The organism is uncultured Acidovorax sp., from assembly GCF_964021665.1.
Taxonomy (GTDB): Bacteria; Pseudomonadota; Gammaproteobacteria; order Burkholderiales; family Burkholderiaceae_C; genus Acidovorax; species Acidovorax temperans.
This window is the reverse complement of record NZ_CAXIAK010000013.1, coordinates 1-56,234: the sequence shown is the minus strand read 5'-3', so window position 1 is coordinate 56,234 and position 56,234 is coordinate 1. Positions and strand designations below refer to the sequence as shown.

General features: G+C 65.7%; 53 protein-coding genes (1 of these 53 running past the window's edge). 27 read left to right on the top strand and 26 right to left on the bottom strand.

Annotated features, from left to right (window positions below):
• On the bottom strand, positions 1–458 hold the start of the coding sequence (locus AADJ04_RS04890; protein WP_341238940.1) for an ABC transporter ATP-binding protein. The gene continues 616 nt to the left of window position 1, outside the view; 458 of the gene's 1,074 nt are visible here — the first part of the coding sequence; it begins with the start codon at positions 456–458; its stop codon lies beyond the left edge, outside the window.
• A gap of 236 nt (positions 459–694) precedes the next feature.
• On the opposite strand from AADJ04_RS04890, the gene AADJ04_RS04885 reads away from it, so the two are divergent.
• From AADJ04_RS04885 to proC, 3 genes are read left to right on the top strand one after another with little or no spacing between them, the layout of a single operon-like run.
• Entirely contained in the window at positions 695–1,459 is a 765-nt protein-coding gene (locus tag AADJ04_RS04885) for a DeoR/GlpR family DNA-binding transcription regulator (protein WP_044399311.1), read from the top strand.
• A gap of 20 nt (positions 1,460–1,479) precedes the next feature.
• A complete protein-coding gene (gene glpK / locus AADJ04_RS04880; protein WP_341238939.1) occupies positions 1,480–2,973 on the top strand; it encodes a glycerol kinase GlpK in 1,494 nt (497 codons plus the stop codon).
• A gap of 58 nt (positions 2,974–3,031) precedes the next feature.
• Positions 3,032–3,868, top strand: a complete 837-nt coding sequence (gene proC, locus AADJ04_RS04875) for a pyrroline-5-carboxylate reductase (protein ID WP_341238938.1) — start codon at positions 3,032–3,034, stop codon at positions 3,866–3,868.
• Positions 3,869–3,913: 45 nt separating this feature from the next.
• Here proC and ubiA read toward each other — a convergent pair whose 3' ends face one another.
• On the bottom strand, positions 3,914–4,807 hold the full coding sequence (ubiA, locus tag AADJ04_RS04870; protein ID WP_341238937.1) for a 4-hydroxybenzoate octaprenyltransferase: 894 nt from the start codon (positions 4,805–4,807) through the stop codon (positions 3,914–3,916).
• Between the two features lie 197 nt (positions 4,808–5,004).
• Here ubiA and AADJ04_RS04865 point away from each other — a divergent pair, with 197 nt between their 5' ends.
• From AADJ04_RS04865 to AADJ04_RS04850, 4 genes are read left to right on the top strand one after another with little or no spacing between them, the layout of a single operon-like run.
• Entirely contained in the window at positions 5,005–8,454 is a 3,450-nt protein-coding gene (locus AADJ04_RS04865) for a response regulator (protein ID WP_341238936.1), read from the top strand.
• A gap of 8 nt (positions 8,455–8,462) precedes the next feature.
• A complete protein-coding gene (locus tag AADJ04_RS04860) occupies positions 8,463–9,299 on the top strand; it encodes a CheR family methyltransferase (RefSeq protein WP_341238935.1) in 837 nt (278 codons plus the stop codon).
• Entirely contained in the window at positions 9,296–9,919 is a 624-nt protein-coding gene (locus AADJ04_RS04855) for a chemotaxis protein CheB (RefSeq protein ID WP_341238934.1), read from the top strand. Before AADJ04_RS04860 ends, AADJ04_RS04855 begins: the two co-directional genes overlap by 4 nt.
• 48 nt (positions 9,920–9,967) lie before the next feature.
• Positions 9,968–11,092, top strand: a complete 1,125-nt coding sequence (locus AADJ04_RS04850; RefSeq protein ID WP_341238933.1) for a hybrid sensor histidine kinase/response regulator — start codon at positions 9,968–9,970, stop codon at positions 11,090–11,092.
• 228 nt (positions 11,093–11,320) lie between these two features.
• Here AADJ04_RS04850 and AADJ04_RS04845 read toward each other — a convergent pair whose 3' ends face one another.
• The 5 genes from AADJ04_RS04845 to recG form a co-directional block, all read right to left on the bottom strand.
• Entirely contained in the window at positions 11,321–11,689 is a 369-nt protein-coding gene (locus tag AADJ04_RS04845; protein WP_198847704.1) for a response regulator, read from the bottom strand.
• A gap of 158 nt (positions 11,690–11,847) precedes the next feature.
• Entirely contained in the window at positions 11,848–12,363 is a 516-nt protein-coding gene (locus AADJ04_RS04840; protein ID WP_044396586.1) for a Dps family protein, read from the bottom strand.
• Between the two features lie 177 nt (positions 12,364–12,540).
• The gene (locus AADJ04_RS04835; protein ID WP_341238932.1) at positions 12,541–14,292 is read right to left on the bottom strand and encodes a dipeptidase; all 1,752 of its coding nucleotides are present in this window, start codon (positions 14,290–14,292) and stop codon (positions 12,541–12,543) included.
• Between the two features lie 215 nt (positions 14,293–14,507).
• Complete coding sequence (locus AADJ04_RS04830) at positions 14,508–15,473, bottom strand: LysR substrate-binding domain-containing protein (protein ID WP_341238931.1); 966 nt, start codon at positions 15,471–15,473, stop codon at positions 14,508–14,510.
• Positions 15,474–15,517: 44 nt separating this feature from the next.
• Positions 15,518–17,638 (bottom strand): ATP-dependent DNA helicase RecG, encoded by a 2,121-nt coding sequence (gene recG, locus AADJ04_RS04825; RefSeq protein ID WP_341238930.1) that lies wholly within the window; start codon positions 17,636–17,638, stop codon positions 15,518–15,520.
• A gap of 108 nt (positions 17,639–17,746) precedes the next feature.
• On the opposite strand from recG, the gene AADJ04_RS04820 reads away from it, so the two are divergent.
• From AADJ04_RS04820 to AADJ04_RS04805, 4 genes are all read left to right on the top strand, one after another.
• Positions 17,747–19,027 carry an HD-GYP domain-containing protein gene (locus tag AADJ04_RS04820; RefSeq protein WP_341238929.1) on the top strand — a complete coding sequence of 427 codons (1,281 nt, stop codon included), beginning with the start codon at positions 17,747–17,749 and terminating at the stop codon, positions 19,025–19,027.
• Between the two features lie 87 nt (positions 19,028–19,114).
• Entirely contained in the window at positions 19,115–20,083 is a 969-nt protein-coding gene (locus AADJ04_RS04815; RefSeq protein ID WP_341238928.1) for a 1-phosphofructokinase family hexose kinase, read from the top strand.
• A gap of 79 nt (positions 20,084–20,162) precedes the next feature.
• Entirely contained in the window at positions 20,163–21,308 is a 1,146-nt protein-coding gene (queA, locus tag AADJ04_RS04810) for a tRNA preQ1(34) S-adenosylmethionine ribosyltransferase-isomerase QueA (RefSeq protein ID WP_341238927.1), read from the top strand.
• Between the two features lie 153 nt (positions 21,309–21,461).
• On the top strand, positions 21,462–22,052 hold the full coding sequence (locus AADJ04_RS04805) for a hypothetical protein (RefSeq protein WP_198847698.1): 591 nt from the start codon (positions 21,462–21,464) through the stop codon (positions 22,050–22,052).
• 37 nt (positions 22,053–22,089) lie between these two features.
• Here AADJ04_RS04805 and AADJ04_RS04800 read toward each other — a convergent pair whose 3' ends face one another.
• The 4 genes from AADJ04_RS04800 to AADJ04_RS04785 form a co-directional block, all read right to left on the bottom strand.
• Positions 22,090–22,818 (bottom strand): uracil-DNA glycosylase, encoded by a 729-nt coding sequence (locus AADJ04_RS04800; RefSeq protein WP_341238926.1) that lies wholly within the window; start codon positions 22,816–22,818, stop codon positions 22,090–22,092.
• A 160-nt stretch (positions 22,819–22,978) separates the two neighbouring features.
• Positions 22,979–24,688, bottom strand: a complete 1,710-nt coding sequence (sulP, locus tag AADJ04_RS04795; protein ID WP_341238925.1) for a sulfate permease — start codon at positions 24,686–24,688, stop codon at positions 22,979–22,981.
• Positions 24,689–24,732: 44 nt separating this feature from the next.
• The gene (locus AADJ04_RS04790) at positions 24,733–25,161 is read right to left on the bottom strand and encodes a YeeE/YedE family protein (RefSeq protein ID WP_066697276.1); all 429 of its coding nucleotides are present in this window, start codon (positions 25,159–25,161) and stop codon (positions 24,733–24,735) included.
• A gap of 30 nt (positions 25,162–25,191) precedes the next feature.
• On the bottom strand, positions 25,192–25,623 hold the full coding sequence (locus tag AADJ04_RS04785; protein WP_066697289.1) for a YeeE/YedE family protein: 432 nt from the start codon (positions 25,621–25,623) through the stop codon (positions 25,192–25,194).
• A 161-nt stretch (positions 25,624–25,784) separates the two neighbouring features.
• On the opposite strand from AADJ04_RS04785, the gene AADJ04_RS04780 reads away from it, so the two are divergent.
• Positions 25,785–26,645: an MBL fold metallo-hydrolase gene (locus AADJ04_RS04780; protein ID WP_341238924.1), complete on the top strand. Its 861-nt coding sequence runs from the start codon at positions 25,785–25,787 to the stop codon at positions 26,643–26,645.
• Positions 26,646–26,869: 224 nt separating this feature from the next.
• Here AADJ04_RS04780 and trpC read toward each other — a convergent pair whose 3' ends face one another.
• Genes trpC through trpE form a run of 6 tightly spaced genes read right to left on the bottom strand, consistent with a single transcriptional unit; the run spans position 26,870 to position 31,304 of the window.
• Complete coding sequence (trpC, locus tag AADJ04_RS04775) at positions 26,870–27,670, bottom strand: indole-3-glycerol phosphate synthase TrpC (RefSeq protein WP_288486739.1); 801 nt, start codon at positions 27,668–27,670, stop codon at positions 26,870–26,872.
• A complete protein-coding gene (locus tag AADJ04_RS04770; protein ID WP_167336940.1) occupies positions 27,663–27,806 on the bottom strand; it encodes a hypothetical protein in 144 nt (47 codons plus the stop codon). Before AADJ04_RS04770 ends, trpC begins: the two co-directional genes overlap by 8 nt.
• Positions 27,807–27,813: 7 nt before the next feature.
• Positions 27,814–28,845 (bottom strand): anthranilate phosphoribosyltransferase, encoded by a 1,032-nt coding sequence (trpD, locus tag AADJ04_RS04765; protein ID WP_066697268.1) that lies wholly within the window; start codon positions 28,843–28,845, stop codon positions 27,814–27,816.
• A gap of 46 nt (positions 28,846–28,891) precedes the next feature.
• Complete coding sequence (locus AADJ04_RS04760) at positions 28,892–29,476, bottom strand: aminodeoxychorismate/anthranilate synthase component II (protein WP_066697265.1); 585 nt, start codon at positions 29,474–29,476, stop codon at positions 28,892–28,894.
• Complete coding sequence (locus AADJ04_RS04755; RefSeq protein WP_066697262.1) at positions 29,473–29,808, bottom strand: chorismate mutase; 336 nt, start codon at positions 29,806–29,808, stop codon at positions 29,473–29,475. The genes AADJ04_RS04760 and AADJ04_RS04755 overlap by 4 nt, the downstream gene beginning before the upstream one ends.
• Complete coding sequence (gene trpE / locus AADJ04_RS04750; protein ID WP_066697286.1) at positions 29,805–31,304, bottom strand: anthranilate synthase component I; 1,500 nt, start codon at positions 31,302–31,304, stop codon at positions 29,805–29,807. The genes AADJ04_RS04755 and trpE overlap by 4 nt, the downstream gene beginning before the upstream one ends.
• 374 nt (positions 31,305–31,678) lie before the next feature.
• Here trpE and AADJ04_RS04745 point away from each other — a divergent pair, with 374 nt between their 5' ends.
• Entirely contained in the window at positions 31,679–32,266 is a 588-nt protein-coding gene (locus tag AADJ04_RS04745) for a chalcone isomerase family protein (RefSeq protein ID WP_066697259.1), read from the top strand.
• A 24-nt stretch (positions 32,267–32,290) separates the two neighbouring features.
• Here the strand turns inward: AADJ04_RS04745 and gph are convergent, their stop codons facing one another.
• Positions 32,291–33,004: a phosphoglycolate phosphatase gene (gene gph / locus AADJ04_RS04740; RefSeq protein WP_341238923.1), complete on the bottom strand. Its 714-nt coding sequence runs from the start codon at positions 33,002–33,004 to the stop codon at positions 32,291–32,293.
• A gap of 177 nt (positions 33,005–33,181) precedes the next feature.
• Between gph and AADJ04_RS04735 the strand changes: the two genes are divergently transcribed.
• Positions 33,182–33,559 (top strand): hypothetical protein, encoded by a 378-nt coding sequence (locus AADJ04_RS04735; RefSeq protein ID WP_341238922.1) that lies wholly within the window; start codon positions 33,182–33,184, stop codon positions 33,557–33,559.
• 80 nt (positions 33,560–33,639) lie between these two features.
• Here AADJ04_RS04735 and rpe read toward each other — a convergent pair whose 3' ends face one another.
• A complete protein-coding gene (gene rpe / locus AADJ04_RS04730; RefSeq protein WP_044396438.1) occupies positions 33,640–34,320 on the bottom strand; it encodes a ribulose-phosphate 3-epimerase in 681 nt (226 codons plus the stop codon).
• An 88-nt stretch (positions 34,321–34,408) separates the two neighbouring features.
• Here rpe and apaG point away from each other — a divergent pair, with 88 nt between their 5' ends.
• The 5 genes from apaG (at position 34,409) to thiL (ending at position 40,700) form a co-directional block, all read left to right on the top strand.
• Complete coding sequence (gene apaG / locus AADJ04_RS04725) at positions 34,409–34,816, top strand: Co2+/Mg2+ efflux protein ApaG (protein WP_066783657.1); 408 nt, start codon at positions 34,409–34,411, stop codon at positions 34,814–34,816.
• On the top strand, positions 34,813–36,795 hold the full coding sequence (locus AADJ04_RS04720) for a site-specific recombinase (RefSeq protein ID WP_341238921.1): 1,983 nt from the start codon (positions 34,813–34,815) through the stop codon (positions 36,793–36,795). Before apaG ends, AADJ04_RS04720 begins: the two co-directional genes overlap by 4 nt.
• Positions 36,796–37,319: 524 nt before the next feature.
• The gene (locus tag AADJ04_RS04715) at positions 37,320–38,579 is read left to right on the top strand and encodes a cation:proton antiporter (protein WP_142083013.1); all 1,260 of its coding nucleotides are present in this window, start codon (positions 37,320–37,322) and stop codon (positions 38,577–38,579) included.
• The gene (locus AADJ04_RS04710) at positions 38,569–39,693 is read left to right on the top strand and encodes a YbdK family carboxylate-amine ligase (protein ID WP_044396431.1); all 1,125 of its coding nucleotides are present in this window, start codon (positions 38,569–38,571) and stop codon (positions 39,691–39,693) included. The genes AADJ04_RS04715 and AADJ04_RS04710 overlap by 11 nt, the downstream gene beginning before the upstream one ends.
• Positions 39,694–39,725: 32 nt before the next feature.
• Positions 39,726–40,700 carry a thiamine-phosphate kinase gene (gene thiL / locus AADJ04_RS04705; protein WP_341238920.1) on the top strand — a complete coding sequence of 325 codons (975 nt, stop codon included), beginning with the start codon at positions 39,726–39,728 and terminating at the stop codon, positions 40,698–40,700.
• Positions 40,701–40,744: 44 nt separating this feature from the next.
• Here the strand turns inward: thiL and AADJ04_RS04700 are convergent, their stop codons facing one another.
• On the bottom strand, positions 40,745–42,040 hold the full coding sequence (locus AADJ04_RS04700) for a ferric reductase-like transmembrane domain-containing protein (RefSeq protein ID WP_341238919.1): 1,296 nt from the start codon (positions 42,038–42,040) through the stop codon (positions 40,745–40,747).
• A 173-nt stretch (positions 42,041–42,213) separates the two neighbouring features.
• Here AADJ04_RS04700 and AADJ04_RS04695 point away from each other — a divergent pair, with 173 nt between their 5' ends.
• The 6 genes from AADJ04_RS04695 to AADJ04_RS04670 all read left to right on the top strand — a co-directional run bounded on the left by AADJ04_RS04695 (position 42,214) and on the right by AADJ04_RS04670 (position 47,001).
• The gene (locus AADJ04_RS04695; RefSeq protein WP_341238918.1) at positions 42,214–43,863 is read left to right on the top strand and encodes a DUF4139 domain-containing protein; all 1,650 of its coding nucleotides are present in this window, start codon (positions 42,214–42,216) and stop codon (positions 43,861–43,863) included.
• Positions 43,860–44,408 carry a phosphatidylglycerophosphatase A gene (locus AADJ04_RS04690; protein WP_341238917.1) on the top strand — a complete coding sequence of 183 codons (549 nt, stop codon included), beginning with the start codon at positions 43,860–43,862 and terminating at the stop codon, positions 44,406–44,408. Before AADJ04_RS04695 ends, AADJ04_RS04690 begins: the two co-directional genes overlap by 4 nt.
• Positions 44,405–44,950, top strand: a complete 546-nt coding sequence (locus AADJ04_RS04685; RefSeq protein ID WP_341238916.1) for a CinA family protein — start codon at positions 44,405–44,407, stop codon at positions 44,948–44,950. Before AADJ04_RS04690 ends, AADJ04_RS04685 begins: the two co-directional genes overlap by 4 nt.
• Positions 44,951–45,048: 98 nt before the next feature.
• Positions 45,049–45,954 carry an alpha/beta hydrolase gene (locus AADJ04_RS04680; protein WP_341238915.1) on the top strand — a complete coding sequence of 302 codons (906 nt, stop codon included), beginning with the start codon at positions 45,049–45,051 and terminating at the stop codon, positions 45,952–45,954.
• 106 nt (positions 45,955–46,060) lie between these two features.
• Positions 46,061–46,549, top strand: coding sequence for a nuclear transport factor 2 family protein (locus tag AADJ04_RS04675; protein WP_142083005.1), 489 nt, complete (start codon positions 46,061–46,063; stop codon positions 46,547–46,549).
• A gap of 44 nt (positions 46,550–46,593) precedes the next feature.
• The gene (locus AADJ04_RS04670) at positions 46,594–47,001 is read left to right on the top strand and encodes a GFA family protein (RefSeq protein ID WP_198847830.1); all 408 of its coding nucleotides are present in this window, start codon (positions 46,594–46,596) and stop codon (positions 46,999–47,001) included.
• A 100-nt stretch (positions 47,002–47,101) separates the two neighbouring features.
• Here the strand turns inward: AADJ04_RS04670 and AADJ04_RS04665 are convergent, their stop codons facing one another.
• Positions 47,102–47,965, bottom strand: a complete 864-nt coding sequence (locus AADJ04_RS04665; RefSeq protein WP_288482554.1) for a UPF0149 family protein — start codon at positions 47,963–47,965, stop codon at positions 47,102–47,104.
• 238 nt (positions 47,966–48,203) lie between these two features.
• On the opposite strand from AADJ04_RS04665, the gene AADJ04_RS04660 reads away from it, so the two are divergent.
• Together AADJ04_RS04660 and AADJ04_RS04655 are read left to right on the top strand one after the other, a co-directional pair.
• The gene (locus tag AADJ04_RS04660) at positions 48,204–49,037 is read left to right on the top strand and encodes a hypothetical protein (RefSeq protein WP_198847829.1); all 834 of its coding nucleotides are present in this window, start codon (positions 48,204–48,206) and stop codon (positions 49,035–49,037) included.
• A gap of 330 nt (positions 49,038–49,367) precedes the next feature.
• The gene (locus AADJ04_RS04655; protein ID WP_341238914.1) at positions 49,368–51,080 is read left to right on the top strand and encodes an ABC transporter ATP-binding protein/permease; all 1,713 of its coding nucleotides are present in this window, start codon (positions 49,368–49,370) and stop codon (positions 51,078–51,080) included.
• A gap of 50 nt (positions 51,081–51,130) precedes the next feature.
• Here the strand turns inward: AADJ04_RS04655 and AADJ04_RS04650 are convergent, their stop codons facing one another.
• The 5 genes from AADJ04_RS04650 to lptA form a co-directional block, all read right to left on the bottom strand.
• Positions 51,131–51,616 (bottom strand): putative toxin-antitoxin system toxin component, PIN family, encoded by a 486-nt coding sequence (locus AADJ04_RS04650; protein WP_341238913.1) that lies wholly within the window; start codon positions 51,614–51,616, stop codon positions 51,131–51,133.
• Positions 51,606–52,895 (bottom strand): THUMP domain-containing protein, encoded by a 1,290-nt coding sequence (locus tag AADJ04_RS04645; RefSeq protein WP_341238912.1) that lies wholly within the window; start codon positions 52,893–52,895, stop codon positions 51,606–51,608. Before AADJ04_RS04645 ends, AADJ04_RS04650 begins: the two co-directional genes overlap by 11 nt.
• A gap of 98 nt (positions 52,896–52,993) precedes the next feature.
• Positions 52,994–54,616: an RNA polymerase factor sigma-54 gene (gene rpoN, locus AADJ04_RS04640; RefSeq protein WP_341238911.1), complete on the bottom strand. Its 1,623-nt coding sequence runs from the start codon at positions 54,614–54,616 to the stop codon at positions 52,994–52,996.
• A gap of 67 nt (positions 54,617–54,683) precedes the next feature.
• Positions 54,684–55,472, bottom strand: coding sequence for an LPS export ABC transporter ATP-binding protein (gene lptB / locus AADJ04_RS04635; protein WP_207373811.1), 789 nt, complete (start codon positions 55,470–55,472; stop codon positions 54,684–54,686).
• Positions 55,469–56,113, bottom strand: a complete 645-nt coding sequence (gene lptA, locus AADJ04_RS04630) for a lipopolysaccharide transport periplasmic protein LptA (protein ID WP_341238910.1) — start codon at positions 56,111–56,113, stop codon at positions 55,469–55,471. Before lptA ends, lptB begins: the two co-directional genes overlap by 4 nt.
• Positions 56,114–56,234: the final 121 nt, after the last annotated feature.

Here is a 56,234-nt window from a genome sequence, read left to right as displayed (position 1 = left end):
AGCATCAGCGGCGCGCCCTTGGCCAGCGCACGGGCCAATGCCACGCGCTGCTGCTGGCCGCCCGACAGCTCGGCGGGCAGGCGGTCCAGAAACATCTCGATGTGCAGGCGGCTGGCCAGCTCGCGCACGCGGGCGTCGATATTCTTCTCGCCGCGCAGCCTCAGCGGCGAGGCGATGTTGTCAAACACCTTCATCGAGGGGTAATTGATGAACTGCTGGTACACCATGGCCACATTGCGGTCGCGCACGGGGGTGCCCGTCACGTCCTTGCCATCCACCAGCACGCGCCCGTGGGTGGGCACATCCAGCCCCGCCATGATGCGCATCAGGCTCGTCTTGCCCGCCTGGGTCGCGCCCAGCAACACCGTCACGGCATTGCCTTGGAGCGCCAGGCTCATGTCATAGAGCCAGGTTTGCGCCCCGACTTTCTTGCTGATGCTGTCCAACGCCAGCTGCATGAAGCATCCTCTTCCGGCCCTGAGGCCTGTGTGAAAGGGCAGCGCGCAAAGGCGACTTGCCCACAACTTTCGAACTTTTTCATTTTTATTCCTTTTTGTTCGATCCGAATCAAGGTTTACCCTTAATCAATTCGTTTTTGTTCGATTTACAGTCCTCATCGCACCATCAGCGCGCCAAAGCGAATATTTCAGATTCGTTGCGATTTGGTGACAAACCTCGTGCAGAACACACCACCGTGAACACCAATCCCCGCCAACTCCAACTGCTTGAAGAAGTGCGCACGCGCAAATCCGCCACGGTGGAACAGCTCGCCGAGACCTTGGGCGTCACCCTGCAGACCGTGCGCCGCGATGTGCAGCGCCTGGCGGAATCGGGCCTGCTCACCCGCTTTCATGGCGGCGTGCGCGTGCCCAGCTCCACCGTGGAGAACCTGGCCCACACCCAGCGAGAAACCCTGCACGCCGAGGGCAAAGCCCGCATCGCCCGCGCCGTGGCCGAACAGGTGCCGCACAACTGCTCGCTGATCCTGAACATCGGCACCACCACCGAGGCCATTGCCAAGGCGCTGCTGGACCACCGGGGCCTGCGCGTCATCACCAACAACCTGAACGTGGCCGCCATCCTGAGCAGCAACCCCGAGTGCGAGGTCATCGTCGCTGGCGGCGTGGTGCGCGCGCGCGACCGGGGCATCGTGGGCGAGGCGGCGGTGGATTTCATCCGCCAGTTCAAGGTGGACATCGCGCTCATCGGCATCTCGGGCATCGAGCCCGATGGCTCGCTGCGCGACTTTGACTACCGCGAAGTGAAGGTGGCGCAAACCATCATCGAACAGGCCCGCGAGGTCTGGCTGGCCGCCGACCACAGCAAATTCAACCGGCCAGCCATGGTGCAATTGGCCACGCTCAATCAGATCGGGCGGCTGTTCACAGACGCGCCGCCGCCTGAGCCTTTTCCCGCTTTATTGCAAGACGCCGGAGTGATCTGCACCGTCGCTGCTTGACCCTTTGTACCCATCTCGCCATGACCTACCTGCTCGCACTCGACCAAGGCACCTCCAGCTCCCGCAGCATCGTGTTCGATGAACGCGGCCACATCGTGGCGCAGGCGCAGCTCGAATTGCCCCAGATCTACCCCCAGCCCGGCTGGGTGGAGCACGACCCGCTGGAAATCTGGCGCACCCAACTCGCCACTGCGCGCGACGCGCTGGCCAAGGCGGGCATAGCGGCCAACGCCGTGCGGGCCGTGGGCATCACCAACCAGCGCGAAACCACGGTGCTGTGGAATCGCAAAACCGGCCAGCCCGTGCACCACGCCATCGTGTGGCAAGACCGGCGCGCCGAACCCGCCTGCGCGCAATTGCGTGAACAAGGCCATGCTGCCACCATCCAGGCCAAGACGGGTCTGCTGGTGGATGCCTACTTCTCCGGCACCAAGCTGCAATGGATGCTGGACCACGTGCCCGGCGCCCGCGACGCGGCCGAGCGCGGCGAGCTGGCCTTTGGCACGGTGGACAGCTGGCTGATGTGGAAGCTGACCCACGGCCAGGTGCATGTGACGGACGTGAGCAATGCCGCACGCACCATGCTGTTCAACGTGCACACCAACCAGTGGGACGACGAGCTGCTGGCGCTGCTGCGCATCCCCAAGGCGCTGCTGCCCGAGGTGCTGCCATCCGCCGCCCACTTTGGCGACACGGCAGCCGACTTGCTGGGCCATTCCATCCGCATTGGCGGCGTGGCGGGCGACCAGCAAAGCGCGCTGTTCGGCCAGGCCTGCTTCACCGCCGGCATGGCCAAGAACACGTACGGCACCGGCTGCTTCATGCTCATGCACACGGGCAGCACCTTCCAGACCAGCCAGAACGGCCTGCTCACCACCAGCGCGGCGCAGGCCTCCCAGCAGCCCGAGTTCGCCATGGAAGGCAGCGTGTTTGTGGGCGGTGCGGTGGTGCAGTGGCTGCGCGACGGCCTGCGCGCCATCACCAACAGCAGCGAAGTCGAATCGCTGGCGCAAAGCGTTCCTGATTCGGGCGGCGTGATGATGGTGCCCGCCTTCACCGGCCTGGGCGCGCCCTACTGGAAGCCCGACGCACGCGGCACCATCACCGGCCTGACGCGTGGCACCACCATTGCCCACATTGCGCGCGCCGCACTCGAAAGCATCGCCTACCAAAGCGCCGCCCTGCTGCTGGCCATGAGCCGCGACGCCGTGGCCGCTGGGGGCGCCCCGGTGAGCGAGCTGCGCGTGGACGGCGGCGCCTGCGTGAACGATTTGCTGATGCAGTTCCAGGCCGACCTGCTGGGCATCCCCGTGGTGCGGCCCGCGGTGATCGAAACCACCGCTCTGGGCGCAGCCTATCTGGCGGGTCTGTCGAGCGGTGTGTACGCCAGCACCGACGAAATCTCGCACCTCTGGCGCGCTGACCGGCGCTTTGTGCCCACGCTCAGCAACGGCCGCGCGCAGGAGTTGATGGCGAACTGGGAACACGCCGTGCGGCAGACCACCGCAGAGTGAACTCAAAGCGCGGCGGCGCTACCATCGTGGCCCCTGTTGTTGCCACCTTGCACATCCCATGAGCCAAACCGCCGCATCTCCATCCCTCCCCACCATCGCCTTCATCGGCGGCGGCAACATGGCCAGCGCCATCATTGGCGGGCTGATTCACCAAGGCCAGCCAGCCAGCCAGATCGAAGTGGTGGAGCCCTGGGCCGAGGCGCGTGAGGCGCTGCGCAAGCACTACGGCATTGAGGCGCAGGCCGAGGCGGGCCCCGCCCTGCAGCGCGCAGGCATCGTGGTCTGGGCCGTCAAGCCCCAAACCTTCAAGGACGCCGCCGCGCAAGCCAAGGCGCACACGCAAGCCGCGCTGCACCTGAGCGTGGCGGCCGGCATCCGATCAGACAGCATTGCCCAGTGGCTGGCCTCCGAGCGCGTGGTGCGCACCATGCCCAACACGCCCGCCCTGGTGGGCAAGGGCATGAGCGCGCTGTACGCCCGCCCAGCCGTCACGGCAGCGGAACGCCAGAGCGTGGAAGCCATCATGGCGTCTACCGGCGAGTTCCTGTGGGTGGAAAGCGAAAAGCAGCTCGACGCCGTCACGGCCCTCTCAGGCTCTGGCCCGGCGTATGTTTTCTACTTCCTCGAAGCCATGACCCGCGCGGGTGTGGGCATGGGCCTAAGCGAACAGCAGGCACACCAGCTGGCCGTGGGCACCTTCGTGGGCGCGTCGGAACTGGCCCGCCGATCAGACGAGCCCCCGGCCGTGCTGCGCCAGCGTGTCACATCCAAGGGCGGCACGACCTATGCCGCGCTGCAGTCGATGGAAGCCGATGGCGTGGGGGCCGCGTTTGAGCGCGCCATGCAGGCCGCTTGCCAACGCGCCGATGAATTGGGCAACGAATTTGGTGCTTGAAGCGTTTTTTGGCTCTAGCGCTTATTCAATAAGCGCTAGCAGCTATCAATTAGTGAGCAAATGCCGCGCAAGGTAACTGCCTGCAATGCCTGCAAACACCGTGGCGCCCAGCCAGTGGTTGATGCGGAAGGCCTTGAAGCAGCCTTCGCGGGTGCGGGTGCGGATCAGCGCGAAATGGCACACGGCCTGCGCCAAGGCGGCGGCCATCGCGACATAAAAAATAGCACCTAGCGCATAGGGGACGAGCGCTACCGCCCAAATGCCCAGAAACAGCAGATAGAACAGAGAAATGCCCGCCACATCCAAGCGCCCCAGGGTGATGGCCGAGGTCTTGATGCCGATCTTGAGGTCATCGTCGCGGTCCACCATGGCGTATTCGGTGTCGTAGGCCAGCACCCAGAACAGGTTGCCCAGCCACATCCACCACGCCACCGCAGGCACGCTGCCCTGCACTGCGGCAAAGGCAATCACAATGCCAAAGTTGAACGCAATGCCCAGCACCGCCTGCGGCATGGCAATGATGCGCTTGGTGAACGGGTAGGCAATGGCCACCAGCACCGCAGGCACAGACCACAGGACGGCCGCCATGTTGGTAGTGAGCACCAGGCCGAACGACACCAGGGCCAGCACTGCGCCCAGGCCCAGTGCTTCTTTGACGGACACCTGCCCGGTGGTGACCGGGCGCTGCGCCGTGCGTTTGACGTGCTTGTCAAAGTCGCGGTCGGCCACGTCGTTCACGCAGCAGCCCGCGCTGCGCATGAGGATGGTGCCCAGCACAAACACGATGAGCAGGTGCCAGCCCGGAAAGCCGTCGGCCGCAATCCACAGCGCGCTGAGCGTGGGCCACAGGCACACCAGCCAGCCGGCGGGGCGGTCCCAGCGGATAAGGTCGAGATAGAGCGAAAAACGGCTGCGTGCGGAGACAGTGTGCGGCGACATGATGGAACGATGGAGAGCAGGCTCGGCAGCCGGTGGCTGCGGCGGGTGGCGAACCACGGGCGCCCCGAATGTAGCAGCAGCGCCGCAACTGGCGGCGTGTGCCGTCACTGCCAAGTAACAGCCTCCTGCGCAGGCACAAAACCCGGTACAGTCTGCCGTCCTTCCCCCTGCAGCGCCCGCCCCTCGGGCCTTTACGCATGCCCCATACATCGACCTCCCAGGCCGCCACGCGTTTTACGGTTCCCCGCGGGATGCTGGCGGGATTTGTGATTGCCGCACTCGCCACCGTGCTGATCGCGCTGGTGAACTTCCGCACCGCCCAGGTGCGCTCGCACGCTGTGGAAGCCATGGACGAGACCACGGTGACCATGCGCCACCTCAACCTGTTCGTGTCGTCGCTCAAGGATGCCGAGACCGGGCAGCGCGGTTACCTGCTGACAGGGGACGACACCTACCTGCAGCCCTACAACCTGTCGCTGAGCGCCATGCAGCGCAACATGGCGCGCCTGAAGGAACTGACGGACCTTAACGCCGTGCAGCGCCGCCTGGTGCTGCAGATCGACGACCTGCACCACGAAAAGCTGCGCGAGCTGGCCGAAACCATCGAACTGCGCCGCTCGAAAGGCCAGGACGCCGCCGTGGCTGTGACCCGCAGCGATACAGGCCGGGTGCTGATGGATCGCATCCGCGATCTGGCGTCGGACCTGTCCACGCTGCTGAACCAGCAGCTGGAGAATGACCGCAAGCAATGGGTGGAGGCAGCGGCCATGTCCACCTACTACTCCTGGGGCGGCTCGTTCGTGCTGCTGGTGCTCATCTGCCTGTCGGCCGCCGCCAATGCGCGGGAGTACCGCCTCAAGGCACAGCAGTCCTGGGTGGCAGCCGGCCTCAACGGGCTGAGCCAGCGCATCCAGGGCGACCACCGGCTGGAAGACCTGGGCCAGCTCACACTCGAATACCTGGCGCAGTACCTGCGCGCCGCCGTAGGGGCGGGCTATGTGGCCGACTGCAATGGCGCGCTCACCCTGTTTGGTGGCTACGCCCTGCCGCGCGAGCGGCTGGAGCAGCGCCTGCTGCCTGGCGAAGGCCTGGTGGGCCAGGTGGCGCGCTCGCGCCAGATGCTGCATGTGCGCGACGTGCCCGCCGGGCACCTGATGGTGTCATCCAGCACGGGGCAATCCGCGCCCACCGAACTGCTGCTGGCGCCCGCCATCGAGAACGGCGAAGTCTTTGCCGTTCTCGAACTCGGTTTTCAACGCCCGGTGACGGAGCCTGAGCGCACGCTGATGGAACGCGCTTCGCAGATGCTGGCGGTGGCCGTGCGCGCGGGCATCGACCGCAACCGCCTGGAAGCCCTGCTGGAAGAAACCCAGCGCCAGTCCGAAGAGCTGCAGACCCAGCAAGAAGAACTGCGCGTGAGCAACGAAGAGCTGGAGCAGCAAAGCCGCATCCTGCAAGCGTCGCAGGCCCAGATGGAGGTGCAGCAGACCGAGCTGGAGCAGACCAACGCCCACCTCGAGGCGCAGACCCAGCAGCTGGAATACCAGCGCGAGCAACTGCTACGCGCCCAAAGCGCCATGACGGACAAGGCCCGCGAGCTGGAGCTGGCCAGCCAGTACAAGAGCGAGTTTCTGGCCAACATGAGCCACGAGCTGCGCACGCCGCTCAACTCCACCCTGATCCTGGCCAAGCTGTTGGCAGACAACAAACCGGGCAACCTGAGCCCCGACCAGGTGAAGTACGCGCAGACCATCTACGCAGCGGGCAACGACCTGCTGGCACTCATCAACGACATCCTCGACCTGTCCAAGATCGAGGCCGGCCAGGCCACCGTGTCGGTGGAAACGGTGACGCTGTCCAAGGCCCTGCAAACCCTCATCGACCCGCTGCGCCCGCTGGCACAAGAGAAGGGCCTGACGCTCACGGCCACCGTCGCACCCGACGCACCGGCCACGCTGGACACCGACCCGCAGCGCCTGGGGCAGGTGCTCAAGAACCTGCTGTCCAACGCGCTCAAGTTCACCGAAAAGGGCTCGGTGGCGCTGCATGTGTCGCGCAACCCGGACGACACCCTGTCGTTCGCCGTGAAGGACACGGGCATCGGCATTCCGGCGCACCAGCAGGAGTTGATTTTCGAAGCCTTCCGCCAGGCCGATGGCAGCACGCACCGCAAGTACGGCGGCACGGGCCTGGGCCTGTCGATCTCGCGCGACCTGGCGCAGCTGCTGGGCGGATCGATCCATGTGCAGAGCACACCGGGCGAAGGCAGCGTCTTCACGCTGGTGCTGCCCCAGAAGCTGGTGCCACCGTCGCCGGAAGCGGAACCCGCAGCGCCGCTGGCGACACCTGCTCCAGCCCGCGCGGCGGCACCGGTCGTCGCACCGATTCCTTCGGCCCCGGCATTGCCACCCGTGGCGGCCCCGGTTGCCCCCGCAGCCCCGCGCCGTGCGGGCGCGGGCGCGCGCAGCATCCTGGTGATCGAAGACGACGTGCGCTTTGCGCAGATCCTGAGCGACCTGGCGCGAGAGATGGACTTTGATTGCCACCTGGCCCACAACGCGGCCGACGGCCTGGCCTATGCAATGCACAGCCTGCCCAGCGCCATCGTGCTGGACGTGAACCTGCCCGACTTTTCGGGCCTGGGCGTGCTCGACCAGCTCAAGCGCAACCCGGCCACGCGCCACATTCCGGTGCACGTGGTCTCGGTGGCCGACTACTCGCAAGAGGCCCTGGGCCGGGGCGCCGTGGGCTATGCCCTCAAGCCCGTCAAACGCGACGAACTGGTGCATGCCCTGCAACGGCTTGAAGCCAAGTTCACCCAGAACCTGCGGCGCGTGCTGGTGGTGGAAGACGATGAGCGCCAGCGCGAGAGCGTGCGCCACCTGCTGGCCAACGACGATGTGGAAATTGTGGGCGCAGGCACGGCAGCCGAGGCGCTGGCGCACCTGCGCGGCTCCACCTTCGACTGCATGGTGATGGACCTGAATCTGCCCGACCTGAGCGGCTACGAACTGCTGCAGCAAATGACGGAGCAGGACGGCGTCTCCTTCCCGCCCGTCATCGTGTACACGGGCCGCGCCCTGTCGCGCGATGAGGAGCAGCAACTGCGCCGGTTCTCCAAGTCCATCATCATCAAGGACGCCCGCTCCCCCGAGCGGCTGCTGGATGAAGTCACACTGTTCCTGCACCAGGTGGAGTCGGAGCTGTCGGCCGAGCACCGGCAGATGCTGCAGGTGGCCCGCAACCGCGAGACCGCCCTGGAAGGCCGCAACGTGCTGGTGGTGGAAGACGATGTGCGCAACGTGTTTGCGCTCTCCAGCATCCTGGAGCCCACCGGCATCCGCGTGGAGATTGCGCGCAACGGCCTGGAGGCCCTGCAGGCGCTGGAGCGCGCCGGCAGCGGCGGCCAGCCCGCCATTGACCTGGTGCTGATGGACATCATGATGCCGGAGATGGACGGCTACACCGCGATGCGCGAGATCCGCAGCCGCCCCGAGTGGCGCCGCCTGCCCATCATCGCGCTGACCGCCAAGGCCATGAAGGACGACCAGGAAAAATGCCTGGCCGCCGGGGCCAACGACTACATCGCCAAGCCGCTGGACGTGGAGAAGCTGCTGTCCCTCGTGCGGGTGTGGATGCCCAAGTAGGCCCCTCTATGCCGCACCGCAAGGCCCGCACCGCCGACATCGAACAGCGCCTGCTGATCGACGCCATCTACCACCGCTATCACTACGACTTCCGGGGCTACGCGCAGGCGTCGCTCAAGCGGCGGCTGGCGTCGGCGCTGGTGCAGTTTGACTGCAAGACGCTGTCGCAGCTGCAGGACCGCGTTCTGCACGAGCCCGCCGTGTTCCCTGCGCTGCTCGAATACCTCACCGTGCAGGTGAGCGACATGTTCCGCGACCCCAGCTACTTCCAGGCGCTGCGCCATGAGGTGGTGCCGCTGCTACGCACCTACCCCTCGCTCAAGGTCTGGGTGGCCGGGTGCAGCGCGGGGGAAGAGGTGTATTCGCTGGCCATCCTGCTGCAGGAAGAAGGCCTGCTGGACCGCGCCCTGATCTACGCCACCGACATCAACCCGCACGCGCTGCGCGCCGCCGAGTCGGGCGTGTTCGACGTGTCGCGGGTGGCGGCGTTCACCGAGAACCATGCCCGCTCCGGCGCCCGCAGCTCGTTGTCGGACTACTACGCGGCTGCCTATGGCCGTGTGGTGTTCGACAAGAGGCTGCGCGAACACATGGTGTTCTCCGACCACAGCCTGGCCACCGACAGCGTGTTCGCCGAAGTCCATCTGGTGTCGTGCCGCAATGTGCTCATCTACTTCGAGCGCGACCTGCAGAACCGCGCCCTGGGGCTGTTCCGCGAGTCGCTGTGCCACCGGGGCTTTCTGGGCCTGGGCTCCAAGGAGTCGCTGCGGTTTTCGGCGCACACCGATGCGTTCGACGACTTCGTGCCGCAGGACCGCATCTACCGCAAGAAGGCCGGGCTGTGAACAGCGCCGACCGCGTACCCCGGCCAGCGCCCCCGGGCGGCTACGCCGCCATCGTGGTGGGCGGCTCTGCGGGCGGTATCGACGCCCTGATGGAACTGCTGCCTGCGCTGCCCGCCACACTGCAGGCGGCGGTGCTCGTGGTGCTGCACCTGCCCCGGGACCGGCGCAGCCTGCTGGTGGAGATTTTTCAGCCCCGCTGCGCCCTGCCGCTGCGCGAGGCGCACGACAAAGACGCCATCACGCCAGGATCGGTGAGCTTTGCGCCACCGGACTATCACCTGCTGGTTGACGGCGGGCCTCAGAGCCCGCATGTGGGGCTGTCGGTGGACCCTCCCCTGCATTTTTCGCGCCCCTCCATCGACGTGCTGTTCGAATCGGCGGCAGACCACTACGGCCCCCGGCTGGTGGGCATTCTGCTGTCGGGCGCCAACGAAGACGGCGTGCACGGCCTGCAGGCCATTCAGGCGGCGGGCGGCCTCACCATCGTGCAAGACCCCGCCAGTGCCAGCATGCCCACCATACCGCAGGCAGCCATCGCGGCCCTGGCGGTGGACCACATCCTGCCCCCGGAAGGCATCGCAAGGCTGCTGGCGGATCTGCACCAGCGCCAGTTGCTTTGATCCGGGCACATGCGTCCCTCCTTGAGAACCCCACATTCCCTACCGCCCATGCCCCAGACCGACCGCACCAAATGCCTGCTCGTTGACGATGTCGAGGAAAACCTCATCGCCCTGGAGGCGCTGCTGCAGCGTGACGGGCTGGACATCCTCAAGGCCCAGTCGGGCCCCGAGGCCCTGGAACTGCTGCTGGCCCACGACGATGTGGCCCTGGCGTTGCTGGACGTGCAGATGCCCGAGATGAATGGTTTTGAGCTGGCGGAGCTGATCCGGGGCAGCGAACGCACCCGACACATCCCACTCATCTTCATGACGGCGGGCTCGCGCGAGCAGAACTGGCAGTTCCGAGGGTACGAGAGCGGGGCGGTGGACTTTCTGTACAAACCCATCGACCCGCACATGCTCACCAACAAGGCGGGCGTGTTCTTTGAACTGCACCGGCGCAAGCAGGCGCTGGCGCACGAGCTGCGCGCGCGCACCGAGGCCTTGCGCATCAACGAGATGTTCATGGCCGTGCTGAGCCACGACCTGCGCACACCGCTGCAGTCCATCGTCGCTGCGGCCACCGTGCTCAAGCGCCAGCCGCCGCCCGACAAGGCAGCCCTGATGGTGGACCGGGTGCTGCGCTCAAGCCAGCGCATGGCCCTCATGATCGAAGACCTGCTGGACGTGACCCGCATCCGCCAGGCAGGCGGGCTGGCGCTGCAACTGGGCCCCGCCCACATGCAGACCTTGGTGCAGCGCACCCTGGACGAAGCAGCCACCAGCCACCCCGAAAGCGGCATCGAATCCATCCTGGAAGGCGACCTCGCGGGCACTTGGGACACCGAGCGGCTATGCCAGGTGGTCACCAACCTGGTCGGCAACGCACTGCACCATGGCAGCGCAGACCAGCCGGTGCGCATTTGCGCGGATGGCAACCTTCCAGAGACCGTGAGCATCACGGTTTCGAACGGTGGCACCATCCCGCCCGAACTGATGCCCCATCTGTTTGACGCGTTTCGCGGGGGCAAACGCGAACCGGGGCGCCACCAGGGGCTGGGCCTGGGGCTTTTCATTGCGCACCAGATCGTGCGGGCGCACCGAGGTGCCATCGAGGCCAAGTCACAAGACAACGTCACGACCTTCCGGGTGACGTTGCCCCGCCACGCCCCCGCACGAAGCGCCGTCGCCTGACGCCGATAGGCTACGGCAGCCCGAGCCATCCAAGCGCCGGGAGGACCGCGCAGGCGAATGCCGTAAGAGCGGCTAACAAAACTCAGCGAAGCGGTTCTGGCTAGGCGCCGCGTCGCAGGCAGTACGCGTAGTACGACAAGACGCGGCAACGACGCCAGAAGAGTTTTGTTAGCCGCTCTAAAGGGAAAAGACGCGTGGTGAGCGACAGATGCCGCCACGCGGCAGGGATCAGGTAGAGACCGAAGCAAGGGCAGTATGGATGCCACCCAGCAGTTGCTCCAGCTCTTCCAGCTCGAACGGTTTGAGCAGGGTGCGCACATTCGGCCCCCAGCTGCCCGGCTGGCTGCCCAGTTCATAGCCCGAGCACAGCACCACCCAGCGCAGCGGATCGTCCGCCAGCAACCGGCGGGCCAGATCGGTTCCTGACATACCGGGCAGACTCACATCGGTGACCAATACGTCGAAGGGATGGCCTGCATCCAGCACCAGGGCCTCTTCGGCAGAGGCGCAGGACGTCACCGTGCGGCCTTCACCCTCCATCAGCATGCCAATGGTTTCGCGCAGCTCTGGATTGTCTTCAACGTACAGGATTCGCATACATCACAGGGGGTTGGTCTGCCATGCGACGCCAGGGCAGCGCGCATTGCCAAACCCGCATCATGTGCAGGCGAGGGGGCGGCGCCGTGTAGGACAAGGCGCTATTCTGCGGCGCCCTGCAACCCAAAGGAAGAGCAGCGCGCGCAGAAAGCCCGTTGTCACTCTTCGAGCAACGAGCGCAGCATCCAGGCGGTTTGCTCGTGCACCGTCAGGCGCTGGGTGAGCAAGTCGGCCGTAGGCTCGTCGCTGGCCTTGTCGGCCAGGGGGAACAGGCTGCGGGCGGTGCGGGCCACGGCTTCATGGCCTTCGACCAGCACGCGCACCATGTCCAGTGCCTTGGGCGGCTTGGCGGGGGCGTCAGGCACAGTGGCCAGCTTGCCAAACTCGGCATACGAGCCCGGCGCCACATGGCCCAGCGAGCGGATGCGCTCGGCGATCGGATCCACCGCGTTCCACAGCTCGGTGTACTGCGCCATGAACATGGTGTGCAGCGTGTTGAACATGGGGCCCGTCACATTCCAGTGGAAGTTGTGGGTGGTGAGGTACAGGGTGTAGGTGTCGGCCAGCAGGCGCGACAGGCCCTGGGCGATGGCAGCGCGGTCTTTGTCGCTGATGCCGATGTTGATGCTGGGAGCAGAGGTCTTGCCGATCACTGCTTTGCTTGGCTTGGCCATGGATGGTCCTTTCGTGCTGAAAACATGAAACACCCCGCACCATGCAGTCCCGAAGGCCGGGCGCGGGGCCCTGAAACACTGTAGCGCAAGTCACCGGCGGTGGATGTCATCCGTTGCCGATACCTTGCGCCTGGGTCAAGCAAACGGTGAAAAGCCGGGCCAGCAGCCTGGCCAGGCTCACTGCATTTGCTGCAGGTTGCCAATGCGCACCAGCATCTCGGTGAACATCTGCATGTCTGCATCCAGGTCCGACACTTCCTTGAACTCCTTGGCGTTATGGGCCGTGTACTTCTTGCCGGGCATGGCAGGGCCAAAGTTGATGGCGTTGGGCATCAGTTTGGCGGTGGTGCTGCCGGCGGTGGGCACCGGCTGCGCGGGCAGGCCGGTGGTGTCGCCAAAGGTGTTGAGCAGCGTGGCCAGCCACGCGCCCTTGGGGTCGCGCGCCATCCAGTTGCCCTGCTTGTGCTCCACCTCCACCGCCACACCGGCCTGGACACCCCAAGCCTTGACGCGCTCGGTGGTGGCCTGAGACAGTGCCTCGGGCGTGTTGCCACGCGGCATGCGCACGTTCACCAGTACATCGACCTTGCCGTCTTTTTCACGAATCAGGTTGGGCGACAGGGTCAGCGGGCCCATGAAGTCGTCGCTGTAAGCCAGGCCCAGGGTGCGGCCCAGGTAGTCCACGCCATACAGGTCGGCGATATAGCGCACGGCCTGGGCATAGCCATTGGCCGCCAACGCCACACCCGATTGCTGTAGGAACAGCGCCAGGCGCGGCAGCGGGTTCACGCCTTCTTCGGGGCGCGAGCCGTGGGCCGAGGCACCCGTGACCTTGACCAGCACATCTGCGCCTTCACGCGTCACGTCGATGCTGAACTTGCCACCCTGGCTGGTGTATTTGCCGACAAAGGCGTCCTTGGCAGCGTTCAACTGGCGGCTAACAGCGTCCACATCGCCGCCGCGCAGGCGGGCGGTGGCGGTCTGGGCCACCGCGTTGGCCGATGCAGCACCCGCCATGGCAACGATGGTGGGCTGGTTGCCCGCGGCGGCACCCAGTGCAAAGGTGGTGCGCAGCGCACCCGATCCCTTTTCTGCCACCACGGCAGGGTACTTGCTGTCGAGCACGATGTTGTACTCGGGCAGGGTGGTCTTGGCGCGGTAGTACTTCATCGCGTCGCCACCGGTTTCTTCGGTGGTCTCGATCATGAGGCGGATGGTGCGGGCCAGCGGCAGGCCGCTTTCCTTCACGGCCTTCATGGCGTACAGCACGGTGGCGATGGAGCCCTTGTCGTCGATGGAGCCCCGGCCATACAGGTTGCCGCCCACGCGGGTCAGCTTGAAGGGGTCGAGCTTGGTGCCGTCGTCCAGCACCCAATCGTCGGCCACTACAGGCACCACGTCGGCATGGGTCAGGATGCCGAACTCTTCGGGGCCGCTGCCGGGCAGTTTCACTTCAAACACGCGGTTGTCCACATTGCGGTACTGCAGGCCAAAGTCCTTGGCCATGCCTTCCACCAGCGCGCCAAACGCAATGATGTGCTTATCTTCGTGCGGCGGCACCTTGTCGGAGCGCACGGTGGGGATGGCCACCATGCGCGCGGTAGCGTCGATCACGGCGGTCTGGTTCTTCAGGCGGTTGTACAGGCCCAGCAGGCGGCTGATGTTGACGAGGTCATCGCCCTGCAGCGTGGCCTTGCGCTCGTACGCCGCAACGGCGGGCGCCAGTTCGGGCTGCATTTGGGCCGACAGCGCCAGGAACTGGCTGAAGCTGCCCGATGCGGCCGCGGCAGACATGGCGGCAGGTGCCGCAGCGATGCGGTCCATTTCGGGCTTCTTGATGGGGCCGCCGGCCTGGGATGCGGCGGGTGGCATGGAAGTGCAGGCCGACAGGGCCGCCACCAACGTGGCGGAAAGCCAAAGCTTCTTCATGGGAACCTTTCTTTTGGAGCCGTCACGGACTTGCCGCCGCCATGTGAACGGCGACGGCAGGGACGGGAGGGGAAGGAATGCAAAAACATTGCAAACGCCAGGCATGCTTTGCCAGCGCGGCGCGAGTGTAGCCCCGCCCAACGACAGGGTGCGAGTAACAAAATATTTCGTTTGCCCTGCCGCTGCAGCAGGGCCACCGCTTGGGCAGCCCGCGCTCAGGACAGGCGCGTCACACCCGGCAATTCACAGGCGTAGATGGCGTTGCGCAACGCAGCAATGGCCTCATACCGCGTGAAGCTGCGCCGCCAGGCCAGCACCACCCGGCGCATGGGCGGCGGGCTGCCGTCTTTTTCTTCGATAGGCAGGTAGCGGATGTAGCTCTCGTCGCTTTTGCGGCGGCGCGCCGCCGTGTGCAGGGCGTCGCGCGGCACGGAAAGGCGCGGCACCAGCGTCACGCCCATGCCTGCGGCCACCATGTGCTTGATGGTCTCCAGGGACGAGCCCTCGAACGACTTGCGGATGCCCTCGGCGTTGCTGGCAAAACGCGCGAACTCGGGGCACACCTCCAGCACATGGTCGCGAAAACAGTGGCCTGCGCCCAGCAGCAGCATGGTTTCGCTCTTCAGCTCGGCCGTCGTGACGGACTTCTTGGATGCCAGCGGGTGCGTGCTGGGCACGGCCGCCATGAAGGGCTCGTCGTACAGTGGGGCTATGGCCAGCCCGGTGTCGGGGAAGGGCTCGGCCAGGATGGCGCAGTCGATCTCGCCCGTGCGCAGCATCTCCAGCAGCTTGACGGTGAAGTTCTCCTGCAGCATCAGCGGCATTTGCGGCGTGCGCGTAATGGAGTTGCGCACCAGTTCGGGCAGCAGGTAGGGGCCGATGGTGTAGATCACGCCCAGCGTCAGCGGTCCGGCCAGCGGGTCTTTACCGCGCTTGGCGATTTCCTTGATGGCGGCGGCCTGCTCCAGCACGCTTTGGGCCTGGCGCACGATTTCCTCACCCAGCGGAGTCACCGTGACCTCGCCAGCGCTGCGTTCAAAGAGCTTCACATCCAGCTCTTCTTCCAGCTTCTTGATGGCCACCGAGAGCGTGGGCTGCGAGACATAGCAGGCATCGGCCGCGTGGCCAAAGTGCTTTTCGCGCGCCACGGCCACGATGTACTTGAGTTCGGTGAGGGTCATGGTGTGTTCCTGCGGGCCGCGTCAGCGTGGGGCTGGGCGGCGTCTCATGCTTTGAGATAGTCCGATTTTCCCCCCAACCAGCGCGCCACGTGTTTGGCAGCCAATTCGGGGTAGCGATCAAGCATCTGGGGGGCCAGCTCCCGCGCCCATTCGAGCAGGTGCGTATCGGTCGCCAGGTCGGCAAAACGCAGCAGCGCGTCGCCGGACTGGCGTGCGCCCAGAAACTCGCCGGGGCCACGAATCTCCAGGTCACGCCGCGCAATCTCGAAGCCATCGTTGGTCTCGGCCATGGCACGCAGGCGCTCCTTGGCCGTTTCGCCCACGCGGCCGCTGTCGTTGGTGGCGTACAGCAGCACGCAGGCCGAGGCCGCTGCGCCCCGCCCCACCCGCCCGCGCAGCTGGTGCAGCTGGCTCAGGCCAAACCGCTCGGCATGTTCGATGACCATGAGTGAGGCGTTGGGCACATCCACGCCCACTTCGATCACGGTGGTACTGACCAGCACGCCCATCTGGCCGCTGGAAAAAAGCTGCATCACGGCCTTCTTCTCTGCCGTGGGCATGCGCGAGTGCAGCAAGCCCACCATCACGCCGGGCAGGGCCTCGCTCAAATCGGCGTGTGTGGCGGTGGCGTTGGAGAGGTCCAGCGCCTCGCTCTCTTCGATCAGCGGGCACACCCAGTACACCTGCCGTCCGGCCTCCACCTGCGCGCCGATGCGCTCGATCACCTCGGCCTTGCGGCTGTCGGCGATCAGCTTGGTGACGATGGGGGTGCGCCCTGGCGGCAACTCGTCGATGACCGACACATCCAGGTCGGCGTAGTAGCTCATCGCCAGCGTGCGCGGGATGGGGGTCGCGCTCATCATGAGCATGTGCGGCTCCATGCCGTGCGCCGCCAGCTTTTGCCGCAAGGCCAGCCGCTGCGCCACGCCAAAGCGGTGTTGTTCATCGATGATGGCCAGCGCCAGATTCTTGAACTGCACCTGTTCCTGGATCACGGCGTGGGTGCCCACGACCAGCGCAGCCTCGCCACTGGCCACCAGGGCCAGCATGGCGGTGCGGTCTTTTTTCTTTTGCCCGCCCACCAGCCAAGCCACCTTGCGGCCGCGTGCGGCCAGCAGGGGTTCGAGCCAGCCAATCATCTTGGCAAAGTGCTGTTCGGCCAGGATTTCGGTGGGCGCCATCAGCGCGCATTGCCAGCCCGCATCCATGGCCAGGCAGGCGGCCAGGGCCGACACAATGGTTTTGCCCGAGCCCACATCACCCTGCAACAACCGGTGCATGGGCACGCGGCGGGCCAGGTCGGCGGCGATTTCTTCCCCCACGCGGCGCTGGGCGGCCGTGAGGTCAAACGGCAGCACGGCCATGAGCTGTTCGTGCAGGGGCAGCGCACCATCTTGCGCAGGCTGGGGGCGCAGCACCGGGGCGCGCAGCCGGTCGCGTTCACGGCGGGACTGGTATTGCGAGAGTTGCTGCGCCAGCAACTCCTCGGCTTTCAGGCGCTGCCAGGCGGGGTGGCTGTGGTCTTCCAGGGTGGACAGGGCCACATCCGGAGTGGGGTGGTGCAAAAAAGTGAGCGCCTCGCGCAATCCCCACAAGCGCTGGAGGCCATTTTGGCCTTGATACATGGCATGAGGAGGCTCCACCCCCGGCGGCAGGGTGTCCGATAAATCCACACGCCCCAGGGCGCTGACCACGGCGCGCCGCAGGTAGGGCTGAGGCAGCCCGGCGGTGGTGGGGTAAACGGGCGTGAGGGCTGCGGGTAATTCGCCCCCCGCCAGCCGGAACGCCGGGTGCAGCATCTGCCGCCCCCAAAAGCCCCCCTTGACCTCGCCCCGGATGCGCAAGCGGTTGCCCACGGCCATGGTCTTCTGGTGCGAGGGGTAGAAGCTGAAAAACCGCAGCTCGCAACTGCCCGTGGCGTCTTCCACCTGCACCAGCAACTGGCGGCGCGGGCGCAGCTGCACCTCGCAGGCCGTCACCGTGGCCTCGATCTGCACCGTCTGCCCATCGCGGGCGCTGGCCAGGGGGGTGATGCGGGTTTCGTCCTCGTAGCGCAGCGGCAGGTGCAAAGCCAGGTCGATATCGCGGCGCAGCCCCATCTTTTGCAAGGCTTTTTGGGCAGCACTGGGGGCGGCCGGGGCGGCGGGCCTCGAAACTGCGGGCATTTTCTTCAAAGTGGGAGGACAATGGAGGGGAGAGGCGGGGCGAAAAGGCTAACATGGATAAAGCCCCGGCCCCTGCGATTGCGTTAGTTTGCGTTCTGGATAGTTGTCATGCTCAAGCGAATCAGTACCAAAAATCTCATCCTGGGCATGTACCTGCACGAATTCTGCGGCTCCTGGATGGAGCACCCGTTCTGGCGTGTGAAGTTCGTCCTGAAGGACCCCAAGGATCTGGAGCGCATCCTGGCCACCGCGATCGATGAGGTGTGGATCGACACCTCCAAGGGGCTGGATGTGGCGGCGGGGGTGATGTCCGTCTCGCGCGAAGAGGCTGACCTGCAGATCGATTCAGAGTTTGCCCAGCTGCAAGACATGCCAGCCATCGTCATCGAAGAGCCGCCCCGCCCTGCGTTGCCGCGCCGGGGCCGCGAACCCACGTCGATGCAAGATGAAATCCAACTGGCTGCCTCCATTTGTAGCGAGTCCAAACGTGCCGTCGTTTCGATGTTCAACGAAGCGCGCATGGGCAAGGTGGTGGACGCGGCCAACGCGCAAAACCTGGTGGAAGAGATTTCGGACTCCGTCAGACGCAACCCCGGCGCACTCATCAGCCTGGCCCGCCTGAAAACTGCCGACGACTACACCTATATGCATTCCGTGGCCGTGTGCGCCATGATGGTGGCCTTGGCCAAGCAGATTGGTCTGAGCGAAGAACACACCCGCAGCGCCGGCATGGCCGGCCTGCTGCACGACCTGGGCAAGGCCGCCATCCCGCTGCCCGTTCTGAACAAGCCTGGCAAGCTCACAGACAGCGAGTTCGCGCTGGTCAAGAGGCACGCAGTCGAGGGCGACAACCAGCTCGAGGAGGGCGGCAGTGTCGAAGACTCGGCGCTCGACGCCTGCCTGCACCACCACGAAAAAATGGACGGCACAGGCTACCCCGACAAGCTGCAGGGCGACCAGATCTCGCTGATCGCGCGCATGACGGCCATCTGCGACGTGTACGACGCCATCACATCGGACCGCCCTTACAAGCGAGGCTGGGATCCTTCCGAATCCATTCGCCGCATGGCGGAGTGGACCAAAGGGCACTTCGACCCGCGCCTGTTCCAGGCCTTCGTCAAAAGCATCGGCATCTACCCGGTGGGCTCGCTCGTGCGGCTGTCATCCGGCCGCATTGGCGTGGTGACAGAGCAAGGCGAAAAGTCCCTCACCTCGCCGCGCGTGAAGGTGTTCTTCTCCACCAAGTCAGACCTGCGCATCCCCCCTGAAGTGGTGAACCTGGCCGAGCCGGGCTGCAACGAAAAAATCGTCGCCCGCGAAGACCCTGACAAATGGCGGTTTCCAGACCTCAACGAGTTGTGGTCGGGCCTGCCAGAGCGCCCCTGGTAACCCCCACGGGTAGCCCTGACCCCAGCGCCTTCGGCACGCCGCAGCACCACCGAAGGCCAGTCACCTGACGCCCTCACGCGCCGCGCCATGACCTCTTTTCTGACCCTCACCCCCAACCCCGCGCTAGACATTGCCACCAGCACCGAGCAGGTGCTGCCCACCCACAAGCTGCGGTGCGGTGCGGTGCTGCGCTATCCGGGCGGGGGCGGCATCAATGTGGCCCGGGTGCTGCACCGCCTGGGCGCTGCGGTAGAGGCACGGGCCCTGGTGGGCGGCCCTGCAGGCGCGCAACTGCAAGCACTGCTGCAGCAAGAAGGGGTGGCATGCCAGATGCACGCCATCGCTGGCGATACCCGTGAAAACATGTCGGTGCTGGAGACCCGCACTGGCCAGGAGTTTCGGTTCGTGCTGCCAGGCCCCACGGTGGACTCCACACAATCCCAAGCCCTGCTAGAGGCCCTGCTGCCAACCGCAGAGCCGGGTTCGCTACTCGCCCGGTGGATCATCGCCAGCGGCAGCCTGCCGCCCGGAATGCCGCACGACTTTTATGCGCAACTGGCCCGCGCAGCCCAACAGCAAGGAACACCGTTTGCGCTCGACACCTCGGGCGCCGCGCTGGCGGCAGCGCTGGAAGTGGGGGTAGCGCTCGTCAAGCCCAGCCTGCGCGAGTTGCGCGACTTGCTGCAACGGCCGCTGAACACCGTGCAGGAATGCGGTGACGCCGCCTTCACCCTGGTGCAGCAAGGCGCTGCCAGCACGGTGGCCGTTTCCATGGGTGAGCAAGGCGCGGTGCTGGCCCACCGCGACGGCGTATGGCACGCACCAGCGCTTGAGGTGCCGGCCACCACCGGCACCACCGGGGCGGGCGATTGCTTTTTGGCAGCGCTGGTCTGGGCGCTGGACCGTGGCGACACGCCGCCCGAGGCCCTGCGCTGGGGCGTGGCTGCCGGGGCAGCCGCCTTGCTGTCGCCCGGCACCGCGCTGGCCCAGGCCGCAGACATCCACCGCCTGCACGCCCAGGTGCCCGTGCCGCAGGTGATCACTGTGGCCCGCTGAACCGCCACACCGAGCGCATCGGGGCGTGGGACAATAGCGCCCTTTTTTCTTGGCACGGGCCCGTTCGGCCCTCAAGCCCATGACCGATCTTTCGCTCTCCGCCCCTGGCGCACCCCTGGCACCACACGCCTACACCCTCAGCGACTTCGACTTCTCGCTGCCCCCCGAACTCATTGCACAGCACCCCGCCCCCGAGCGCAGCGCATCGCGCCTGCTCGACGGCCGCGCCATGGCGCCCGCAGACCGCATCTTCCGTGAACTGCCCGGCCTGCTGCGCGAGGGCGATCTGCTCGTCTTCAACGACACCCGCGTCGTCAAGGCCCGCATCTTTGGCGAGAAGGCCAGTGGCGGCAAGCTGGAATTGCTGATCGAACGCGTCCTGCCCGCCGAGGCTGGAAGCACGGGCAATGAAGTGGTAGCCCACATGAAGGTCAGCAAAAAGCCCCTGCCCGGCAGCACCGTGCACATGGCCGGCGGCCGCCACGCGGGCGGCTTTGATGCCAGGCTGCTGGGCCGCTGGCCCACCGAAGACGGCCCGCTGTTCCGCTTTGCCTTGCAAGGCCCCGCAGGCGAGACGCCGTGGGAGTTGATGGACCGCCACGGCCACCTGCCGCTGCCGCCCTACATCGAACGCCAGCAAAACACCGAGCACGACCCTGACGAGGCAGAAGACAGCCAGCGCTACCAAACCGTGTTTGCCCGCAACCCCGGCGCCGTTGCGGCGCCCACCGCTGCGCTGCACTTTGACGAAGGCGTGCTGACCGAGCTGCAGTCGCGCGGCATCGAGCGCGCCAGCGTCACCCTGCACGTGGGCGCAGGCACCTTCCAACCGGTCAAAACGGAAAACCTGGCCGAACACCAGATGCACAGCGAGTGGTACGAAGTGCCCCTGGCCACCCTGGCCGCCCTGGAACGCTGCCGCCAACGCGGTGGCCGCGTGGTGGCCGTGGGCACCACCACCGTGCGCACGCTGGAATCGTGGGCCCAAAGCGGCAAGACCACGGGTGACACCAACATCTTCATCACCCCAGGGTTCACCTTCAAGGTGGTGGACGTGCTGATCACCAACTTCCACCTGCCCAAAAGCACCTTGATGATGCTGGTGAGCGCTTTTGCCGGCTACGCCCACATCATGGGCCTGTACCGCCACGCCATTGCCCAGCGCTACCGCTTTTTCAGCTATGGGGATGCGATGCTGCTGGAACGCGCCAAGGCCGCGAACTGATCCAACGACCTGTCACCGCCACGCCGAGCAAATCGTCACACCTGTTTAGGATTGGATGTCATCAAGAGGGGCAAGGCACGACACACCGGGCCTACACTCGCCGCGACTGACCAGCACACATTGGAGCTGGCACACGTTGCAAGACCTCCCCTCATGAGAAAAACCCTCTCCCTCCACCCCGTGGCGCTTTCCTGTGTTCTGCTGCTCGGGGGCTGCGCCGCCAACCCGACTGACAAGAACACCAAGGCAGCCGCAGGCACAGCGCATGGGGCGCCACAGTCTTCCGATACAGCATCGGAGGTGGGCCGTGCCATCACGCCTCCGCTGTCAGACCTGAATCTGGTGAAGGCAAACATTCCGCCGCAGCTGGCGGCAGCCCGCCAAGCCCCTTACGCCCTGCCGACCGACCGCAGCTGCCAAGCGCTGGCAGAGCAGGTGCGGTCACTGGATGCGGTGCTGGGGGCCGATCTGGACACCCCTTCCACCTCAACCAACCCCAGTCTGATTGAGCGGGGTGCGGGCGCAGCGAAGAAGGGAGCCATCGGCGCCGTGAGAGGCGCAGCAGAAGACGTTGTGCCCATGCGCAGCTGGGTGCGCAAGCTGACGGGCGCCGAGAAGTACAGCCGCGAGGTGGAAGCCTCCATCACAGCGGGCACCATCCGGCGCAGCTACCTCAAGGGGCTGGGGCAGGCTGCGGGCTGCGAGTCGCCTGCGGCGCCCTTGGCACCCAAGGCCGAGGAATAAGCCCCCCTCCAGCGCGGCGAAGGTGTGGGGCAGCGCCTCAGCCCTGGTTCCGCTCCCGGAACGCGCGCGCATGGCCGAAATGGCCATTGCCAATGAAGGGCACGGGTGGCCGCAAGGCCGACAGAGGCGAGGGGTGGTTGGATGTGAGCACGAGGTGCCCCCGGTCTTGCGGGATGAAGGCGCGTTTGGACTGTGCGTGCGAGCCCCACAGCATGAAAACCACCGGGCGATCCCCTTCAGCCACATGGCGGATGACGGCATCGGTCAGCAGCTCCCAGCCCTTGCCGGCGTGGCTGGCAGCTTGCCCCTCTTCCACGGTGAGGCAGGTGTTGAGCAGCAGCACCCCGTTTTGCGCCCACTTCACGAGGCTGCCACCAGGATTGGGAAAGGGTGGAAACGGCACGCCCAGGTCGCGCTGCATTTCCTTGAAGATGTTTTGCAGCGAGGGCGGCAGGCGCACGCCGGGCGCCACCGAAAAGGCCAGCCCTTCGGCCTGCCCACGCCCGTGATAGGGGTCTTGCCCCAGGATGACCACGCGCACGGCATCGGGCGGGGTCAGTTCCAGCGCGCGCAGCGGGCGGGGTGGGAAGATGCTGGCGTCTGCATCCATGCGGCTTTGCAAGAAAGCCAGCAGCTTTTGCCCCACCGGTCCACCAAAAAACTCATCCACCAACGGCTGCCAGCCAGGGGCCACAGGCCAATCGGCAGGGTTGGCAGAGGTGAGCTGAGTGGGGGCTTCGTTGGCAGGGGCAAGCAAGTCGGTCATGGCAAAGCAGCAAGAATGTGCGCGGGGCTAGAGTATCGGGCGAAACGCCCCTCACGCCTGCTGTGGCTTGCCAGTGCAGCTGGCAGCCATCAAAAGCTATTATTTTGATAGCTGCTTGCGCTTATCCATCAAGCGCTAGAGCCTTATTTCATCTAAAAATTCAGCCTGCTCGGTGTCTCTGCGCTACATCTGCAAAAGCCTCGTGCGTGCTCAGGAACACCTGGCCCTGCATGCGCCGACCGAAGTCAGTATGCTTGAGCCGGTCCATCACCGGGCCTTTGACCTCGGCCAGCAAAAAGCGAATGCCGCGCTCGCGCAAACTGCGTTCCAGATCACCCAGCACCCCGAGGGCGGTGGCGTCGATCTGGTTGACGGCGGAGCACACCAGCAGCACATGGCGCGCGGCGGGGTTGGCGTGGAGCAGCGCCTCAATGCGGTCTTGCAGCACGCTGGCGTTGGCGAAATACAGGCTTTCGTCCACCCGCACCGCGACCAAGCCGGGCTCGGTAACGACTTGGTGCCGGTCTACGTTGCGGAAGTGCTCGGTACCCGGCACCCGGCCCACGACGGCCATGTGGGGGTGGCTGCTGCGCCACACCAAGGTGCCCAGCGACAACGCCACCCCCAGCAGAATGCCTGCCTCGACACCCAGCGCCATCACCCCCAACGCGGTGGCGATCAGCGACAGCGCATCGGCCTTATCGTAGTGCCAGGCCTCGCGCAAGGTGTCCCAATCGATGAGGCCAGTCACCGCCACGATGATGGTGGCCGCCAGCACGGCCTGCGGCAGTGCATGGAACCAGCCGGTGAAGAAAGCCACCACCAGCGCCATCAGCGCGGCGGAGATGACGCCTGCCAGCGGTGTGTTGGCACCGGCAGCAAAATTGACGACCGAGCGGGCAAACCCACCGGTGACCGGAAAGCCCCCCGACACGGCGCTGGCCAGGTTGGCAGCGCCCAAGCCCAGCAGTTCGCGGTTGGGTTCAATGCGTTGCTGCCGCTTGAGCGCCAGCGACTGGGCCACCGACACGCTCTCGACAAAGCCCACCAGTGAAATCAGCAGCGCAGGCAACCACAGCGCCTGCACAGAGCCCCAATCCCAGGCGGGCAGACCCAGCGCGGGCAAGCCCTGCGGCACGGTGCCCACCACGGGCACACCGTGGCTGCGGTCCAGCCCCCACAGGCTGACGACGGCCGTGGAAACAACCACCACCAGCATTGGCGCCAGCTTGGCAGCCATGTCGGCCGCTTTGGCGGGCAAACCTGTGCGCACCAGCAACTTGGCCAGATATTTGCGGGCGAACCACAGGAACAGCACGCTGGCGCCCCCCAGCGCCAGTACGGCGGGCTTGGTTTGGGGCAAGGCGTGGGCCAGGCTGGAGAGGGTCTGAAAGACGTTCTCGCCTTGCACCTTCACGCCCAGCAGGTGCTTGAGCTGGCCCACGGCAATCAGTACCGCAGAGCCGGTGATGAAGCCGCTGATGACCGGGTGGCTCAAGAAATGCGCCAGAAACCCCAGGCGCAACAGGCCAAAGGCCAGCAACATCACCCCGGAGAGCAGCGACAGCAACACGGCCAACTGCACATACTGCACCGAGCCTGCCGCAGCCAGCGGCTGCAAGGCGCTCGCTGTCATCAGCGAAGCCACGGCCACGGGCCCCACAGCCAGCGTCATGCTGGAGCCCAGCAGCGCATAAGCCACGATGGGCAGCAGGCTGGCGTACAACCCCACTTCGGCCGGCAGCCCCGCCAGCAGCGCATAGGCCAGGCTTTGCGGGATCAGCATCACCGTGACGATCAGGCCCGCCACCGCATCCCCGGCCAGCCAGGAGGCCCGGTAGTTGCGCAGCCAGTCGGGAATGGGGTTCATGGCGGGCCTTCCTTGCCGTTACAACTCAAGGCGATGAGTCAAGCTCAGGCTTTCGTGGAGCGGCGCGATTCCAGCCATTCAAAAATGGCCATGCCTGCCACCATCGCAATGACGAACACGATGGCCTTGGGCTGGCCAGCGCCCGCCGACACGATGGCGGGCCCAGGGCAGAAACCGGCCACACCCCAGCCTGCGCCAAACATCAAACTGCCAATGACCAGGCGCTTGTCGATGTGGCGTGCTGTAGGCAACTGCATGGCACCACCCAAAAAAGCGGTGGTGCGCTTGCGGGCCACAAAAAAGGCGCCAATGCCGACCAGGATGGCCCCGCCCATCACAAAGGCGAGCGACGGGTCCCAATTCCCGGCCAGATCCAGAAAGCCCTGGACTTTGGCCGGATCGGTCATGCCAGCCACGATGAGACCGATGCCAAACAACAGGCCAACAACAAATTCCATCAAACGGTGTGCCATGGTGTGCTCCTCAACTTGAAAACGGGCGGCTTACGCGAAGACGTGGCGCAGCAAAAAGACAGTGATGAAACCCGCCGCCATGAACGACAGCGTGGCCACCAGCGAGCGGGGCGACATGCGCGAGAGGCCGCACACACCATGGCCGCTGGTGCAGCCCGAGCCGTAGCGGGTGCCAATGCCCACCAGCAAGCCCGCGACGATCACCATGGCCCAGCTAGCGTCGATGGTCGCGACCATCGGGCCGATGAAGGCCACATACAGGCTGGGCGCCACCAGCATGCCCAGCAGGAACGACAGACGCCAGACGATGTCGCGCGTCTTGGGCCGCAGCAGCCCGCCCACAATGCCGCTGATGCCCAGCACCCGCCCGTTGAACAGGATGAACAGGGCCGAGGCCAGGCCCAGCACGATGCCGCCGGCCAGCGACATCCAGGGGGTGAAGTGGTTCCAGTCAATCGTCATGTCTCTGTACTCCTTGATTTCACAAAATGGCTTGAACAGTTCCACGATCACTGCCCGAATGTCCAAGGCACCATCGCTGCGTTCGCATGGCTGGAAATTGTATATGATTTAATATATTATTCAACCACATTCTGTTTTTTTATAAAACATAGGGAGTTGCCATGCAAGCTCAAGTGAAAGCCTTCTTTGACCCGGCCACCTGGACCGTGTCCTATGTGGTGTTCGATGCGCCTGGCGGCCATTGCGCGCTGGTGGATTCGGTACTGGACTACGACCCCAAGTCCGGCCGCACCCGCCCGGATTCAGCCGATCAGCTGATCGCTTTCGTGCGCGAGCAGAACCTGACGGTGGACTGGATTCTGGAAACCCATGCCCATGCCGACCACCTCTCGGCGGCGCCGTACCTGCGCAAGCACCTGGGCGGCAAGATTGCCATCGGCGGCAAGATCACCCAGGTGCAGAACGTGTTCAAGGGCATCTTCCATCTGGAGCCTGAATTCGCCACCAACGGCAGCCAGTTCGACCACCTGTTTGAAGACGGTGACACCTTTGCGATTGGCGCCCTGCAGGCGCAGGCGCTGTCGGTGCCCGGCCACACCCCCGCCTGCATGGCCTACCAGGTGGGTGATGCGGTGTTCGTGGGCGATACGCTCTTCATGCCCGATGTGGGCACTGCGCGCTGCGACTTCCCCGGCGGCAACGCCCATACGCTGTACCAGTCGGTTCGCAAGTTGCTGAGCCTGCCACCCGAGACACGTCTGTTCATGTGCCACGACTACCCACCCGAGGGCCGGGCAGCCCAATGGGAATGCACCGTGGCGGACCAGCGCGCGCGCAACATCCATGTGCACGACGGCGTGAGCGAAGCAGAGTTCGTGGCCATGCGCACTAAGCGTGATGCAGGCCTGGCCATGCCGGTGCTGATCCTGCCTTCTGTGCAGGTCAACATCCGCGCGGGCGAGCTGCCCCCCCCCGAGGCCAATGGCGTCAGCTACCTCAAGATCCCGCTGAACGCGCTGTGATACCTCCCAGGGGCTTCAAAAAAAAACGCATCCCGCCCCAGATCACTGTGCGGGATGTGCACGGCAGCACGCTGCACGGCGGCCAAGCCACAGGACTGCAAGCCTGAATTGGAGGGCCAGCAATTGGACGCGGAGGGCTGACACCGAAGCGCAGCGCCAAATGCCATCAAGCCCTCCCGCGCAGCGCGGAAATGCGGAGCGCTTGTGCCCCGCCCGTCCAACCCTCAGGCGAACAGCTTGGCGAGCGCCAGCCCTGGGTCGTCGGCCCGCATGAAGGCTTCACCCACCAGGAAGGCATGCACGCCCGCATCGCGCATAGTCTTCACATCGGCGGGCTTGAGGATGCCGGACTCGGTCACCAGCAGGCGATCAGAAGGCACATCCTTGAGCATGCCCAAGGTCGTATCGAGCGTAACCTCGAACGTCCGCAGGTTGCGGTTGTTGATGCCCACCAGCGGGGTCTTGAGCTTGAGGGCGCGCTCCAGCTCGGGGCGGTCGTGCACTTCTACCAGCACCGCCATGTCCAGGCTGCGGGCGATGGCTTCAAAGTCGGCCATCTGCGCGTCATCCAGACACGCGGCGATCAGCAGAATGGCATCGGCCCCCATGGCCCGCGATTCATAGATCTGGTACGCATCCACCATGAAATCCTTGCGCAGCACGGGCAGCAAGGTGCTGGCGCGGGCCTGCTTCAGGTAGTCGGGCTGGCCCTGGAAGAACTGCCGATCGGTCAGCACCGACAGGCAAGCCGCACTCACCTTGCCGTCGCCTTCCATGTAGCTCTGGGCAATGTCGGCAGGCTCGAAGTCGGCGCGCAGCACGCCCTTGCTGGGGCTGGCCTTCTTGACCTCGGCAATCACCGCCGCCTGACCCTTGGCGATCTTGGCGCGCAGCGCGCCTTCAAAGTCGCGGGTGAGCACACGGCTCTCGGCATCGGCGCGCATGGCGGGCAGCGGCAGGCGCTTTTTGGCGGCGGCCACTTCTTCGTGCTTGACGGCGACGATTTTGTTGAGGATGTCACTCATGGTTTGCAGCCTTCTTGTCGGGCTCCTCAGAGCCCTGTTTCAGTATGTTGGTGAACACGCGGTGCATCACCACGCCCACCACGATGAACAGCGCCGATACGCCCAGGGCGATCCACAGTCCAGGGTCGCTCCACATGGCTGCCTCAGGCCGCCAGCGCGTGGGTGCGCACCACCAGCGCCTCCAGCTTGGCCTTGGCAGCGCCACTGGCAATCGCCGCGCGTGCTTTGGCGATGCCGTCCTGGATGGACGCCGCCACATTGGCCGCATAGAGCGCTGCCCCGGCGTTCAGACAAACGATGTCGTGCGCAGCGCCGGTCGTGCCACTGAGTACATCCAGCAGCATCTGGCGCGACTGCTCGGGCGTTTCCACTTTCAGCGCCCGGTTGCTCACCATGGGCAGGCCAAAGTCTTCGGGGTGGATTTCGTATTCGGTGATCTGGCCATTCTTCAGCTCGCCCACCAGCGTAGCGGCGCCCAGGCTCACTTCGTCCATGCCGTCGCGGCCGTACACAACCAGCGCGTGTTCGGCGCCCAGGCGCTGCAGCGCGCGCACCTGGATACCGACGAGGTCGGGGTGGAACACACCCATCAAGATGTTGGGCGCGCCTGCCGGGTTGGTCAGCGGCCCCAGGATGTTGAACAGCGTGCGCACGCCCAGCTCCTTGCGCACCGGCGCCACGTTTTTCATGGCGGGGTGGTGGTTGGGCGCAAACATGAAGCCAATACCCACGTCGGCAATGCACCGGGCGATCTGCTCTGGCTGCAGGTGGATGTGGATGCCCAGAGCGTCCATCACATCCGCGCTGCCGCTCTTGCTGGAAACACTGCGCCCACCGTGCTTGCTGACCTTGGCGCCCGCCGCCGCTGCCACAAACATGGAGCAGGTGGAGATGTTGAAGGTGTTGGCACCGTCACCACCCGTGCCCACGATGTCCACCATGTGGGTCGTGTCCTGAACGTGCACCTTGGTGCTGAACTCGCGCATGACCTGCGCGGCGGCGGTGATCTCGCCAATGGTTTCCTTCTTCACGCGCAGGCCGGTGATGATGGCGGCGGTCATGACCGGCGAGAGCTCGCCGTTCATGATGAGTCGCATCAGGTGCAGCATCTCGTCGTGGAAGATTTCGCGGTGTTCAATCGTGCGCTGCAGCGCTTCCTGGGGGGTGATGGGCATGGGGTACCTGCTGGGTGTGGGGTGATGACCGAAACGGTAGCGGCACTCAGGCCCGCTGCTCCAAAAAGTTCTTGAGCATGGCGTGGCCGTGCTCGGTCAAGATGCTTTCGGGGTGGAACTGCACGCCTTCAATCGGCAGCGTCTTATGGCGCACGCCCATGATTTCGCCGTCCTCCGTCCAGGCCGTCACTTCCAGCACCTCGGGGCAGGTGGCGCGCTCGATGGCCAGCGAGTGGTAGCGGTTGACCGTGAACTTTTCAGGCAACCCGGCAAACACGCCCTTCTGCGTGGTGGTGATGACGCTGGTTTTGCCATGCATCAGCTCCTGCGCGCGGATGATGTTGCCCCCAAACGCTGCGCCAATGCTCTGGTGGCCCAAGCACACACCCAGGATGGGCAGCTTGCCCGCAAAGTGCTTGATCGCAGCCACCGAGATGCCGGCCTCGGCCGGTGAGCAGGGGCCGGGCGAAATGACCAGACGATCGAGCTTGCCCGCATTCAGGCGCGCTTCGATCTCGGCCACGGTGATCTCGTCGTTGCGGAACACTTCCACCTCGGCGCCCAGTTCACCAAAGTACTGGACGATGTTGTAGGTGAAGCTGTCGTAGTTATCGACCATCAAGAGTTTCATGCGGCGCTCCCGGCAGTGGCGGGCTCGCGCAGGCGGGCGAACTCGCGGTGTTCATAAGCAATGCAGGCTTCCATGAGGCTGCGGTAGATGGCTTCCATCACATCGGCGTCGCCGCCTTCGGCCAGGGTCCGCTCGCGCACACGGTCCACGATGGCCTGGATGCGGGCTTCGTCGCGCACCTGGGCGGGGTCTTGCTTGATGCGGGCGGCCTGGGTCATGTAGCCCACGCGCTCCACCAGCAGGGGCACCAGCACGTCGTCCAGCGCGTTTACTTCACGGCGCACATCCTGCATCGTGTGGCAGTGTTTGACTTTGTCGATTGCGCGGGTCATTCGAGGCCCTCCTCCACCAGCTCGGCCGCACGCAACAGTGCGCGGGCCTTGTGTTCGGTTTCTTTCCATTCCAGCTCAGGCACAGAATCTGCCACCACGCCAGCGGCCGCCTGCACATACAGGGTGCCGTTCTTGATGATGCCGGTGCGGATGGCAATGGCCACGTCCATGTCGCCCGCATAGCTGAGATACCCGCAAGCGCCACCGTACAGGCCACGCTTGGTGGGTTCGAGCTGGTCGATGAGTTCCATGGCATGCACCTTGGGCGCGCCGGTCAGCGTGCCTGCCGGGAAGGTGGCCTTGAGCACATCCATGCTGGTCATGCCGTCATGCAGGATGCCTTCCACATTGCTCACGATGTGCATCACATGGCTGTAGCGCTCCACCGCAAAGGCCTCGGTCACTTTCACGGTGCCGGTTTTCGCGATGCGGCCGATGTCGTTGCGCGCCAGGTCGATCAGCATCACATGCTCGGCGCGCTCCTTGGGATCGTTGATGAGTTCGACCTCAGCCGCCTTGTCCTTCTCTGGGGTGGCGCCGCGTGGGCGGGTGCCCGCCAAGGGGCGGATGGTGACCTTGGTGCCGTCTTCCGTCTTTTCCTGGCGCACCAGGATCTCGGGGCTGGCGCCCACCACATGGAAGTCGCCAAAGTCGTAGAAGTACATGTAGGGCGATGGGTTCAGCGAACGCAGCGCACGGTACAGCGACAAGGGCGACTCGGTGTAGCGCTTGTGAATGCGCTGGCCGACCTGCACCTGCATGAAGTCACCGGCAGCGATCAGCTCCTTGGCCCGCTCCACAGCGGCCAGGTAATCGGCCTTGGCAAAGTCGCGCTGGGCGGGGTGGCTTTCGGTGGCCTTCACCACCGGGGCGCTCACCGAGTACTTGAGCTGCTCCTTCAAGTCCCGCAGACGCTTCTTGGCCCGGGTGTAGGCCTCAGACTGGGCGGGGTCCGCGTAGACAATGAGGTAGAGCTTGCCCGACAGGTTGTCGATGACGGCCAGCTCCTCGCACTGCAGCAGCAGGATGTCGGGGCAGCCCAGGGTGTCGGGCGGGCAGGTGGATTCGAGTTTCTTCTCGATGTAGCGCACCGCGTCATACCCGAAGTAGCCCGCCAAGCCGCCACAAAAACGCGGCAAGCCGGGGCGCAAAGCCACCTTGAAGCGCTTTTGGTACTCCGCTATGAAGTCCAGCGGATTGCCCGCAGCGGTTTCCACCACTTGGCCGTCGGTCACGACTTCGGTGCGCGCCTCGGCCCCGAAGCCACTGGCGCGCAGCAGGGTGCGCGCAGGCAGACCGATGAAGCTGTAGCGCCCAAAGCGCTCGCCGCCCACCACGGACTCCAGCAGAAAGCTGTGCTTGCCGCCGTCCTTGGTGTGCGCCAGCTTCAGGTACAGCGAGAGCGGGGTTTCCAGGTCCGCAAAGGCCTCGACCATGAGCGGAATACGGTTATAGCCTTCGCTGGCCAGGCTTTTGAATTCAAGTTCTGTGATCACGGGGAGAGCTCCCAGCTGTCGCAGCGCGCATCCCTTGGGCAGTGAAACGGGGGCGCTGCGGTCCATTCAATCGGCCTTGCCGCCTGAATGGGGCAGAGGCCACGGGTGCACGCCGGGCTCAGGCCCAGGTGCCATCAGGCGTTCAAAGCGGCAGGCTGACGCCAGGGCCAGGCTCCCCGGTCGCTGCAACCTGTGATGAACACGTGATGAATGAACATGGGGCCAAAGTGTAGCAAAGGCTCCCGGGGAATTTGTCTGCGGATGACCCCATCACAACAAAACCAACGCCTACCCCATCGAAAACCCTGTTGCACAGGCCTGGCGGTGAAGCAACAATTTGAAACGAACGACCGTTCTTTTTTCGGGAGCTGTAGATGACGATCTTGAAGCGATGGGCTCTGGGCGTGTGCGCCTTCATCCTGGCAGGCAGTGCCTGGAGCCAGGCAGTGACCGTGGCCGACGTGAAGTACGAACCCACCCAGGCGCTGGGGGATAGCACCGTGCAGCTCAACGGAGCCGGTGTGCGCTACAAGGCGGTGTTCAAGGTGTACACCGCCGGCCTATACCTGGAGAAAAAAGCCTCCACCCCACAAGAAGTAGCCAGCCAGCGCGGCCCCAAGCGCCTGAGCATCACCATGCTGCGCGAAATTGACTCGACAGAACTGGGCAAGCTGTTTTCCCGAGGCATGGAAGACAACATGGACCGCGCCGCGTTCTCGCGCATCGTGCCGGGCGTGCTGCGCATGAGCCAGATCTTTTCAGACCACAAAAAGCTGCAGGCGGGCGATCAGTTCATGATCGACTGGATTCCGGGCACCGGCACCGTCATCACCGTGAAGGGCAAAGTCCAGGGCGAGCCCTTCAAGGAGCCTGAATTTTTCAATGCCCTCTTGGGCATCTGGCTGGGCAACCTGCCCGCCGACTTCAAGCTGAAAGACGCCTTGCTGGGCAAGCCTGCCTGACGCGGAGCAGACGCGGCCGGCGCGTCACCGGCGGGCCAGCCAGCGCCCCACTTCTTCCAGCGAATCGACGTACCCGTCGGCATCCACATTGCGCACTGGCTGGCCGTGGTTGTAGCCATAGGTCACCAGCACCACCGGGCAACCGGCGGCGCGTGCCGCCTGCGCGTCATTGCTGGAGTCGCCCAGCATCAGCGTGCTCGCTGCGGAGCTGCCCAGCGCTTCGCAGGTCTTGACCAGGGGCAGCGGGTCGGGCTTTTTGCGCTCGAAGCTGTCACCGCCAAACACGCGTGCAAAAAAACCATCCAGGCCTTTGGCCTGGAGCAGTGGCTGAGCGAACGCCAGCGGCTTGTTGGTCAGGCAAGCCAGCGGCAGGCCCGCCCCCTGCAAGGCTTGCAGCCCCTGCACCACGCCGGGGTACACGGCCGAATGGCTGCCGTTGATTTCCAGGTAGTGGTGCTGGTAGCGGGCCCAGGCTTGCGGAAACAGCGCTTCAATTTTGATAGCTGCCTGCGCTTGTTCCACGGGCGCTAGAACGTGTTTTAGCACCGAACGCAGCAAATGCTCCGAGCCCTTGCCCACCATGTTCTCGGCCTGATCGGCGGCAATGGGGGGCAGGCTCAGATCGCGCAGCATGCGGTTCAATGCTTCGTTGAAGTCACCCATGGTGTCCACCATGGTGCCATCCAGATCGACGATGACGGCGTCTACGCCGCTGGGGTTCAGGGTATTCAGGTTCACAGGAAGAAGGGGCGGAAAGGCGCCAGCACAGCGATGAAAGCGCCTGAATATAGACCAGCGCCAGCACGCCACGGCGCCCCGCCGCGTACGCCCAGGGCAGGCCTCGTCTGACAATGCCCGGCCGCTCAGGCTTTTATGCTTTGCCTTCATTTCCCTGGCTCACTGCAAGGAATCTCCATGAAACGCACCGCATTTTTGACATCCGCCTTTACCGTGACAGCCACCTTGGCCTGCGTCACCGCCCTGGCCCAACCCACGCATGATGCCCGCGCCCGCTACGAAGAAGAACGGCGCGCCTGCATGACCCAAAACACACAGGACTCCCAGGCCACCTGCCTGCGCGAAGCCAGCGCCGCACGCGATGCGGCGGCCAAAGGCCAGTTGAGCAGCCCCGGCACCGCCGCTGAGGCCACCGCCCGTGAGCGCTGCAAGGTTTTTCAGGAGGCCGCCGACCAGGCGGAATGTGTGCGTCGGCTGGAGTCCACCGCCAGTGGCTCCGTCGCAGGCGGCGGGTTGCTGCGCGAATCCGTCACCACCACCTACGAGCCGCGCTGAACTCTGGCACGGCGTGGGGCAGGCTCGGCGCCCGAGCGAAAGCGGGGGCTAACACAGTCCCCGCAGCTCGTTTGGGTGCGTCAGGCCAGCTGAACGCGCATGGCGTCGATCACCGACTTGTAGTCCGGCTTGCCGAAAATCGCGCTACCCGCCACAAAGGTGTCAGCACCGGCATCGGCCACGCGGCGAATGTTGTCGGCCTTGATGCCGCCATCCACTTCCAGGCGAATGTCTTTGCCGCAGGCGTCGATGCGCTTGCGCACGGCTTCGATCTTGCGCAGGGCCGAGTCGATGAAGCTCTGGCCACCAAAGCCGGGGTTCACGCTCATGATGAGGATGAGGTCGATATCGTCAATCACCCAGTCCAGCACATCCAGTGGCTCGGCAGGGTTGAACACCAGACCGGGCTTCACGCCCTTGGACCGGATGGCCTGGATGCTGCGGTGCACGTGGCCCGAGGCATCGGGGTGGAAGCTGATGTAGTCAGCGCCAGCGTCGGCAAAGGCGGCGGCCAGCGCGTCCACCGGCTGGATCATCAGGTGCACATCAATCGGCACCGCCACGCCTGCAGGCGTTTTGGCGTGGGGTTTGAGGGCCTGGCACACCATGGGGCCGAAAGTGAGGTTGGGCACGTAATGGTTGTCCATCACGTCGAAATGGATCCAGTCGGCGCCAGCGGCAATGACATTGCGCACTTCTTCGCCCAGGCGGGCAAAGTCGGCAGAGAGGATGGAGGGGGCGATTTGGAAGGTGCGGCTCATCCCGCGATTGTCGCAAAGCTGGAACGCTGCGGGGTTTTGCCTTGCCCAAGGGCACGCGCTCACACCCCGCACGGTTACCATTCGGCCCATGCCAAAGTACCAGTTTGCGGTGGAAGTTCTGCCCGAATACCTGCCCGAGGAATCGGAGCCAGAACGCGAGGTGTTTGCCTTCGCCTACACCATCACCATCACCAACACGGGCGACGCCCCCGGCCAGCTGATTTCGCGGCACTGGATCATCAGTGACGCCCGCGGCCACACCGAAGAGGTCAAAGGCCTGGGCGTGGTGGGGCAACAGCCCCTGCTCAAGCCGGGTGAAGCCTTCCAGTACACCAGCGGGTGCCGCCTGCGCACGGCCAGCGGCACCATGCACGGCACATTCCACTGCGTGGCCGAAGACGGCGAATCTTTCGCCACGCCCGTTCCCCTGTTTGTGCTGGAGGCGATTCACCACAGCTCCACAGGCGAGCCCCTGAACGGAAGGGTACTGCATTGAGCCGCCCCACCGACCTGGCGCGCCTGCTGGCGGAACTGGACCCCGAGGCCGACCTTCCCCACCGCCACCTCTGGCTCATCCATTTGCTGGAATGGGTGCGCGGCGACCGCGACTCCGTGCCCGGCGCCACGGCCAGACTGCAGCTTTTTCTGGATGCGGTCGAAGCCCGGCCAGAGCTGCGCGCGCGCCTGCAGGCTTGGTGGGCGCAGCTGGTGGACACGGTAGATATCACCACCTTGCTGGCCGACTTCGGCTTTGCGCCACGCACCGCTTTTGTGAGCGAGCTGGCGGCGCGCCTGCGCACCAAGTGGCTGCCGGGCACGCCGGACACGATCGATGCGTCTGAACTGTTCGTGCTGGCAGTGCCCCATGAATTTGACGCGCAATGGATGGCCGCGCTGGACGAAGCACAGCTCAACCGCCTGGCCGCCCTGCTGGTGCCGCCGGGCGAGGAAAGCGGCCTCTCGCTGTGGCGCCACGCGCTGCTCAACGCCATCACCTACTGCGCGGGGCAAATCCTCTCGACCGGGTTTGCCCCGGAACTGCGCCTTCGCATGAGCGAAGAGGCGCGCGAAGCCCAGCCCTTCCATGCGCTGATCCGCGACGTGGAGAGCCTGCGCGTGGAAGTGCTGCACGCCTTGCGCACCCCCGACCGGCTCAACGAAGCCGCTCAGCGCCTGCGTGAGCGGCTAGAGGCCTGCCGCGCCGCCACGGCCACGGTTTACACGCACTTTGAAGACAACGGCATCTCCGTCGGGCTGGTGTTCCTCCTGCGCCAGCTGCGCGAACGCATCGTGCGCGTGCGGCTGCTGCTCGACTGTCTGCTGTCGCCCAAGCCCGCCCTGGCGGCCGCCAAGCTGATGTCTTCGCTGGTGCAGGTGGGCCAGGAGCGGCGCAGTCTGCGCGCGCTGTTCGCCTCCAACTCCTCGCTGGTCGCGGCCAAGGTGGCCGAGCGCAGCGCTGAAACGGGCGAGCACTACATCACCCGCACGCCAGCCGAATACCGCTCCATGGTCCACAAGGCAGCGGGCGGCGGGCTGGTGATTGCTTTCACCACGCTGATCAAGTTTGGCTTGTATGCCCTGGCGCTGTCGGCCTTCTGGGCGGGTTTCTGGGCGGGTGTGAACTATGCGGTGAGCTTTGTGCTGGTGCAGTTGCTGCATTTCACGGTGGCCACCAAGCAGCCAGCCATGACCGCCCCGGCCATGGCGGCCAAGCTCAAAGAACTGGGCTCCGGCGACGCCATCGAGTCGTTTGTGGACGAGATCACCCATCTGGTGCGATCGCAGGTGGCCGCGGTGCTGGGCAACGTGCTGGTGGTGATGCCTGTGGTGCTGGGCATTGCACTGCTCATGCTCCACACCCTGGGCACACCGCCCATCTCTGAAAAGCAGGCGCTGCACGTGCTGGAGTCACTGCACCTGCTGGGCCCATCGGTGTTTTTTGCCGCCTTCACGGGGGTGCTGCTGTTTGCCTCCAGCATCATTGCCGGGTGGACGGAAAACTGGTTCGTGCTGGCGCGCATGGACTCGGCCATTCAATACAACCCACGCATCACCCGCCTGCTGGGCACTGCGCGCGCGGCACGCTGGGCGCACTTCCTGCGCGAGAACATCTCGGGCTTTGCGGCCAATATTTCGCTGGGGTTCATGCTGGGCCTGGTGCCCGTGATTGCCACCTTCTTCGGCCTGGGGCTGGATGTGCGCCACATCACCTTGTCGGCGGGCCAGATTGCCGCTGCCTGCGCCACGCTAGGGCTGGATGTATTGCACCAGCCCGGCTTCTGGTGGGCAGTTGCCACGTTGCCCTTGCTGGGGGCGTTCAACGTGGGGGTGAGCTTCTACCTGGCATTCAATCTGGCCATGCGCGCCCGCAACGTCAGCGGCGTGGATCGCTCGCGCATTTATGCAGCGATCCGGGCCCGCCTGCGCAGCGCACCTTTGAGCTTTTTCCGACCTGAACGCGCACGGGCTGCCTGAGAGTCTTCTCTGCGTGCCCGCGCGTTTTGACACCGCCAGGACACCGGTGGCGACAGACGAAACTGTCCTACACACACATCCTGTTGCAACCCGTAGAGTCTGGCGGTACGTCAAAAAACGTCTCTGTGAACGCTCTGAAGGGAGTTGCTTGAATGCGCCGCTGACCTTTGCTGATGCAAAGAGCGGTTGATCCGCGCGGCGGGTATCTGGTACGGTCGGGTGGTTGAGCGCCCCCTGCGTTCGGTCGCAGACTCGTCCCAGAGTCCTGTTGGCTCGTTGGCCCGTGTGCAGTTTTTGCCCCCAGCTTGCCTGTGACCGAACCCTTTTGCAGGACATGAGCCTGCAGGGCTTGCCGGGGGTCGCACAAGCGCCAGCCGCCGCGCTGGATGCACCACCGCTCGCCCCGCCCATGCATGCACCGCAGGTGCAGCGCCCCGCTTGCACTGCAATGGGCGCACCAAGGCACCGGGCGTTTTGTTCCACCTCCGGGCCGCAGGCCCGTTTCCACCCGAGGTCACCACCACATGAATGAACTTATGAGTTTTTGGGCCCAGTGGCTCAGGCCATCGGCGGGACTGCCCACCGTGCAGTGGTCACTGCTGCTGGCGGTTGCTGCCATGGCGGGCTACCTCATCCAGCGCCACACGGGCCTGCCCAAGGTGCTGGGCTATTCGCTGGTGGGCACAGCCGCCGGGCTGGCCGGCTTCAGCGGCGCGGTGTGGCCTTTGCAGGGCATTGGCCTGTTCCTGCTGGAGCTGGGCATTGCGCTGGTGCTGTTTGAATGCGGTGGCCGTATCTCGCTGCGGTGGTTCCGCCACAACCCCATGGTGCTGGTGCAAAGCATTGCCGAGTCGGCCCTGACGTACTTTGCCGTGTATGCGGTGCTGTTGTGGCTGGATCAGCCCACCCAGGTGGCCGGGCCGCTGGCCCTGGTGGCGCTGGCGGCTTCGCCCGCCGTGCTGACACGCGTGGTGGCCGACACCCGCGCCGCCGGGCCGGTGACGGAACGCGCCGTGGTGTTGGCCACGTTGTCCACGCTGTACGCGCTCACGCTGGGCTCCGCCTGGTCCGAGCAGATGAACCGGCAAAGCGCCACCTTGCTGGATGCGATTTCGCCCGCCGTGGTGGTGCTGGGCGTGTCCATTCTGGTCGCGGCCGTGCTCACGCTGGTGCTGCGCACTGCACTGCGCTTCATGAGCCCCACCAGCGAAAACACCTCGATGCTGCTGCTCACGCTCATCGCCGCGGGCTCCACCGTGGCCTCGCACATGGGTGGCTCGGCGCCGCTGGCAGCGCTGCTGGCGGGCATCCTGCTCAAGCAATTGAACCCCCGGCCCTGGGCCTGGCCACGGCAGCTGGGAAACGCCTCATCGCTGCTGACCATGCTGATGTTTGTACTGGTGTCCACCGTGGCCGCGCAGGCAGACTGGAGCGGCCCCGTGGCCGGCGCCGTGCTGGCCCTGATTGCTGCACGCCTGATTGCCAAAGCCGTTGGCGTGGGCCTGGGCAACGTGGGCAGCGGCGCCAGCTGGCGCCAGGCGCTGTGGGCGGGCTGCGCGATGACGCCCATGTCCTCCATCGCGCTGCTGATTGCATCGCAGTTTGTGGTGGCTTCGCCCTCCACCGGCTACCAGATTGCCAGCGTGGCGCTGCCCGCCATCTTGCTGATGGAAGTGCTGGGCGCCGTGATTGCCACCGTGGCCATCTACCGTGCGGGCGAAAGCTCGAAACCCTGGGCACCGCTGCTGCGCGGTGGCCGCAACGGAGAATCGAATGAGTCTTGAAGCCTTCCACCATTCCGAGCCGCTAACGCTGGGCGTTGAGCTGGAGTTGCAGCTGGTCAACACCAACGACTACGACCTGGCCCCGTATGCGGAAGACATGCTGCGCCTGATGAAGAAAACCCCGCTGCCCGGCAGCGTGGTGCCTGAGATGACGAACAGCATGATCGAAATCTCCACGGGCATCTGCCACTCGGCCAGCGAAGTGGTGGGGCAGCTCACCCCCATCCGCGATGCGCTGGTCAAAAGCGCCGACAAGCTCAACATCGCCGTGGTGGGCGGCGGTACGCACCCGTTTCAGCAGTGGCACGAGCGCCGCATCTACGACAAGCCCCGCTTTCGCGAGCTGTCGGAGCTGTACGGCTACCTCTCCAAGCAGTTCACCATCTTTGGCCAGCACGTGCACATTGGCTGCCCCAGTGCCAACGCGGCCCTGCTCATGCTGCACCGCATGAGCCGCTACATCCCGCACTTCATCGCGCTGTCGGCCTCCAGCCCCTACGTGCAGGGGCAAGACACGGCGTTTGATTCGGCTCGGCTCAACTCGGTGTTCGCCTTCCCGCTGTCGGGACGTGCGCCGTTTGCTTTGACGTGGGAAGACTTCACCGCCTACTTCGACAAGATGACCCGCACCGGGGTGGTCAAGAGCATGAAGGACTTCTACTGGGACATTCGCCCCAAGCCCGAGTTCGGCACCATCGAAATCCGCGTGTTCGACACCCCGCTCACCATCGAACGGGCCGCCGCCCTGGCGGGCTACGTGCAGTCGCTGGGCGCCTGGTTCCTGGCCGACGAGCCCTTCATGCCGCAGGAAGACGACTACCTCGTCTACACCTACAACCGCTTCCAGGCCTGCCGCTTCGGCATGGAGGCGGTGTACGTGGACCCCGCGACGGGCGACCACATGCCGCTGCGCGAACATATCCTGATGACCATGGACAAGATCGCCGGCCACGCTGCGGCGCACGGCGCCTCGAACGCCCTGCACCTGCTGCGCACCGACACCCAGGCCGGCCAGAACGATGCCCGCTGGCTGCGCGACCGCCAGCGCCAGGAACAGTTGCTGGCCGAGGTCAGCCGCCAGGCAGCGCAGCGCTTTCGCGGCGCGCCTGTCTGAGCAGGCCGCCCCAACCCGCCGACAATCAGGTCATGGGTGAATTTGACCTGATTGCGCGCTATTTCACGCGCCCCGTTCGCCACGCCGCCTTGGGCGTGGGCGACGACTGCGCCTTGCTGGCCCCGCGCCCCGGCATGCAACTGGCCATCAGCAGCGACATGCTGGTCGAAGGCCGCCACTTCTTTGCCGACGTGGACCCCGAGGCCCTGGGCCACAAGGCCCTGGCCGTCAACCTGTCGGACCTGGCGGCCTGTGGGGCCAAGCCGCTGGCCTTCACGCTGGCACTGGCGCTGCCACGGGTCGATGAAAGCTGGCTGGCTGGTTTTTCCAAAGGCTTGCTGGCGCTGGCCGATGCGCACGGCTGCGAGCTGGTGGGCGGTGACACCACGCAGGGCCCGCTGAACATCTGCATCACTGTGTTTGGCGAGGTGCCTGCAGGCCAGGCCCTGCTGCGCAGCGGCGCGCGCGCGGGTGATGACATCTACGTGAGCGGCACGCTGGGCGATGCACGCCTGGCGCTCGAAGCCCTGCTGGGCCACATCCACCTGCCCGATGAGCTGCTGGCCCAGGCCCGCCAGCGGCTGGAGCGCCCCACGCCCCGCGTGGCGCTGGGCCTGGCGCTGCGCGGCATTGCCAGCAGCGCCATGGACGTGAGCGACGGCCTGCTGGGCGACTTTGGACACATCCTCAAAGCATCTGGCGTGGGCGCCTGCATCCGCACCGATGAAACTATCAAATTGATAGCTGCAGGCGCTTACCTATCAAGCGCTACAGGCAAAATTGACCAAAAACTTCTGCAGCAATGCACCCTGGCGGGGGGCGACGACTACGAGCTGCTGTTCACTGCCCCGCCCCAGCACCAAGCCGCCGTGGCCGCCGCTGCTGCGCAAAGCCAGACCGCTGTGACCTGCATTGGTCAGGTGGAAGCTGCACCGGGCTTGCGGCTGGTGGATGCACAAGGCATGCCGGTAGAAAACCGCTTCGCCTCGTTTGACCACTTTGCCTGACAGCCAGAGTACCCCGTGGGAGCCCCCGAAAGAAGGCGTCCCGTTCAGCGCATCTGGAACAGCTCCTGGTGAAAGCGCCCCTGCCCGCGCCCCAGGCGCTGCATGGCGCTGCGCAGCGCCTGCCCAAAGCGCTGCGGCCCGCAGAACCACACGCTGGCCTGGGGCCCGGCGCTGGCCAGCAATGTATCGGCGGCCACCTTCCCGGTGACGTCGCTGTGGTGGATGTGCAGCGTCACGCTGGGCAACTGCGCGCACAGCTGCTGCATGCGCTCGGCAAACACGGCCTCTTGGGCGTTGCGCACGCAGTAGTGCAGTTGCACCAACGGGGCCTGGGCCGGGTTGGCCACCAGCGATTCCAGCCAGGCCGCAAACGGCGTGGCGCCAATGCCTGCGGCCACCCACACCTGCTCGGGCGCACGGTCCTGGCGGAAGTCGAAGCGCCCGTAAGGCCCTTCCACCCACACCTGCTGGCCCACGGCCACCTGCTGCGCCAGTCGCGCGGTGTAGTCGCCCAGCGCCTTGATGGCAAAGCGCAGGCGGCCGTCGCCGGTATCGGCGTTGACCAGCGTGAAGGGGTGGTGACCTTCGCCCGTCTGCAACGTCAAGAACACAAACTGCCCGGCCCGGTGCTTCCAGGCGCCTTGCACCCGGCATTCCAGCTCTACCACCCCACTGGGGTGCACCTGCACATCCACCACCTTTGCAGCGTGGCGGCGGCTGCTGCCAATGCGCCCGGCCAGCGAACGCACTGCGCACAGCACCCCCACCAGCGAGGCCGCGGCCACAAAGGCGCCCGCAGGCTGCGCCCACCAGGCGGGCGGCACCAGCACCACCGCATGAAACGCCAGCACCAGGTACACCCCAGCCAGCAGTTTGTGCAGATAGCGCCAGACGTGGTACGGAAACCGCTGCCACAGCGTGATGACCAGCATGGCGGCCAGGAACCATACCGCCCATTCGCCCATGTCTTCCGCCAGATGGCGGAAGGTGTTGAGCCACCAGTCTGCGCGCGGAGCCCGCACCGGGCGGCCCACCAGCGTGATCAGCAGGTCTTTGGACAGCTGCGTGCCGTAATGCAGCAGCGACAGCACGATGGCGCCAATGCCCGCCCACTTGTGCAGGCGGTAGATCTTGTCCATGCCGCCCAGGGGACGCTCCAGCCACACCGGGCGCAGCGACAGCACCATGATGAGCGACATCAACGCCCAAGCCCCCAGCCCGGTGAGCAGCAGGATCTGGTTGCGCCACCACCAGACATTCATGGCCGGGTCTTGCCACGGCACCGTCATCGCCCACAACAACACCGCCAGCGCCAGCGTGCTTCCCAGAACCTTCTTCATCATCGACCCTGTATTTGTTTTATGAGACTTCTCACGATAGCCCTGGGGGATGAAGGGCGCCTTAACCCGACATAAACAAGCCGTAAAGATGGGCAGCGCCGCGCCCTCTCGCTGCTAGGATTCGCCCACCCCAACACCCCGCACGCCCTGCGCTGCGCTACCGGAGCCCCACCGTGAAGCCATCCCTGCGCCCTCTTGCCTCCACCACCGCCGTTGCGCTGGCCGCTGCATGGGCGGCTGCGGCCAGCCCGGCCCTGGCGCAAGACACTGCCTCGCCAGTGACTTCGCGGATTGCCCGCGTCACCGTGTACCCCGGCAGCGCCACGGTCGAGCGCGTGGCCAAGGTGCCCGCCGGTGCGCGCAGCATCACGCTGGGCTGCCTGCCTGCGTCGCTCGATGCGCAAAGCCTGCAGATCCACGCCGACGCCGCCGTGCGCGTGGGCGAATTCAATGTACGTACCGAAGACCGCGACGTGGTGGCCGCCTGCGCCAGCCCGCTGGATGGCCGCATCCGCGAGCTGGAAGACCAGATCGCCGCCGTGAAGGCCGAAGCCGCTTCGCTGCAACTGGTCGATGGCTACCTGAAGAGCGTGGCTACCGCAGGCGCTGGCAGCGAAACGCCTGGCGGCCGCCTGCAAGCAGCCACACCCGCACAGATCGCTGCCACCGCCGACGCGCTGCGCAAGTCGGCGCACGAATCACAAACCCGCGCGCACCAGTTGCAGCGCAAGCAAGAGGCACTGGAGCTGGCCCTCAAGCCCCTGACCGCAGAACGCGAACGCACAGCCAGCCAGCGCGCGCAGGTGGTCTCCGTCACCGTGACACTGGCCACCGACCGCGAAGCCGAGCTGCGCCTGTCTTACCAGGTGCGCGGCACCGGCTGGCAGCCCACCTACCGCGCCACTCTCGATGCCGCCAAACCCAGCGTGCTGCTGGAACGCCAAGCCCTGGTGGCCCAAAACAGTGGCGAGGACTGGAGCAACGTGCAACTCACCCTCTCCACCGGCCAGCCCGGCCGCACCACCCAGGGCCGCCTGCCCCGCCCGTGGACGCTGGACATTGCACCGCCCACCCCCAAGGCCGCCCCGGTGCCCGCGATGGCCATGGCAGCCCCTGCCCCCGCATCACCCCTGGCGCGCCGCAATGTGGCCGAAGACGCCCTGCCCAGCTTTGAAGTGACCAGCACCGACAAAGCCTTTGCCACCGAATTTGCCGTGCCGCAGCGCATCACCGTGCCCTCCAACGGCCAGCGCGTGACACTGGCCCTGGGCAGCCACACCGCGCCCGCCACCCTCATCACGCGCACCGCGCCTGCCATGGAAGAAGCCGCCTACCTCGTGGCAGAGCTGGCCCCGCCCCCGGGCGTGTGGCCGGTGGGCCATGCCAACCTGTACCGCGACGGCGCTTTCGTAGGCACGGGCCGCATCGACTTTGCTGCGGCCACCAGCGCCAATGGCACCAGCAGCCTGGCCTTTGGGCGCGACGAGCTGGTCACCGTGCGCGCCGAGCCCGTGCAGGATTTGACGGGCAGCGCAGGCTTCACCGGCTCGCGCGTGGAGCGCCGCACCCGCCGCGCCTACACCGTGGAAAACCGCCACAAAACACCCGTCACGCTGCAAGTGCTGCACGCCGCGCCCCAGTCGCGCAACGAGAAGATCGAGGTCGAATCAAGTTACCAGCCCCAGCCCACCGACCTGGCCTGGAACCGCAACCCCGGCACCGTGGCCTGGCAGCAGCCGCTGGCCGCCGGGGCCACTGCGCAGTTCAGCGCAGAACACACCATCCGCTACGCCAAAGACCTGGACGTACAGGAACGCCAATGACCTTCGCTTCCCCGACTTCTGCAGCAGCAGCCCCTGGCGTGGCCGCCCCCCGGCGCGCCAGCGCCGCCTTCATGCTGGCACACCCGGCCCACGCCATTGCGCTGGGCTTTGGCTCCGGCCTCTCGCCGTTCGCCCCCGGCACCGTGGGCACGCTGTGGGGCTGGATGTCGTTCCTGGTGCTCATGCCCTGGCTCAGTGCCACACAAATGGGCCTGCTGATCGCGGGTGGCGCGCTGGTGGGCTGGTGGGCCTGCACCACCACCGCCCGCAACCTGCGTGTGGCCGACCCCGGCGCCATCGTGTGGGACGAGATCGTGGCCTTCTGGCTCGTGCTGTGGCTGGCCATGCCCATGGGCCTCATGGGCCAGATCGTGGCTTTTGCCCTGTTCCGCTTTTTTGACGCCGCCAAGCCCGGCCCCGTGGGGTGGGCTGACAGCCTGTTCAAAGGCTTTGGCTGGCGCGGTGGCTGGGGCATTCTGTTTGATGACTTTGTGGCCGCCTTCTGCACGCTGCTGGCGATTGCGCTGTGGAGGTTCTTCGCATGAACCCCGCAGCACCCACCACCGCCCAATCACTATCAAAAAGTGAGCTGCCAGCGCTTACAAATCAAGCGCTGGAGGCCAATTTGATTCAAATCTCCACCACCCTGCTGGCCCGTGGCTGGATGCTGGCCACCGCCGAAAGCTGCACCGGCGGCATGATCTCCGCAGCCTGCACCGACCTGGCAGGCTCCAGCCAGTGGTTCGAGCGCGGCTTCGTGACTTATTCCAACGAGGCCAAGGCCGAGATGCTCGCGGTGCCCCCTGGTCTGATTGAGGAGCATGGCGCCGTGAGCGAGCCCGTGGCGCGCGCCATGGCCGATGGCGCCCTCGCCCACTCGCGCGCGCAAGTCAGCCTGGCCGTGACGGGCGTTGCAGGCCCCACGGGCGGCACCAAGGCCAAACCGGTGGGCACCGTGTGGTTTGCCTGGTGCGTGGGAGGCGAAACCCACAGCGAGATGCAGCACTTTGCCGGGGACCGCGCCGCAGTCCGGGTGGCGACGGTGCGGTATGCGCTGAAGCGATTGTTGAGCCTGCTGCCAGCGTAACCTGCAACTCAGACGCCCAGCCTTCTTGGCAGCGGCTCTGACGCCCACTGTCATCCACAAGACAGGGCCCTGCCCGCCAATTGCCACAACATACCGCCATGACGACCACACCTTCCTGGTTTGACGGCTTCGCCGCCCAACACATCACCACCTCAGGCGCGAAGATTTTTGTACGCACTGGCGGCACTGTGGGCGCCCCGCCGCTGCTGTTGCTGCACGGCTTTCCACAAACGCATGCGATGTGGCACCGCGTGGCGCAGCAGCTGGCGCGCGATTACTTGCTGGTGCTGCCCGATCTGCGCGGCTATGGCGATTCATCCCACGCCCCGGGGTTGCCTGACCACAGCAACTACAGCAAACGCGCCATGGCACAGGACATGGCCGAGGTGATGACCGCACTGGGCCACGACACCTTCTACCTTTGCGGCCATGACCGGGGCGGCCGTGTGGCCCACCGCCTGGCGCTGGACCACGCCGCGCGCGTGAAGAAGCTGTGCGTGATCGACATCGCCCCCACGCTCGACATGTACGCGCGCACCGACATGGAGTTTGCGCGCGCCTACTACCACTGGTTCCACCTGATCCAGCCCGCGCCGCTGCCCGAGACCATGATCGGCAGCAACGCCCGCGCTTACCTGCACGCCAAGCTGGGCGGCTGGGGCAGCGCAGGCCTGGCCCATATCGAGCCCCCAGCGCTGGCCGAGTACGAACGCTGCTTTTGCACGCCCGAAGCCATCCATGCTGCCTGCGAGGACTACCGCGCCAGCGCGGGCATCGACCTGGAGCACGACCGCGAAAGCCGTGCGCGCGGCGAGAAGATCGCGTGCGACACCCTGGCAATCTGGGGCGCGACCGGCGTAGTGCACCGGCTGTTTGAAACGCTGGCGCTGTGGCAGGCGCAGTGCGCGGGGTTGGTGAGTGGGCAGGCAGTGCCTGCGGGGCATTTCATTCCCGAGGAATTGCCCAGCGAAACGGCACAAGCCCTGCGCAACTTCATGTATTGAAAGCGCCTGAGGCCGGGGACGGGACTGATGCCCCTAGCATTTTTCCTCAGCGAACATCGCGCTCCACCGTACCGGCTCCGCATCACCACACCTGAGAAGAAACCCCATGCACCCCAACGCCCAGACCCTGCAACGCTTCTACACCGCCTTTGCCCAGCTCGACCATGCCACCATGGCGGCCTGCTATGCACCCGACGCTACGTTTGAGGACGAAGCGTTTTCGCTCAAAGGCCGCGACCAGGTGGGCGGCATGTGGCGCATGCTGTGCACTGCCACAAAGAAGCCCGGCGCCGCCGAGCACTGGAAGCTGGAGTTCAGCGGCATCGAAGCCGATGCCAAAAGCGGCAAGGCGCACTGGGAGGCGCACTACCTCTTCAGCGCCACCGGACGCAAGGTGCACAACATCATCGACGGCACCTTCACCTTCACACCCGAAGGACTGATCGCCACCCACCGCGACCGTTTCAACTTCTGGCGCTGGGCGCGGCAGGCACTGGGTGCGCCGGGGCTGCTGCTGGGCTGGTCGCCCTCACTCAAGCGCAAGGTGCGCAACACCGCAGCGGGGAACTTGAAGAAGTTTCTGGCGCAAGCCTGAACCTGCACCAGCTGGCGAACACGACCCACGCACAAGGAGGTGCCATGCAGGTGCAAGGCCAATGCCATTGCGGCGCAATCGCCTACGAAGCGCAGGTGGACCCTGGCACTGCGACGGTGTGCCATTGCACGGATTGCCAAGCGCATTCCGGCTCCGCCTTTCGTACCAACATCCCGGCCCCGGCGGCAGGCTTTCGGCTCACCCGCGGCACACCCCGCACGTACATCAAGACGGCGGCCAGCGGCAACCGGCGTGTGCTGGCCTTCTGCGACGTCTGCGGAAGCGCACTGTATGCCTGCGCGGCGGACAATCCGCAGACCTATTCCCTGCGGCTCGGAACCATCACGCAAAGGCACGAGCTGGGCACGCCGCAGCGCCAGATCTGGACGCGGCGCCGCCTTGCGTGGGTCACCTTGCCAGAAGACATCGACACGTTCGACGGACAGCCGTAGCGCCCCTGGCAACAGGAGGCTGAGAGAAAAGCGCGGGCCTATCAGCCTCCCGCGCACTGGCTACAAGCGCAACCAGCTATCAAAAATGTAGTACCAGAGGTTATGCCCCGTGGCACTTCTTGTACTTCTTGCCGCTGCCGCAGTGGCAAGGATCGTTGCGGCCGGGCTCGGGGGCCTTGCGCAAGGTTTCCACACGCGGGCCCATGCTCTTCCACAGCTGGCGCAGGTCATACACGGCCCAGATGGCTTCGCCGAAGGCTTCCACGCGCGCCTGGCTGGTGCTGGGTGGGCCGTCTTCGTTGTACATGCAGACTTCGGGCTTGCCGGTGTCGTCTTCGGTCAGCGCGACGATGCTGTCCAGCGCATCGTCCAGCCACTGGGCGGCTTCCTTGTCGCGGGGGGCGGCCCAGTCTTCGGGCCAGTTCTCCACCGCGAACATGAACCCAAGAGCCCACACCTGGCCGAAGGAGGGGATTTCCTGGCCTTCCATTTCAGCACGCTCGGCTTCGGGCAGGCTGGCCACAGCGCCGCGCATGTCCATCGCTTCGGGCTGGAAGGTGCGCTCATCGTCCAGCGTCTTCACGTCAGCGTCGAGCTGGGTCACGATCTCGTTCCAGCGGCGGTCCCACAGCTCCAGAAAGCGCGCTTGCTGGGCAGCATCGGCAAAGGCGGGCAGCAGCGGCAGCGGCTCGCCTTCGGCCACTTCCAGCTCGGCACCGTCGCCCAGCAGCATGGGCAGGTATTCGGCGGGGGCGATGGGGCGGCGGCTGCAGATCACGGCCGTCATGAAGCCATCGCAGAACTCCCACTGCGGGATTTCTTCGCCACGCGTGCGCAGGTCGTCCAGCAGGTTGTCGAGCTCTTCCAGCTCGGCAGCCGTCAAGCCCAGCGCCGGGGCGGCAGCCGAGGAAGCGGTGGTCAGTTCAGCATCGCCCTGGGGCGCAGTGGATTCGGTGGGATTCATGGGTGGGCTCCGATAGGGCGAAGGGGCAGGCGGGGTGCGCTGGGCCTTGCAGGCGCGCCAGCGTGGTGGCGCAGCGCCGAGGCCGCGAGTTTATCCGGCAGCCCACCCCACGGCCAGCCCACGGCCGCGACAGCGGCACAATAGCGCCCTTGCCCACCGGTGCCCTGAGAACCTTTTCAAAGAGCCTGTGCCCCCGTTTTCAGGCCCGCACCGTGGTGCAGCCGTGCCCTGCGCTTTCATGAATTTGCCCACCATCACCCCGCCCGCTGACGCGCCCCAGCCGCCTGTGGACTATGCCGCCTACCTGGCCCGCCAGCTGGCCGTGCAGCAGTTCAACGTGGCCAGCTACCGCCTGGGCGATGAGCAGGTGTGGGTGAAAAAAGCCAACACGCCCCATGGCATGGCGCGCTACCGGGTGCTGGGTGCGCTGGCCACGCTGTTTGGTCTGCCGGTGCTGATCCCGGTGCCCAACCTGGGCGGCCACACGGCCATTGCCACCGAAGTGCAGCGGCTGCGCGATCTGGCCGCACGCGGGCTGCGCGTGCCCACCGTGCTGGCAGCGCAGGAAGACGGTTTCATCATGCGCCACCTGGGGCGGCCGGCAGAACAGACGCCCTCGCTCGGCAACGAGATCGAGGCCGCCGTGCCCGCAGGCCCCGAAGCCGTGCTGCGCCTGTGGCTGCAAGGGCTGCGCGCGATAGAGCTGGTGCACAACCAGGGCACCTGCCTGAGCCAGGCCTTTGCCCGCAACCTGGTGCGCTGCCCCGACGGGGTGGTGGGCTACATCGACTTTGAAGACGACCCCACGGCGGTGCTGCCCCTGCCGCTGTGCCATGGCCGCGATGCACTGTGCTACGCCCATTCCACCGCCATCTACCTGCGCCAGTGCGGCGCGCTGGAAGATGCCCGCCCGCTGTGGGCGCAGTGGCTACAGGCCCGTGGCCCGGCGCTGCAAGAGGTAATGGAGCAGACCATGCACCGCATGCGTTTTGCCCGCCACCTGCCCCAAAGCCGCAAGCTGGGGCGTGATGTGCAGCGGGTGCGGGCGGCGTACGATTTGCTGCGCCCCTGACATGCGCCCACGGGCAGCGCACCCTCTGGGGTGCCCGCAATCGTGGAAGAAACATCGGGAGCAAAAGCGAAAAGGCAAAAGGCCAGACGCGGTACGCGCGCCGGTCTGAGCTGCCGAGTCGGCTTTGGCTGACAGATGCGGGGTGGGCGCATCCCCTATGGTTCAGCCAGCTGCTTCGCACCCTTATTTTTCTACCGTTATATGCCAGACACCACTCGTGCGACAGCCCTGACCGACACGGCGGCTGCCCCTGTAGCCGCGCCGCAACCCACCCCAAAAGCCCGTCGCCGACGCCCGCCCACGCTCTCCTGGTCTGCCTGGAAGCAGTTCATGAGCGTGGCTCGCCCCTACTGGCTGGGCGACCAGAAACGCATGGCCTGGGGGCTGCTGGCCCTGCTGGTCGGCCTGATGGTGCTGGAGACCCAGCTCGCCGTGATGCTGATCGACAAGACCGGCGAACTCACATCGGCCCTGGCCGCCAAGCAGGTGGACCGCTTCTGGGACGCGGTGCGCGCCAGCCTGATGGTGGTGGCAGTGGCGGTGCCGGTGTACGCCTTCTACTACTACATGCGCGATGCGTTCTCCAACCACTGGCGCCGCTGGCTCACGCACCGGTTTCTGGATGGCTACCTGAGCGAGCGCAAGTACTACGACATCGGCAACGCCCGGGACATCGACAACCCCGACCAGCGCATCAGCGAAGACATCAACACCTTCACCGGCCGCTCCACGCACTTCCTGCTCATCTTCCTGGGCTCGCTGATGCAGCTGGTCGCGTTCAGCGCGGTGCTGTGGTCCATCTCGCACACGCTGGTGGCGTTTTTGGCGGTGTACGCACTGCTGGGCACCTTTGGCGCGCTGTACCTGTTCGGGGCGCCACTCATCCGGCTCAATTTCTGGCAGATCCGGCGCGAGGCCGACTTCCGCTTCGGCCTGATGCGCCTGCGAGAAAACGCCGAGTCCATTGCCTTCTACCGGGGCGAGCCCCAGGAGCGCGCCCAGCTCAACCAACGGTTCGAGGCCGTGTTCAGCAACTTTGCCAAGCTGATCAAGAAGCAACGCTCGCTCAACCTGTACCAGCGCGGGTTCAGCCAGCTCACGCTGGTGCTGCCTGCCATCATCCTGGCCAACGACGTGCTCAGTGGCGAGCTGGAGGTGGGGCGCGCCATCCAGGCGGCGGGCGCTTTTGCGGCGGTGCTGGCCGCTGTGTCGCTGATCGTGGACAACTTCGAAAGCCTCAGCCGCTTCGTTGCCGGGATTGACCGCCTGCACGCCCTGTCGCAGGTCGTGCTCAAAACACCTGCGGCACCAACGCCCTGGGCGGAACCGCCTACCCGCGAGGACGCAGCCCCGGCACCCCACGATGGCGCCCAGATCATCACCCGCGAGGGCGACACCCTGGCCCTGGAGGGGCTGACGCTGCACACGCCGCAGTTTGGCCGTCTGCTCGTGCAGGACCTTTCCCTCACCCTGGCAGCCGGAGACGCCCTGCTCATCACCGGCCCCAGCGGCTGCGGCAAAAGCTCGCTGCTGCGCGCGATGGCAGGGCTGTGGCGCTCAGGCCAGGGCACCGTGCAGCACCCGCCCCTTGCAGACATGTTCTTCCTGCCGCAGCGCCCCTATCTGCAGCCCGATACCCTGCGCAGCCAGATCATCTATCCCAGCCAGGCCACAGAGCTGACTGACGACCAGTTGCTGGAACTGCTCGATGAGGTGCAGCTGGGCTCGCTGGCTGAACGCGTGGGTGGGCTCGATGCGTCGCACGACTGGGAAAAGCTGCTGTCCACCGGCGAGCAGCAACGCCTGGCGTTTGCACGGGTACTGGCCCGCACGCCCCGCATCGTCATCCTGGACGAGGCCACGAGCGCGCTGGACAGCGCCAACGAGGCGGCGCTGTATGAACGCCTGCGGGCCACGGGCATGGCGCTGGTGAGCATTGCCCACCGCCCTGCCGTGCTGCGGCACCACACGCAGGTGCTGCAGCTCAAGGGCGACGGGGCCTGGCAACTGGTGGCGGCAGCCGACTTCAGCTTCGACGAATAAAGGGAACGGTTCGGAGCAAAGCCGCCTGCCCCCCACTGCGGCTGCGGCTTTCAAGCAGCGGCTGCGGCCGGGCTTTCGTCCAGCACCAGCGCGGTGGCCACGTGGGCATCCAGCGTCAGGAGGCGCTTGCGCATGCAGATCACGGCCTTGTCTTTGCTCAGCAAAATGGCGCGGTGCGCGGCAGCCAGGTCAATGAACTTCTGGTCGTCCGCGTCCTTGCACACGTAGGCTACGCGGGGGGCAATGTCCACCAGCCGGGCCTTTGCGTCAAAAGCGGCCAGCACCTGCGCCGCATCCACGCGGTAGAAGTCCATGCGCGAAACGATGTGCGGGTAGGCCAGCACCCGCTCCAATTCGTCGCGCATGACCTGCGTGGCAATCCAGTGCAGGCGCCCCTGGGCCAGCAGGGTGCGCAGCGGGGCGGTGCGCGGGTCGCTGAAGATCAGCAGATCCAGCGCCACGTTGGTGTCCACCACCACCGGGCGCGCAGGTTCACCGGGCCTGCCTTCGGCGGGCAGGTACAGCTCAACCTGCATGCTGCGCCCCGCCGCCCTCGGCCTTGTTCGGGCGTTCGCGCAGGGTGCCCTTGACCATGTCGAAGCGGAACATGCGGCATTCGATGGGGCCGTTCCACATCGGCACGCGGCGCGATTCTTTCAGGCGCATCTTGCTGGGCAGCTTGAGGTCGGGCGTGAGCATCCAGGCCGTCCAGCCGCTGTAGTTCTTTTTCCAGTGCGTGGCCAGTTGGGCGAAGAATTCGCCACCATCGTCGGTGTGCGCAGCCTCGCGGCCCACGCTGGCGCCCAGGGCGCGCTCGGCGGCGCGTTCGTTGGCGTTGCGCCCGGCGGTACCGGCGGCGGCAATGCGCTCGCCGTAGGGCGGGTTCAGCAGCATCACGCCGGGCTGCTCGCACGGCGGCATGCGCTGCAGGGCATCGCCACCGCGCAACTGCACGGCACCGGCCACGCCCGCGCGCTCGGCGTTGCGCTGGGCAAAGTCCACCATGCGGTGGGCCACATCACTGCCAAAAATGGGTACAGGGCTTTCACAGATTGCGCTGTCAGCTTCGTTTTTGATAGCAGTCCAGACGTGCGCCTGGAACGGCAGCAGCTTTTCAAACGCAAAGCGGCGCAGCATGCCGGCGGGAATGCGGCAGGCGATCTGCGCAGCCTCGACCACGATGGTGCCGCTGCCGCAGCAGGGGTCGTACAGGGGCTGGGGGTGCTCGCCGTGCGGGTCCCAGCCGCTGGCAGCGATCATGGCGGCGGCCAGGGTTTCCTTCAGGGGCGCGTCGCCCTTGTCCTCGCGCCAGCCGCGCTTGAACAGCGGCTCGCCCGAGGTGTCGATGTAGATCGTGGCTTCGTCCGTGGTCAGGTGCATGTGAATGCGCACGTCGGGCCACTGCGTGTTCACATCCGGGCGCACGCCGGTCTTGGCACGGAAGCGGTCGGCCACTGCGTCTTTGACCTTGAGGGCAGCGAAATTCAGGCTCTGCAGCGGGCTGTGCTGGGCTGTGACCTCGATCTTGAAGCTCTGGCGCGTGGTGAACCAGATCTCCCAGGCCACGTCGCTGGCCAGGGCGTACAAATCGTTTTCAGAGCGGTACATGCGGTGCGCCAGTTGCACCAGCACGCGCTGGGCCAGGCGGCTGTGCAGATTCAGTTGCAGCGCCTGGCGCCAGGAGCTGCGCAGCAGCACGCCACCGCGCCCCACCAGCAGATCGTTGCCCGTGAGGCCGGTGATGCCGTGCACCTCGTCGGCCAGAAAGCCCTCGACACCAGCGGCGCAGGGGAGAAAAAGTTGGAGTTGGTTCATAGTGGGTACCTCTGGTGGTGCCGGTGCATGGTACGCAAGGCAGGCGCGCTGCCAAGGCCCACAGGCCCTGGCACGGGCGCTGCAGCGGCGGTGGCCAGCTACAACGCCTTGCGCAAATTGGCCGGCGCAATCTTGAGCGCTTCGCGGTACTTGGCCACGGTGCGGCGGGCGCATTCAATGCCTTGCTCCTTGAGCATCTCGGCCAGCTGGCTGTCGGACAAGGGCTTGGTGGGGCTTTCAGCAGCCACGAACTGTTTGATGAGCGCGCGCACAGCGGTGCTGGAGGCGTTGCCCCCGGTTTCGGTGCCCAGGCCCGAGCCGAAGAAATACTTGAGCTCGTACGTGCCGATGGGCGTGGCCATGTACTTGGCCGTGGTCACGCGGCTGATGGTGGATTCGTGCAGGCCCAGCTCGTCGGCAATGTCGCGCAGCACCAGAGGGCGCATGGCCAGCTCGCCGTGGGTGAAGAAGCTCTTTTGCCGCTCGACGATGGCGCGCGAGACGCGCAGGATGGTGTCGAACCGCTGCTGGATGTTCTTGATGAACCAGCGCGCCTCTTGCAGGCGCTGCTGCAGTCCCGCGTGGCCTTCGCCGCCCTTGCTCCCTTTGCCGCCGCGCAGGGCGCCAGCGTAGATGTCATGCACGCGCAGGCGCGGCATCACATCGGGGTTGAGCGAAACGATGAAATTCTGCTGTCCGCTGGTGCCGTTGCTGCGCCCGGCTTTGCGCACGATCACATCGGGGATGATGATGTTGCGCTCCACATCCACAAAGCGCCGCCCGGGGCGTGGCTCCAGCCGCGCAATCAGGGCCATGGCGGCGCGGGTACGCTCTTCGCCCGCAGCACCGCCTTCGGTACACGCCTGGGTGAGGCGGCGCACGTCGCGGCGGGCCAGCATTTCCAGCGGCTGCCTGCAGATTTGCAGTGCGGTCTGCACCACGTCAGGTGGCACGGTGCTGTCTGCGTCGGCCGCCAGGGCGCTGAGCTGCAGCGTGAGGCACTCGGCCAGGTTGCGGGCACCCACGCCCACGGGTTCCAGGGTTTGCAGCAGGCGCTGGGCCACAGTGAAGCGGTGCACCAGCTCGTCGATCTGCTCCAGGTCGTCAGGGCCCGCCAACGCAATGGCCAGTTCCTGCAGCGACTCTTCCAGGTAGCCGTCGTCGTTGAGCGATTCGATCAGGAAGCGCAGAGCAGCGCTGTCCACTTCGGACAGGCGCAGCGACAGGGCCTGGCGGTGCAGGAAGGCGGTGAGGGACTCTTGCGAACGCGCCAGCTCGGTCGCGTCGGCCTCATCGCCTTCGGAGTCGTTGCGGTTGCGAGGCGGGGCGTCGCCACCCCACTCGCTGTCGTTGGGCGCCATCTCCACCGTGCCGTCGCCGCTCCAGTCGGGCTCGTCAGCGGCGCTGCTGCTGTGGTCGGCATCTGATGAAGCATCAAAATCGCCTTCAGCGCCCGTAGATGAAGCGCTGCTAGCTCCTGAATAGATAGCATCATCGGCACTGTGCTCGTCGGCCTGGGCGGGGGCGTTGGCATGCTCCAGGCCAAACTCTTCGCGCGGCGCTTCGTCGGTGGCGCGTTCGAGAAAAGGGTTTTCGTCGAGCATCTGCTCGACTTCCTGGCCCAGCTCCAGCGTGGACAACTGCAGCAACCGAATGGATTGCTGCAGCTGCGGGGTCAGGGCCAGGTGCTGCGAAACCCGCAGGGACAGGCCGGGCTTCATGCCAGAGCCCCCAGCCCACGCACCAGCACGGGCACACCATTCACACAGGCCACACTCACACTGGCCATCACATGCGGAAGTGTTCGCCCAAGTACACGCGGCGTACCTCGGCGTTGTCCACGATCTCCGATGGCGTGCCCTGCGCCAGCACCCGCCCATCGCTGATGATGAAGGCGTGGTCGCAAATGCCCAGGGTTTCGCGCACGTTGTGGTCGGTGATCAGCACGCCAATGCCGCGCGCCTTGAGGAAGCCGATGATGCGCTGGATCTCGATCACGGCAATGGGGTCGATGCCCGCAAAGGGCTCGTCCAGCAGAATGAAACGCGGCTGCGTGGCCAGAGCGCGGGCGATCTCGACGCGGCGGCGCTCGCCACCCGACAGGGCCAGTGCGGGCGATGCGCGCAGGTGTTCCACGCGCAGCTCCTGCAGCAGCGAGGTGAGCTGCTCTTCAATGGCCGCACGCGACAGCGGGGCGTTGTTCTCGTCGCGCTGCAACTCCAGCACGGCGCGGACGTTTTCCTCGACAGAGAGCTTGCGGAAGATCGAGGCTTCTTGCGGCAGGTAAGACAGCCCCAGCCGCGAGCGGCGATGGATGGGCATGTGCGCCACCGATTGGCCATCGATGCGGATGTCTCCGCCATCGCTGCGCACCAGGCCCACGATCATGTAGAACGAAGTGGTCTTGCCAGCGCCATTGGGGCCCAGCAAACCCACCACTTCGCCTTTTTGCACGACCAGCGAAACGTCCTTCACCACCTTGCGGCTGCCGTAGGACTTGGCCAGGTGCGAGACTTCGAGGCGGCTGGAGGAGGAAGAAGCCCCAGGGGCAGCGGCTTGCACGGAACGATCACTCACTGGCTGCCACCACCCAAAGAATTGCTGGGGCGCAGCGCCGGGCCAGAGGCCGGGGCTGCAGGCGCCGCCGCACCGGCGGCGGGCTCCTTGGGCGCCAGCACCGCGCGCACGCGGCCGCCACCGGCTTGGCCGTCGGCCGAAGGCGTGGCCTTCTTCTGCCCGTCCACCGTGAACACATCCGTCAGGTTGTTGTAGACGATGACGGCGCCCGTGATTTCGTCACTCAAGGCACCGCCCCGGTAGCGGCGCAGCTCAGCGCGGGTGATGAAGCGCACGTTGTCGGTGCGGCCGTCGTATTCGATGACCTCGCCCTCGCCTTCGATGAACTCCTCGGGGGCGCCTGGCAACGTGTCGCGCTTTTGGCGGAAGAACGCGCGCTTGCCCGCCTCGGCGGTGACGATGCCCGACTGGTAGCCATCGGCATCCTGGCGCACATCCAGCCGCGCACCGCGCAGCACGATGGAGCCCTTGGTCATCACCACCCGGCCCGAGAAGACGCTGGTCTGTTTGACTTCATCGTGCCGCAGCGCATCGGCCTCGATGTTCATGGGCTTGCTGCGGTCGGCCTTTTCAGCCCGCGCCGCGCCAAAGGCGCAGGTCAAGGCTGCAAGCACAAGGAGGGAGGTAATGCGATGTTTCATGGAGGGCACGAATCTTGCAATCATTGTAGCCATGCATTGCCGCCCGGGATGAAAAAAGCCCGCTGGCGCGCAATGCCAGTCAGTTAAGAGCTGACTGGCATTTTTTTCGTTGGGAATTTGG

Bases quoted from the DNA above. Each gene is read 5' to 3' on its own strand.
- apaG (WP_066783657.1), top strand. From the start codon at position 34,409: ATGCCAAAGTACCAGTTTGCGGTGGAAGTTCTGCCCGAATACCTGCCC.
- AADJ04_RS04800 (WP_341238926.1), bottom strand. From the start codon at position 22,818: ATGACCGACTTGCTTGCCCCTGCCAACGAAGCCCCCACTCAGCTCACC.
- proC (WP_341238938.1), top strand. From the start codon at position 3,032: ATGAGCCAAACCGCCGCATCTCCATCCCTCCCCACCATCGCCTTCATC.
- AADJ04_RS04850 (WP_341238933.1), top strand. From the start codon at position 9,968: ATGCCCCAGACCGACCGCACCAAATGCCTGCTCGTTGACGATGTCGAG.
- AADJ04_RS04690 (WP_341238917.1), top strand. From the start codon at position 43,860: ATGACCTTCGCTTCCCCGACTTCTGCAGCAGCAGCCCCTGGCGTGGCC.
- AADJ04_RS04745 (WP_066697259.1), top strand. From the start codon at position 31,679: ATGACGATCTTGAAGCGATGGGCTCTGGGCGTGTGCGCCTTCATCCTG.
- lptA (WP_341238910.1), bottom strand. From the start codon at position 56,113: ATGAAACATCGCATTACCTCCCTCCTTGTGCTTGCAGCCTTGACCTGC.
- AADJ04_RS04700 (WP_341238919.1), bottom strand. From the start codon at position 42,040: ATGAAGAAGGTTCTGGGAAGCACGCTGGCGCTGGCGGTGTTGTTGTGG.
- AADJ04_RS04760 (WP_066697265.1), bottom strand. From the start codon at position 29,476: ATGAAACTCTTGATGGTCGATAACTACGACAGCTTCACCTACAACATC.
- AADJ04_RS04735 (WP_341238922.1), top strand. From the start codon at position 33,182: ATGAAACGCACCGCATTTTTGACATCCGCCTTTACCGTGACAGCCACC.
- AADJ04_RS04675 (WP_142083005.1), top strand. From the start codon at position 46,061: ATGCACCCCAACGCCCAGACCCTGCAACGCTTCTACACCGCCTTTGCC.
- trpC (WP_288486739.1), bottom strand. From the start codon at position 27,670: ATGAGTGACATCCTCAACAAAATCGTCGCCGTCAAGCACGAAGAAGTG.
- AADJ04_RS04770 (WP_167336940.1), bottom strand. From the start codon at position 27,806: ATGTGGAGCGACCCTGGACTGTGGATCGCCCTGGGCGTATCGGCGCTG.
- AADJ04_RS04860 (WP_341238935.1), top strand. From the start codon at position 8,463: ATGCCGCACCGCAAGGCCCGCACCGCCGACATCGAACAGCGCCTGCTG.
- AADJ04_RS04755 (WP_066697262.1), bottom strand. From the start codon at position 29,808: ATGACCCGCGCAATCGACAAAGTCAAACACTGCCACACGATGCAGGAT.
- thiL (WP_341238920.1), top strand. From the start codon at position 39,726: ATGGGTGAATTTGACCTGATTGCGCGCTATTTCACGCGCCCCGTTCGC.
- AADJ04_RS04865 (WP_341238936.1), top strand. From the start codon at position 5,005: ATGCCCCATACATCGACCTCCCAGGCCGCCACGCGTTTTACGGTTCCC.
- trpD (WP_066697268.1), bottom strand. From the start codon at position 28,845: ATGCCCATCACCCCCCAGGAAGCGCTGCAGCGCACGATTGAACACCGC.
- sulP (WP_341238925.1), bottom strand. From the start codon at position 24,688: ATGAACCCCATTCCCGACTGGCTGCGCAACTACCGGGCCTCCTGGCTG.
- AADJ04_RS04665 (WP_288482554.1), bottom strand. From the start codon at position 47,965: ATGAATCCCACCGAATCCACTGCGCCCCAGGGCGATGCTGAACTGACC.
- AADJ04_RS04685 (WP_341238916.1), top strand. From the start codon at position 44,405: ATGAACCCCGCAGCACCCACCACCGCCCAATCACTATCAAAAAGTGAG.
- AADJ04_RS04655 (WP_341238914.1), top strand. From the start codon at position 49,368: ATGAGCGTGGCTCGCCCCTACTGGCTGGGCGACCAGAAACGCATGGCC.
- AADJ04_RS04835 (WP_341238932.1), bottom strand. From the start codon at position 14,292: ATGAAGAAGCTTTGGCTTTCCGCCACGTTGGTGGCGGCCCTGTCGGCC.
- AADJ04_RS04815 (WP_341238928.1), top strand. From the start codon at position 19,115: ATGACCTCTTTTCTGACCCTCACCCCCAACCCCGCGCTAGACATTGCC.
- AADJ04_RS04670 (WP_198847830.1), top strand. From the start codon at position 46,594: ATGCAGGTGCAAGGCCAATGCCATTGCGGCGCAATCGCCTACGAAGCG.
- AADJ04_RS04710 (WP_044396431.1), top strand. From the start codon at position 38,569: ATGAGTCTTGAAGCCTTCCACCATTCCGAGCCGCTAACGCTGGGCGTT.
- queA (WP_341238927.1), top strand. From the start codon at position 20,163: ATGACCGATCTTTCGCTCTCCGCCCCTGGCGCACCCCTGGCACCACAC.
- AADJ04_RS04780 (WP_341238924.1), top strand. From the start codon at position 25,785: ATGCAAGCTCAAGTGAAAGCCTTCTTTGACCCGGCCACCTGGACCGTG.
- AADJ04_RS04645 (WP_341238912.1), bottom strand. From the start codon at position 52,895: ATGAACCAACTCCAACTTTTTCTCCCCTGCGCCGCTGGTGTCGAGGGC.
- rpoN (WP_341238911.1), bottom strand. From the start codon at position 54,616: ATGAAGCCCGGCCTGTCCCTGCGGGTTTCGCAGCACCTGGCCCTGACC.
- AADJ04_RS04830 (WP_341238931.1), bottom strand. From the start codon at position 15,473: ATGACCCTCACCGAACTCAAGTACATCGTGGCCGTGGCGCGCGAAAAG.
- AADJ04_RS04785 (WP_066697289.1), bottom strand. From the start codon at position 25,623: ATGACGATTGACTGGAACCACTTCACCCCCTGGATGTCGCTGGCCGGC.
- ubiA (WP_341238937.1), bottom strand. From the start codon at position 4,807: ATGTCGCCGCACACTGTCTCCGCACGCAGCCGTTTTTCGCTCTATCTC.
- AADJ04_RS04650 (WP_341238913.1), bottom strand. From the start codon at position 51,616: ATGCAGGTTGAGCTGTACCTGCCCGCCGAAGGCAGGCCCGGTGAACCT.
- AADJ04_RS04820 (WP_341238929.1), top strand. From the start codon at position 17,747: ATGCTCAAGCGAATCAGTACCAAAAATCTCATCCTGGGCATGTACCTG.
- AADJ04_RS04680 (WP_341238915.1), top strand. From the start codon at position 45,049: ATGACGACCACACCTTCCTGGTTTGACGGCTTCGCCGCCCAACACATC.
- glpK (WP_341238939.1), top strand. From the start codon at position 1,480: ATGACCTACCTGCTCGCACTCGACCAAGGCACCTCCAGCTCCCGCAGC.
- AADJ04_RS04845 (WP_198847704.1), bottom strand. From the start codon at position 11,689: ATGCGAATCCTGTACGTTGAAGACAATCCAGAGCTGCGCGAAACCATT.
- AADJ04_RS04715 (WP_142083013.1), top strand. From the start codon at position 37,320: ATGAATGAACTTATGAGTTTTTGGGCCCAGTGGCTCAGGCCATCGGCG.
- AADJ04_RS04790 (WP_066697276.1), bottom strand. From the start codon at position 25,161: ATGGCACACCGTTTGATGGAATTTGTTGTTGGCCTGTTGTTTGGCATC.
- AADJ04_RS04660 (WP_198847829.1), top strand. From the start codon at position 48,204: ATGAATTTGCCCACCATCACCCCGCCCGCTGACGCGCCCCAGCCGCCT.
- AADJ04_RS04840 (WP_044396586.1), bottom strand. From the start codon at position 12,363: ATGGCCAAGCCAAGCAAAGCAGTGATCGGCAAGACCTCTGCTCCCAGC.
- rpe (WP_044396438.1), bottom strand. From the start codon at position 34,320: ATGAGCCGCACCTTCCAAATCGCCCCCTCCATCCTCTCTGCCGACTTT.
- recG (WP_341238930.1), bottom strand. From the start codon at position 17,638: ATGCCCGCAGTTTCGAGGCCCGCCGCCCCGGCCGCCCCCAGTGCTGCC.
- AADJ04_RS04805 (WP_198847698.1), top strand. From the start codon at position 21,462: ATGAGAAAAACCCTCTCCCTCCACCCCGTGGCGCTTTCCTGTGTTCTG.